53 protein-coding genes and 1 pseudogene (2 of these 54 cut by a window edge) are annotated in these 56,852 nt (G+C 69.9%); 24 read left to right on the top strand and 30 right to left on the bottom strand.

Going from position 1 to position 56,852, the window contains the following annotated elements; all coding sequences use genetic code 11:
- Positions 1-619 carry the 5' portion of a TrmH family RNA methyltransferase gene (locus tag RCH12_RS04485; RefSeq protein ID WP_103430664.1) on the bottom strand. 11 nt of this gene lie to the left of the window's left edge, so only the first 619 of its 630 coding nucleotides appear in the window; its start codon is at positions 617-619; the stop codon falls past the left edge of the window.
- 127 nt (positions 620-746) lie between these two features.
- On the opposite strand from RCH12_RS04485, the gene RCH12_RS04480 reads away from it, so the two are divergent.
- From RCH12_RS04480 to RCH12_RS04450, 7 genes are all read left to right on the top strand, one after another.
- Entirely contained in the window at positions 747-1,661 is a 915-nt protein-coding gene (locus tag RCH12_RS04480) for a hypothetical protein (protein ID WP_327016161.1), read from the top strand.
- Positions 1,628-2,038 carry a GntR family transcriptional regulator gene (locus tag RCH12_RS04475; RefSeq protein ID WP_327016160.1) on the top strand — a complete coding sequence of 137 codons (411 nt, stop codon included), beginning with the start codon at positions 1,628-1,630 and terminating at the stop codon, positions 2,036-2,038. Before RCH12_RS04480 ends, RCH12_RS04475 begins: the two co-directional genes overlap by 34 nt.
- A gap of 160 nt (positions 2,039-2,198) precedes the next feature.
- The gene (locus tag RCH12_RS04470) at positions 2,199-2,888 is read left to right on the top strand and encodes a DedA family protein (RefSeq protein WP_088457418.1); all 690 of its coding nucleotides are present in this window, start codon (positions 2,199-2,201) and stop codon (positions 2,886-2,888) included.
- Between the two features lie 193 nt (positions 2,889-3,081).
- Positions 3,082-3,375, top strand: a complete 294-nt coding sequence (locus RCH12_RS04465) for a DUF7882 family protein (RefSeq protein WP_103430662.1) — start codon at positions 3,082-3,084, stop codon at positions 3,373-3,375.
- Positions 3,376-3,456: 81 nt separating this feature from the next.
- Entirely contained in the window at positions 3,457-4,740 is a 1,284-nt protein-coding gene (locus tag RCH12_RS04460) for an Nramp family divalent metal transporter (RefSeq protein ID WP_103430661.1), read from the top strand.
- A 25-nt stretch (positions 4,741-4,765) separates the two neighbouring features.
- The gene (locus tag RCH12_RS04455; protein ID WP_327016159.1) at positions 4,766-5,410 is read left to right on the top strand and encodes a metal-dependent transcriptional regulator; all 645 of its coding nucleotides are present in this window, start codon (positions 4,766-4,768) and stop codon (positions 5,408-5,410) included.
- Positions 5,411-5,534: 124 nt separating this feature from the next.
- Positions 5,535-6,335: an HAD-IIA family hydrolase gene (locus tag RCH12_RS04450; protein ID WP_088457422.1), complete on the top strand. Its 801-nt coding sequence runs from the start codon at positions 5,535-5,537 to the stop codon at positions 6,333-6,335.
- A gap of 79 nt (positions 6,336-6,414) precedes the next feature.
- Here RCH12_RS04450 and RCH12_RS04445 read toward each other — a convergent pair whose 3' ends face one another.
- The 3 genes from RCH12_RS04445 to RCH12_RS04435 all read right to left on the bottom strand — a co-directional run bounded on the left by RCH12_RS04445 (position 6,415) and on the right by RCH12_RS04435 (position 8,738).
- Positions 6,415-7,998: a hypothetical protein gene (locus tag RCH12_RS04445; protein WP_327016158.1), complete on the bottom strand. Its 1,584-nt coding sequence runs from the start codon at positions 7,996-7,998 to the stop codon at positions 6,415-6,417.
- Positions 7,998-8,543, bottom strand: a complete 546-nt coding sequence (gene pyrE / locus RCH12_RS04440) for an orotate phosphoribosyltransferase (RefSeq protein ID WP_165787853.1) — start codon at positions 8,541-8,543, stop codon at positions 7,998-8,000. The genes RCH12_RS04445 and pyrE overlap by 1 nt, the downstream gene beginning before the upstream one ends.
- Before the next feature lie 72 nt (positions 8,544-8,615).
- Positions 8,616-8,738 (bottom strand): hypothetical protein, encoded by a 123-nt coding sequence (locus RCH12_RS04435; protein WP_255453135.1) that lies wholly within the window; start codon positions 8,736-8,738, stop codon positions 8,616-8,618.
- A 132-nt stretch (positions 8,739-8,870) separates the two neighbouring features.
- Between RCH12_RS04435 and RCH12_RS04430 the strand changes: the two genes are divergently transcribed.
- Complete coding sequence (locus tag RCH12_RS04430; protein WP_088457425.1) at positions 8,871-9,797, top strand: LysR family transcriptional regulator; 927 nt, start codon at positions 8,871-8,873, stop codon at positions 9,795-9,797.
- Between the two features lie 47 nt (positions 9,798-9,844).
- The gene (locus RCH12_RS04425) at positions 9,845-10,399 is read left to right on the top strand and encodes a GNAT family N-acetyltransferase (protein WP_327016157.1); all 555 of its coding nucleotides are present in this window, start codon (positions 9,845-9,847) and stop codon (positions 10,397-10,399) included.
- Between the two features lie 27 nt (positions 10,400-10,426).
- Here the strand turns inward: RCH12_RS04425 and RCH12_RS04420 are convergent, their stop codons facing one another.
- Together RCH12_RS04420 and nirD are read right to left on the bottom strand one after the other, a co-directional pair.
- Positions 10,427-11,170 carry a sirohydrochlorin chelatase gene (locus RCH12_RS04420; RefSeq protein ID WP_327016156.1) on the bottom strand — a complete coding sequence of 248 codons (744 nt, stop codon included), beginning with the start codon at positions 11,168-11,170 and terminating at the stop codon, positions 10,427-10,429.
- Positions 11,170-11,568: a nitrite reductase small subunit NirD gene (gene nirD / locus RCH12_RS04415; protein WP_327016155.1), complete on the bottom strand. Its 399-nt coding sequence runs from the start codon at positions 11,566-11,568 to the stop codon at positions 11,170-11,172. Before nirD ends, RCH12_RS04420 begins: the two co-directional genes overlap by 1 nt.
- A 202-nt stretch (positions 11,569-11,770) precedes the next feature.
- On the opposite strand from nirD, the gene nirB reads away from it, so the two are divergent.
- Positions 11,771-14,443: a nitrite reductase large subunit NirB gene (gene nirB / locus RCH12_RS04410; protein WP_327016154.1), complete on the top strand. Its 2,673-nt coding sequence runs from the start codon at positions 11,771-11,773 to the stop codon at positions 14,441-14,443.
- A 3-nt stretch (positions 14,444-14,446) separates the two neighbouring features.
- Positions 14,447-15,541 carry a uroporphyrinogen-III C-methyltransferase gene (gene cobA, locus RCH12_RS04405; RefSeq protein ID WP_103432493.1) on the top strand — a complete coding sequence of 365 codons (1,095 nt, stop codon included), beginning with the start codon at positions 14,447-14,449 and terminating at the stop codon, positions 15,539-15,541.
- 163 nt (positions 15,542-15,704) lie between these two features.
- Here the strand turns inward: cobA and RCH12_RS04400 are convergent, their stop codons facing one another.
- The 15 genes from RCH12_RS04400 to RCH12_RS04330 all read right to left on the bottom strand — a co-directional run bounded on the left by RCH12_RS04400 (position 15,705) and on the right by RCH12_RS04330 (position 33,305).
- On the bottom strand, positions 15,705-17,009 hold the full coding sequence (locus RCH12_RS04400) for a sugar ABC transporter permease (protein WP_103432494.1): 1,305 nt from the start codon (positions 17,007-17,009) through the stop codon (positions 15,705-15,707).
- Positions 17,006-17,875, bottom strand: coding sequence for an ATP-binding cassette domain-containing protein (locus tag RCH12_RS04395; RefSeq protein WP_327016153.1), 870 nt, complete (start codon positions 17,873-17,875; stop codon positions 17,006-17,008). The genes RCH12_RS04400 and RCH12_RS04395 overlap by 4 nt, the downstream gene beginning before the upstream one ends.
- Positions 17,876-17,974: 99 nt before the next feature.
- A complete protein-coding gene (locus RCH12_RS04390) occupies positions 17,975-19,057 on the bottom strand; it encodes a sugar ABC transporter substrate-binding protein (RefSeq protein ID WP_103432496.1) in 1,083 nt (360 codons plus the stop codon).
- 80 nt (positions 19,058-19,137) lie between these two features.
- The gene (locus RCH12_RS04385) at positions 19,138-20,427 is read right to left on the bottom strand and encodes an ROK family transcriptional regulator (protein ID WP_103432501.1); all 1,290 of its coding nucleotides are present in this window, start codon (positions 20,425-20,427) and stop codon (positions 19,138-19,140) included.
- Positions 20,428-20,617: 190 nt separating this feature from the next.
- On the bottom strand, positions 20,618-21,325 hold the full coding sequence (locus RCH12_RS04380) for an alpha/beta hydrolase (RefSeq protein ID WP_327016152.1): 708 nt from the start codon (positions 21,323-21,325) through the stop codon (positions 20,618-20,620).
- Positions 21,326-21,372: 47 nt separating this feature from the next.
- Entirely contained in the window at positions 21,373-22,989 is a 1,617-nt protein-coding gene (locus RCH12_RS04375) for a xylulokinase (protein ID WP_327016151.1), read from the bottom strand.
- Between the two features lie 142 nt (positions 22,990-23,131).
- The gene (locus RCH12_RS04370; RefSeq protein ID WP_327016150.1) at positions 23,132-24,631 is read right to left on the bottom strand and encodes a CoA-acylating methylmalonate-semialdehyde dehydrogenase; all 1,500 of its coding nucleotides are present in this window, start codon (positions 24,629-24,631) and stop codon (positions 23,132-23,134) included.
- Positions 24,632-24,683: 52 nt separating this feature from the next.
- Positions 24,684-26,015, bottom strand: a complete 1,332-nt coding sequence (locus RCH12_RS04365) for an aspartate aminotransferase family protein (protein WP_327016197.1) — start codon at positions 26,013-26,015, stop codon at positions 24,684-24,686.
- 101 nt (positions 26,016-26,116) lie between these two features.
- On the bottom strand, positions 26,117-27,268 hold the full coding sequence (locus tag RCH12_RS04360) for an ABC transporter substrate-binding protein (protein ID WP_103460938.1): 1,152 nt from the start codon (positions 27,266-27,268) through the stop codon (positions 26,117-26,119).
- Between the two features lie 48 nt (positions 27,269-27,316).
- Positions 27,317-28,117: an ABC transporter permease gene (locus RCH12_RS04355; RefSeq protein ID WP_243399284.1), complete on the bottom strand. Its 801-nt coding sequence runs from the start codon at positions 28,115-28,117 to the stop codon at positions 27,317-27,319.
- 20 nt (positions 28,118-28,137) lie between these two features.
- Positions 28,138-28,965 carry an ABC transporter ATP-binding protein gene (locus RCH12_RS04350; protein WP_327016149.1) on the bottom strand — a complete coding sequence of 276 codons (828 nt, stop codon included), beginning with the start codon at positions 28,963-28,965 and terminating at the stop codon, positions 28,138-28,140.
- Positions 28,962-29,906 carry an ABC transporter permease gene (locus RCH12_RS04345; protein WP_327016148.1) on the bottom strand — a complete coding sequence of 315 codons (945 nt, stop codon included), beginning with the start codon at positions 29,904-29,906 and terminating at the stop codon, positions 28,962-28,964. The genes RCH12_RS04350 and RCH12_RS04345 overlap by 4 nt, the downstream gene beginning before the upstream one ends.
- Positions 29,903-30,919, bottom strand: coding sequence for a TIGR03842 family LLM class F420-dependent oxidoreductase (locus tag RCH12_RS04340; RefSeq protein WP_327016147.1), 1,017 nt, complete (start codon positions 30,917-30,919; stop codon positions 29,903-29,905). Before RCH12_RS04340 ends, RCH12_RS04345 begins: the two co-directional genes overlap by 4 nt.
- A gap of 11 nt (positions 30,920-30,930) precedes the next feature.
- Complete coding sequence (gene hydA, locus RCH12_RS04335; protein ID WP_103430536.1) at positions 30,931-32,382, bottom strand: dihydropyrimidinase; 1,452 nt, start codon at positions 32,380-32,382, stop codon at positions 30,931-30,933.
- Between the two features lie 44 nt (positions 32,383-32,426).
- Positions 32,427-33,305, bottom strand: coding sequence for a nitrilase-related carbon-nitrogen hydrolase (locus RCH12_RS04330; protein WP_327016146.1), 879 nt, complete (start codon positions 33,303-33,305; stop codon positions 32,427-32,429).
- A 241-nt stretch (positions 33,306-33,546) separates the two neighbouring features.
- Between RCH12_RS04330 and RCH12_RS04325 the strand changes: the two genes are divergently transcribed.
- The 9 genes from RCH12_RS04325 to RCH12_RS04285 all read left to right on the top strand — a co-directional run bounded on the left by RCH12_RS04325 (position 33,547) and on the right by RCH12_RS04285 (position 43,731).
- Complete coding sequence (locus RCH12_RS04325) at positions 33,547-34,875, top strand: aminotransferase class I/II-fold pyridoxal phosphate-dependent enzyme (protein ID WP_327016145.1); 1,329 nt, start codon at positions 33,547-33,549, stop codon at positions 34,873-34,875.
- 147 nt (positions 34,876-35,022) lie between these two features.
- Complete coding sequence (locus RCH12_RS04320; protein WP_327016144.1) at positions 35,023-36,327, top strand: FAD-binding oxidoreductase; 1,305 nt, start codon at positions 35,023-35,025, stop codon at positions 36,325-36,327.
- A 372-nt stretch (positions 36,328-36,699) separates the two neighbouring features.
- The gene (locus RCH12_RS04315) at positions 36,700-37,692 is read left to right on the top strand and encodes a putative F420-0 ABC transporter substrate-binding protein (protein ID WP_327016143.1); all 993 of its coding nucleotides are present in this window, start codon (positions 36,700-36,702) and stop codon (positions 37,690-37,692) included.
- A 52-nt stretch (positions 37,693-37,744) separates the two neighbouring features.
- Positions 37,745-38,896 carry a putative F420-0 ABC transporter permease subunit gene (locus RCH12_RS04310; protein ID WP_327016142.1) on the top strand — a complete coding sequence of 384 codons (1,152 nt, stop codon included), beginning with the start codon at positions 37,745-37,747 and terminating at the stop codon, positions 38,894-38,896.
- 62 nt (positions 38,897-38,958) lie between these two features.
- Entirely contained in the window at positions 38,959-39,822 is an 864-nt protein-coding gene (locus tag RCH12_RS04305; protein WP_327016141.1) for an ABC transporter ATP-binding protein, read from the top strand.
- The gene (gene cofD, locus RCH12_RS04300) at positions 39,819-41,321 is read left to right on the top strand and encodes a 2-phospho-L-lactate transferase (RefSeq protein WP_327016140.1); all 1,503 of its coding nucleotides are present in this window, start codon (positions 39,819-39,821) and stop codon (positions 41,319-41,321) included. The genes RCH12_RS04305 and cofD overlap by 4 nt, the downstream gene beginning before the upstream one ends.
- A gap of 91 nt (positions 41,322-41,412) precedes the next feature.
- On the top strand, positions 41,413-42,291 hold the full coding sequence (locus RCH12_RS04295) for an alpha/beta fold hydrolase (RefSeq protein ID WP_327016139.1): 879 nt from the start codon (positions 41,413-41,415) through the stop codon (positions 42,289-42,291).
- Positions 42,275-43,033: a DUF4386 family protein gene (locus RCH12_RS04290; RefSeq protein WP_327016138.1), complete on the top strand. Its 759-nt coding sequence runs from the start codon at positions 42,275-42,277 to the stop codon at positions 43,031-43,033. The genes RCH12_RS04295 and RCH12_RS04290 overlap by 17 nt, the downstream gene beginning before the upstream one ends.
- Positions 43,034-43,053: 20 nt before the next feature.
- Complete coding sequence (locus tag RCH12_RS04285) at positions 43,054-43,731, top strand: lysoplasmalogenase (RefSeq protein ID WP_327016137.1); 678 nt, start codon at positions 43,054-43,056, stop codon at positions 43,729-43,731.
- Here RCH12_RS04285 and RCH12_RS04280 read toward each other — a convergent pair.
- The 6 genes and pseudogenes from RCH12_RS04280 to RCH12_RS04255 form a co-directional block, all read right to left on the bottom strand.
- A pseudogene (locus RCH12_RS04280) lies at positions 43,693-45,617 on the bottom strand (heavy metal translocating P-type ATPase). The gene RCH12_RS04285 and the pseudogene RCH12_RS04280 sit on opposite strands and share 39 nt — an antisense overlap.
- Before the next feature lie 22 nt (positions 45,618-45,639).
- Positions 45,640-45,879 (bottom strand): heavy-metal-associated domain-containing protein, encoded by a 240-nt coding sequence (locus RCH12_RS04275; protein WP_103459338.1) that lies wholly within the window; start codon positions 45,877-45,879, stop codon positions 45,640-45,642.
- Positions 45,880-45,968: 89 nt separating this feature from the next.
- Positions 45,969-46,718 carry a Crp/Fnr family transcriptional regulator gene (locus tag RCH12_RS04270; protein ID WP_327016136.1) on the bottom strand — a complete coding sequence of 250 codons (750 nt, stop codon included), beginning with the start codon at positions 46,716-46,718 and terminating at the stop codon, positions 45,969-45,971.
- Positions 46,715-49,354, bottom strand: a complete 2,640-nt coding sequence (locus tag RCH12_RS04265) for a multicopper oxidase domain-containing protein (RefSeq protein WP_327016135.1) — start codon at positions 49,352-49,354, stop codon at positions 46,715-46,717. Before RCH12_RS04265 ends, RCH12_RS04270 begins: the two co-directional genes overlap by 4 nt.
- On the bottom strand, positions 49,351-50,559 hold the full coding sequence (locus RCH12_RS04260; RefSeq protein WP_194087779.1) for a hypothetical protein: 1,209 nt from the start codon (positions 50,557-50,559) through the stop codon (positions 49,351-49,353). Before RCH12_RS04260 ends, RCH12_RS04265 begins: the two co-directional genes overlap by 4 nt.
- A 27-nt stretch (positions 50,560-50,586) precedes the next feature.
- Positions 50,587-50,913, bottom strand: coding sequence for a DUF2249 domain-containing protein (locus RCH12_RS04255; RefSeq protein ID WP_240632282.1), 327 nt, complete (start codon positions 50,911-50,913; stop codon positions 50,587-50,589).
- A gap of 125 nt (positions 50,914-51,038) precedes the next feature.
- On the opposite strand from RCH12_RS04255, the gene RCH12_RS04250 reads away from it, so the two are divergent.
- Positions 51,039-51,377: a non-heme iron oxygenase ferredoxin subunit gene (locus RCH12_RS04250; RefSeq protein ID WP_103459341.1), complete on the top strand. Its 339-nt coding sequence runs from the start codon at positions 51,039-51,041 to the stop codon at positions 51,375-51,377.
- A 56-nt stretch (positions 51,378-51,433) separates the two neighbouring features.
- On the opposite strand, the gene RCH12_RS04245 is transcribed toward RCH12_RS04250, so the two are convergent.
- Entirely contained in the window at positions 51,434-52,141 is a 708-nt protein-coding gene (locus tag RCH12_RS04245) for a helix-turn-helix transcriptional regulator (RefSeq protein WP_168195342.1), read from the bottom strand.
- Positions 52,142-52,185: 44 nt separating this feature from the next.
- Complete coding sequence (gene moaA, locus RCH12_RS04240; RefSeq protein WP_134408649.1) at positions 52,186-53,298, bottom strand: GTP 3',8-cyclase MoaA; 1,113 nt, start codon at positions 53,296-53,298, stop codon at positions 52,186-52,188.
- Positions 53,299-53,478: 180 nt separating this feature from the next.
- Between moaA and RCH12_RS04235 the strand changes: the two genes are divergently transcribed.
- From RCH12_RS04235 to RCH12_RS04225, 3 genes are all read left to right on the top strand, one after another.
- Positions 53,479-54,804: an MFS transporter gene (locus RCH12_RS04235; protein ID WP_088457463.1), complete on the top strand. Its 1,326-nt coding sequence runs from the start codon at positions 53,479-53,481 to the stop codon at positions 54,802-54,804.
- Positions 54,805-54,969: 165 nt separating this feature from the next.
- Positions 54,970-55,161 (top strand): hypothetical protein, encoded by a 192-nt coding sequence (locus RCH12_RS04230; RefSeq protein WP_327016134.1) that lies wholly within the window; start codon positions 54,970-54,972, stop codon positions 55,159-55,161.
- Positions 55,162-55,248: 87 nt separating this feature from the next.
- On the top strand, positions 55,249-56,559 hold the full coding sequence (locus RCH12_RS04225; protein ID WP_327016133.1) for an HNH endonuclease signature motif containing protein: 1,311 nt from the start codon (positions 55,249-55,251) through the stop codon (positions 56,557-56,559).
- Positions 56,560-56,699: 140 nt separating this feature from the next.
- Here the strand turns inward: RCH12_RS04225 and narI are convergent, their stop codons facing one another.
- A protein-coding gene (narI, locus tag RCH12_RS04220) for a respiratory nitrate reductase subunit gamma (RefSeq protein WP_134480768.1) crosses the window boundary here: on the bottom strand, positions 56,700-56,852 show its end. Its footprint extends 657 nt past the window's final position; 153 of the gene's 810 nt are visible here — the last part of the coding sequence; the start codon falls outside the window, past its right edge; the stop codon is at positions 56,700-56,702.

Raw genomic sequence — 56,852 nt, 5'->3', positions numbered from 1 at the left:
GCTGCAGAATCCAGGCGTGCATCGTGACCGCGGCCGCCGCGGAAGCGTTCATCGAGCGCGTCGAGCCGAACTGGCTGATTTCCACCAGGGCGTCACCGGCGGCCACAGCCTCCGGCGAGAGGCCGGGACCCTCCTGGCCGAACAGGAGCACACAGCGCTCGGGGAAGCTGAAGGTCTCCATGATCACACTGCCGGGAAGGTTGTCGATGGCGATGATCGGCAGATTCTCGGTGCGGGCCCACTCGACGAACGCCGCCACATCCGGGTGGTGCAGCACGTGCTGGTAGCGGTCGGTCACCATGGCGCCGCGCTTGTTCCACCGCTTGCGGCCGATGATGTGCACGGTGTCGGCGCCGAACGCATTGGCGCTGCGCACGATGGAGCCGATGTTCATGTCGTGCTGCCAGTTCTCGATGGCCACGTGGAACGGGTTGCGCTTCTCGTCGAGGTCGGCGACGATCGCCGGCATCGACCAGTACCGGTACCGGTCGATCACGTTGCGGGTGTCGCCGCGTTCGAGTAGCTCCCGGTCGTAGTACGGCTCCTCCGGCCATTCCCCGACCCACGGGCCGACCCCATTGGTGGACAGCTCTGGCGTGGGGTTCAACGGTTCTGGCACTGCACCACCGTATCCCGCCGGCCGGTGGTCCAGCGCCGGTGGCATTCCACGGTTTTGTACTGCTACATTGGTTGTATTGCTACGAAAGGCGGATGCTGACCCTCCGCCCCGGGAGATGGAGGCGCGTATGTCGTACGTGTTCGTGTGTTGTGCCATTGCCATTGCGTGTTCCTTCGCGCCGCTGAGTTCGAGCAAGCCCACCAAACGGGCGCGCGAGCTGGACAAGTACGCGCGCCGGCTGGGCGTCGCCGTGCCGGTCGCCACCGCCGAACGCATCGTGAGCCAGCTCATCCGCCGAGAGGGCGCGCTCATGACCGGCGGCCTCACCGGCATCGTGCTCGCGGTCATCACTGCCCTGCTCCTCCCCGGCGGCTTCAACGCCGGCTACGTGCCCGTGCTAATCTTCGGCGGCCTGGGCGTCGGCAGCGCCGTCGGCGCGGCACTTGCGTCCTCGGCGAGCGCGTTCACGCCGCTCACCGGGCCACGCATCGCCCGGTCATGCACTCCCGGCTACGCCGACTATGTGCCTCCACTGGAGCGCTGGAGCGGACGAGTGTTGCCCGCCCTCGCCCTCTTGGCCGTCCTCGCCGCATGGATCGCCTTCAGTGTCGGGGCGCTCGGCGACGCGCGCCTCTCCTCCACCTACATCTGGGGGTCGGCCGGCGCCTGGCTCGCCTACGCCTCGATCGCCGGGCTGCTGGTGTCGGAGGTGCTGTCCCGCCGCATCCTCGATCGCGGCCAGCCGGCGGCATCCGCCACCGATCTGGCCTGGAACGACGGCCTGCGCTCGCAGGCCCTGCGCGACCTGCACGCCGTGCCCGTCACGCTGGGCTTCGTATCGATCCTGGGCACCTTCCTCGACATCGGCTCCCTCTCCGACTACCAGGGCGGCGGTGCGACCGCGGCCCTCGTGGGCCTGGTTCTTCTGGTCCTACTGAGCGGCGCGGCCCTCACAGTTCTCCTTCTCGATATCACCTCGAAGCCCCAGCAGTACTACTGGCGTCGGCTGTGGGCCGACCGAGCGGCCGGCTCTCCGACATGATGCTCGTCATCGATCCCGACTCCGGCGTCGCCCCATACGAACAGATTCGATCCCAGATCGTCGCGGCCGTGCGTGCCGGCGACCTGAAGCCCGGCGCGCAGCTGCCCACTGTGCGACGCCTGGCCGACGACCTGGGCATCGCGCCCAACACGGTGGCGCGCAGCTACCGCGAGCTCGAACGCGACGGAGTGATCGAAACCCGCGGTCGCAACGGATCCGTGATCGCCGGTGTCACGACGCCAGGCCCGGCAGCGGATGCGGCCCAGGCCTACGCGCGCCGCGCAGCCGAGTTGGGCCTGACCCGCGACGCCGCCCTCGATCTCGTGCGTGCAGCGCTGGACGGCACCGCGGCCGCCTCGACCACCCCCTCCGACTGAGGACCGCCCGTAGCAGCACCCAGCTTCCGTTCACCTCGGGTTCGCTACCCTGGGGGTCAGGGTGCGCAACAGTCGGCAGCCGCGGCGGTTTCGGCCGCGTCTTCGCGCCGGCGCCATCCGATCGAGACCGCACTCATGACCCCGACCGGAAGGCAGTTCCATGCATCCCACACTCTTCGGCATCGACTTCCTCGACTCCGAGTGGCTGATCGGTTGGTTCGGATCGTTCGTGCTGTTGGGCGTCGCCGCCGTGGTGTTCGTCGAGACCGGCTTCATCGTGCTGTCGTTCCTGCCGGGCGACTCCCTACTCTTCACGGTGGGGCTGCTCACCGCCACCGGCGACGTGCCGTTCCCCATCTTCGTGACCTGTGCGATCATCTTCGTCGCCGCGTTCGCGGGTGACCAGCTGGCCTACGGCGTGGGGCGCAAGGCCGGACCGGCCGTTTTCGCCCGCGAGCAGAACCGGTTCTTCAACCCGAAGAACGTCGAACGCACCAACGCGTTCTTCGCCAAGCACGGTGGCAAGGCCGTCATCATCGCGCGCTTCCTGCCCGTCTTCCGCGCCTTCGTGCCCCTCGCCGCCGGCGTCGGCAAGATGAGCTACCGCACCTTCGTGACCTTCAACCTGATCGGCGCGTTCGCCTGGGGCGTCGGCCTCACCATGGTGGGCTTCCTGCTCGGGCAGATCCAGTTCGTCGCCGACTACTCCGAGTACTTCATCATCGGCATCGTGCTGCTCTCGGGCATCCCGATCCTCTCCGAGCTGTACAAGGCGGGGCGCGAGGCCCTGCGCACCCGCGGCAAGGCCGCCGTGCCCGCCGTCGAACTGCCCGAGGACGTGCGCGAGTAGCCCACTCCCCCGGCTGATGCCCCGGACTGGGGACTGACCGGGCCCGCACGCCTCTCGGTACAGTGAGAACCTGATTCTGGCGGGCGACCGTGCAGCCGGCACCAGCATACGACCCGGGGGGCGTCGCGATGGACCATGGACCGATCTTGCTCACGCGCCCTGTGCTGCGCCGGCAGCGGGCGAGGACCTGAGCGTGGGGCGGTTCGTCTACGACTCCACCCTGACCGTGATCCTGGACGACCTTCTCCTCAGCCACCTCCAGGCGGTGGTGGGCGCCAAGTTCCGCCTCCAGCAGTCCTTCTACTTCAGCTGGGGCTATCCAGCCAAGACCGGGGAGAGTCGCACCACGATCTGGTTGACGCCGGGCATCAGCGTGCAGTTTCACTATCGCACCGCCCGCGCACACCCCCTCGACCGGGACCGGATCAGCACTTTCCTCGCCCAGGCGAACAGCCCGAGCGGTCTCGTCCTCGTCATCGGCGACTGATTCCGTCGGCGGGGCCGCCGGGCACGCGGCATCCGCACCGAGGGGGTTTCGGCACGCCTAAATACTCACTACGATTTAGGCATGCCTCAATCTGACCCTGCAGCGACCGCGACCGTGGCGGAACCCGCCGCCCCTCCCGCGCTGAACTCGGTGGCCTCCACCCGGCTGCTCTGGCTGCTCGGACCCGCGCTCGTGGCCGGCGTGGCCTATCTGGACCCGGGCAACGTGGCCAGCAATATGACCGCGGGCGCCCGGTACGGGTACCTGTTGGTCTGGGTGGTCGTGGCCGGCAACCTGATGGCCTGGCTGATCCAGTACCTGTCGGCGAAGCTGGGCATCGTCACCGGCACCAGCCTGCCGGAGATCCTCGGGGTGCGACTGCGGCGGCCGACCGCCCGTCGGCTCTACTGGGTGCAGGCCGAGCTCGTGGCCATGGCCACCGACCTGGCCGAGATCATCGGCGGCGCCGTGGCCCTCAACCTGCTCTTCGGGCTGCCGCTGCTGGCCGGCGGTGTGATCACCGGTGTCATCTCGATGATCGTGCTCACCGTGCAGACCCGACGCGGCCCGCGCGTTTTCGAGCGGGTCATCGTGGCCCTGCTTCTGATCATCACGGTGGGCTTCGCCGCCGGGGTCTTCTTCGCGCCGCCGGACGCCGGTTCGGTTCTCGACGGTCTGGTGCCGCGCTTCGAGGGCGCGGACTCGGTGCTGCTGGCGGCGTCGATCCTCGGTGCCACGATCATGCCGCACGCCATCTACGCGCACTCCGCGCTCACCCGCGACAGGTTCCCGATGCAGGAGGGACCGGCCGCCACCCGACGCCTGCTCTGGGCGACGAAGTGGGATGTCACCATCGCCATGGCCATCGCCGGCACCGTCAACCTCGCCATTCTGCTGCTCGCGGCCTCGGCCCTGCAGGGAGTGCCGGGCACAGACTCGCTCGAGGGTGCCTACGCTGCCCTGCAGAGCACGCTCGGCCCGGTGGTCGCGACGGTGTTCGCGATCGGGCTGCTGGCCTCCGGTCTCGCCTCCACCTCGGTGGGCGCCTACGCCGGAGCCGAGATCATGCACGGCCTGCTCAAGCTGCGGGTGCCCCTGCTGCTGCGCCGCATCGTCACCCTCATCCCGGCGCTTGTGATCCTCGGCGTGGGATTCGATCCCACCCAGGCTCTGGTGCTGAGCCAGGTGGTGTTGTCGTTCGGCATCCCGTTCGCCCTGATCCCGTTGGTGTGGCTCACGGCGCAGCGCGGCCTGCTCGGCGACTTCGCCAACCGCTGGTTCACCACGGCCGCGGGCGCCGTGGCCGCGGTGCTCCTGGTGTCCCTCAACGCCGTGCTCCTCGTGCTCGTCTTCACCGCCGCATGAACCGGCCAGCTACCCCGAGGTGGTCATGAAACCCACCACACCGGCCGCCGAGGACTACCTCAAGACGATCTACGCGCACACCGAGTGGCAGCCGGCGCCGATCACACCCCGGGTCCTGGCCACCCGGCTGGGCATCGCTCCGTCGTCGGTGACCGAGATGGTGAAGAAGCTCGCTGCCGACGGGTTCATCGCCCACGTCCCGTACGGCCCGCTCACCCTCACCGCAGCCGGGCGGATGCGCGCCACGGCCGTGGTGCGCCGGCACCGGCTGATCGAGACGTGGCTGGTGCGGGAGCTCGGCTACACCTGGGACGAGGTGCACGACGAGGCGGAGGTGCTCGAGCACGCGATCTCCGACCGGCTGCTCGAGGCCATCGACGCCCATCTGGGCCACCCGGCGGCCGACCCGCACGGCGATCCCATCCCCGCCGCCGACGGCTCCAGCGCGCGGGTGCCGGCGGTCCTGCTCGCGGATGCGGCGCCCGGCCACGCCGGAACCGTGCTGCGGGTCAGTGATCGCGATCCGGGCATCCTGCGCGCCCTGGCCGACGCGGGCATCGGCCCCGGCAGCCGGCTGGATGTGGTCGACGCAAACAGTGTGCGGCTGCCCGACGGGGAGCTGCACCCGCTCGCCCCGGACGCCGCCGGCGCCATCTGGCTCACGCGCTGACCGGGCGCACCGCGCCGCCGAGGGCAGCGGCGGGGTGCCGCCGGCAAACCTCTCCCCGATAGTCTGGAGACGGCAGCCTGTCCCCCTGGTTGCGCCCAGTTCGTCCCACAAGAAGGAGCGAGTCATGAGAACCCGTGACGAGATCGAATGCTGGCTCACCGACATGGACGGCGTCCTGGTTCATGAAAACCAGGCCCTGCCCGGCGCTGCCGAACTGCTGCAGCAGTGGACCGATGCCGGTACACCGTTCCTGGTGCTGACGAACAACTCCATCTTCACGCCGCGCGACCTGTCGGCCCGCCTGCGCTCCTCGGGGCTGAACGTGCCCGAGGAACGCATCTGGACCTCCGCGCTGGCCACGGCGGACTTCCTCAAGCAGCAGAGCCCCGGCGGCACGGCATTCGTGATCGGCGAGGTCGGGCTCACCACTGCGCTGCACGAGGCCGGCTTCATCATGACCGAGACCAACCCCGACTACGTGGTCGTGGGTGAGACCCGCAACTACTCCTTTGAGGCCATCACCAAGGCCATCCGGCTGCTGCTCAAGGGCGCCCGGTTCATCGTGACCAACCCGGATGCGACCGGCCCCAGCGCCGAGGGACCGATGCCGGCCACCGGCGCGATCGCCGCGCTGATCACCAAGGCCACCGGCATGGAGCCCTACGTCGTGGGCAAGCCCAATCCGATGATGTTCCGCTCGGCGATGAACCGCATCGGCGCGCACTCGGAGAACACCGGCATGATCGGCGACCGGATGGACACCGACATCGTCGCCGGCATCGAGGCCGGTCTGCACACGGTTCTGGTGCTCACCGGCATCAGCGACCCCGCCGAGATCGCCCGCTACCCCTTCCGCCCCGACGAGATCCTCGACGGCGTGCACCAGCTGCTCGCCGCCGGACCTGTCGAGTCCGACGAAATCTAGCCGCCCGCGCACCGCGGTGACACGGAAAGCCGGGCCCTCGGGCCCGGCTTTCTGTGTGTGCGGAGTGGCTACGGCGCCGTTAGGCGACCGGGGCCAGGCTCGCGGTGAGCGGCTCGCCCGAGGACCGGCTCGCGAAGCAGTAGAAGTACCTCTCGCCGGCGTCCCACTGCTCGGCGGTCACCGGATAACTGCCTTGCAGCTGCACATCGCCGTAGGCGCCGGCGGTTTCGAAGTCGATCACGCCGGGGGCGCTGCAGAGAACGTTGATCTGGTCGGCGAACGCCTGCTCACCGGGGAACGGGGAACCGCTGTCGCCCTCGAGGATGCCGCGGTAGACCAGCTGGCCCGTGTGCGGGGTGGCGCAGTCGACGACGGTGAATTCTTCGTCCCAGGGCGACGTGTACGGTTCGAGGCACTCGGTGCCGAACAGGGTGTTCCAGGCGTGCACGCCGGCCGGCTGCGGGCCCGGGGCGGCGGGCTCCGGGGCGGTCGTGGGCTCCGTGGTGGCGCCCGGCTCCGCTGAGGCAGATTCGGTGGGAGCGGCCGCCGGGGTGTCACCCAGGCTCTGGCCCAGGAAGAACAGTCCGATGATCACGAGCACCGCGACCACGGCACCCCCGACCCAGAGCAGGTCTCGCTTGGAGGGGCGGCGCGGCGGCTCGCCGTCGGCCGGACCGCGGCGACGGGGACCGGGTTCGTCGGCGGACGGGGCCGGAGCGGCGTGGGCGTCGTGGCCGGGCGCTGCCGTGGCTGCACCGGTGGCCGCGGCCGCGGTCGCGGCGGACACGGGGAGCGCGGCCGGTGCCGGTTCGGGGAGTGGCACGTGAGCGGCGTGCCGAGAGACTGGCGCGGTGGCGGAGTCGGTGGTGCGCGGTGCGACGCCGGTGTCCAGTGGGCTCGGCGGGGTGGCCGGCGTGCGCCGACCGAGAGCGGCCGTTTCCTCTTCGGCGGTGGGCACCAGCCGGGACTGTGCCGGGGTCGTCCACCAGGGTGCCGCTTCGAGGTCGGCGGGAGTGCGCCGCGGCGGAGCCGGCGTCTTGGTGAGGGGCTGAGTGTGCTCCGGGTCGGCAGCAGGTGCCGGGACAGCAGGTGCCGGGGCAGCGGGCACCGGGGCAGCCGGCGTAACGGTGGGTGGCGGTGCGGCGGCCCGCGGCGCGGATGCGGGACGGGCGGGCGGGGCCGCGGCGGCGGGCGGCGCGGCGGCGGGCGGCGCGGCGGCGGGGATGACCGGAGTCGCGGGGGCGGCCTGGGCCGGCGGGGTGCGTCGCGCGGCGTCAACGGCCGGATCGGGCTCGATGGTCGGGGTGAGGCCCCAGCGGAACCCGCCGGACGGCGCCGGGGTGGTGGCGGCAGGCGCGGTGTCTCCGTCGGCCGACGCGGAATCCGGGGATGGAACCTGCGCAGCGGGCCGCGGCGGTGCGGCGGGCCGGTCTGCGGGCGGCGCGTCGGGTTGCGCGACCGGCGGAACGACAACGGGCGCGACGGGGAGGGCGACGGTCGGGGCAGAGTCGGGCCGCGCATCCGCCTCGGTACCGGCGGCAGCCTCGTCGGCGGCCTCGTCGTCGGGCTCGGCGGCAGCCTCGCTGTCGTCGGCGTTCAGCTGAGCCGCGAGCCAGTCCAGGCCGAGGTCCTTGTCGTCGTTACCGCCCTGCTGCTCGGGCATCAGCTCAGTCCCAGGTCCTCGAGTCCGATGGCCGCGTAGTACGGGTAGCCGGCCTCTTCGATGATTTCGCGGGCCCCGGTGCTGCGGTCAACGACCACGGCGACGCCGGCGATGATGGCGCCCACCTTGAGCAGCGCCTCGATGGCGGCGAGCGGTGAGCCACCGGTGGTGGACGTGTCTTCGAGGACGATGACCCGCTTCCCGGCGAGGTCGGGGCCCTCGACCTGGCGGCCGCGGCCGTGGTCCTTGGGTTCCTTGCGAACGACGAAGGCGTCGTAGGCCAGCCCGCGGGCGGCGCCCTGGTGCAGGATCGCGGTGGCGACGGGGTCGGCGCCCATGGTCATGCCGCCGACGGCCACGACATCCGGGATGTCCTTGATGAGATCGATCATGACCTGGCCGATCAGCGGGGCGACCCTGTGGTCGAGGCTGACCTTGCGGAGATCCACGTAGTACGTGGCCTTCTTGCCGCTGGTGAGGGTGAAGTCACCGTGGAAGACGGCGTCGGCCGAGATGTAGTCGATGAGTTTTCTGCGGGTATCCATCACAGGGCTACTTTAGGCCAACACGCGCCCGCGCGCCCGGTGCACGATTCGGGCGTGCACCGGCCGGGGTGATCAGAAGCTGCGAACGAACTTCCGCACGGGAACACGACCGTAGCCATCCTTGTTCACGGCAACGACGGTGCCGACGACGGCGCCTACGGCAACAAGGGAGATGAGGAGCATGAAAACGAACACGGTCGTGCCTTTCGAGGGAAGTGGATGGCCGTGTCACGCGGGCTGCTGCCCGGTAACCGACGTCTTTATCTGACCACCAACAACCATTCAGCACAATCACATTGTTTAGCAATGACTATGTAGTCTGGCTTCATGGATGTTCAGCGCCTCGAACTGCTCCGCGAGCTGGCCGAACGCGGCAGCGTGACCGCCGTTGCGCGGGCCACCCACCGCACCCCGTCTGCTGTTTCGCAGCAGCTCAAGGTCCTCGAACGCGAGGCCGGCCTGCCCCTCACCGAACGCAGCGGGCGCGGGCTTGTGCTCACCGACGCCGGCCGCGCGCTGGCCGCGAGCGCGACGGATATCGCGGTGGCGCTGGAGCGCGCCACAGCCGTCTGGGACACCTTCCGCAACCGGGCCACCGGCGACGTGAGCCTGGTCACGTTCCCCACCGCCGGACAGATGCTGCTGCCCGGCGCGCTGCAGGACCTGGCCGACCACGACGGCCTCGCGGTGCACTGCACGGACATGGACCCGGAGCTCAGCGACTTTCCCGCACTCACGAGCGAATACGACATCGTGCTCGCCCACAGCATGCGCGGGCAGCACACCTGGGGCGGGCGCGGCCTCACCTCGGTGCCCCTGATGACCGAACCTCTCGACGTCGGCCTGCCGACCGGACACAGGCTGGCCGGCCGGGTGTCGCTGGGCGCGAGCGACGTGGTCGGTGAGACCTGGATCGGCGTGCCCCTCGGTTACCCGTTCGGACGCATCCTGCACGATATCGAACTGCAGACCGGCAGCCGCGCCCGGGTCACCCAACGGTTCGCGGACATGCGGCTGATCGAATCGTTCATCATGGCCGGGCTCGGCATCGCCCTCGTCCCCCGGTACACCTCCAGCGGCGACCAGCCGGGCCGGATGGTGCTCAAGCCGCTGCGGGGACTCGACGCCGAACGGCAGATCGTGGCGCTGATGCGGCCCGACCGCGCCGAGCGCCTGGCCGTGCGCACCGTCGTCGAGGCGCTGCGCGCCCGGGCAGCGCAGGTGCAGGCCGAGCACGCGGCGGCGGCCGGCTGAGCCGGCACTCCGGCGGCCTGGCCTGCGCCGGCGGTTAGGCTGACCGGATGGCTGACATCGAATGGACCCTGCGCTGGGAGGCCGATCTCTCGGCCGACGACCACACCGCCCTGGCGGCCCTGTTCGCGCGCTACTACCCCGAGGACCACGCCACCTTCACCGGCACCCGGAGCTGGATGGGCGCCCGCCCGGAGGCCCGCGTGATCGGTTACCACGACGGCCGGCCGGTCGCCCACCTCGGCTTCGTGCGGCGGATGCTGCGCCTCGAGTCCGGCGGGTCGCAGCTGGTCGGCGATGTGGGACTGGTCGGCGTCGATCCCGACTACCAGGGCACCGGCCTCGGCCGCCGGCTGCTCGCCGAGGCCGCCGCGGCCCTGACCGGTCAGGGGCTGCCGTTCGGCTACCTCACCTGCGCTCCCGAGCTCGTCGCCTATTACGCCGGTGGCGGCTGGCGGCAGTCGCCCGGACAGGTGACCCGCATGATCGACACCCGGATGCGCCCGGAGACCTTCACCGGCCCCGCGATGGTGCTCCCGGTGGCGGCGCCGTTCAGCGAATGGCCGACCGGGCAGACGGTCATCCGCGACGGCCTCGAGGTTTAAGCCCGCCGGCTGCCGACGCGCCCGGCGTCAGAGCGCGCGCACGCCGCTCAGGTACCGGTCCACCACCACGTCGACGAGTGCGGCCGGGGGCTCCTCACCTTCGACGAGAAGGGTCGCGCTGACCAGGTCCGCGCCGGCGTCCTGCGACCACCTGGCGAAGGTTCCCGGTGCCAGCAGATAGCTCGCGACGACCACGCGGGCATCCGGTGACTCACTGCGCACGGCGGCCACGGCATCCACCAGGCTCGGCGTTGCGGCGGCGATGAAGGCGACGGTGACCGGTCGGCCCAGGAGGGCGGCGAGCTGCTCGCCCGCTGTGCGGCAGTCGGCCACGGCGTCCGCGTCGCTCGATCCCGCGGCGGCGAGGATCACTCGGTCTTCCGCGCGCAGGCCGCTCTGGGCCAGCCGGTCGGCGAGGATGCCGGTCAGCCGGCTGTCGGGTCCGAGCGCCGCGGTCACGCCGACCTGACGCGGCTGGGCCTGGGCGACGGCGTTGGCGAGGTCGAACTTCACGTGGTACCCGGCGGACACCAGCAGCGGCACGATGACGGCGGACCGGCCGGGGTCGGCCTCGGCGAGGCACTGCGGCACATCCGGCTGCTGCACATCGATGAAACCGGCCGCCACCGGGGTGGCCGGGCTGATTGTGGTCAGCGCCAGGGTCACCGCGTCGACGAGGGCCAGCACCGCGCGCTGGGCAGCGGGATCCCGGGAGCCGTGCGAGGCGAGGAGCAGGAGCGGCGCTGTATCGCGCTGGGGTGCGTCGCTCATCACGCCGCGGCGCTGGCCGAGGCGTCCGGGGCCAGCCGCGCCTGCACCGAGCCGGATTCGACCCTGGTCTCGAAGGTGGGCAGCGTGAAGTCGGCGGAGGTGAAGCACTCGCCGGTGGCCAGGTCGTAGACCTGCTTGTGCAGCGGCGAGGCCAACGTCACCCGGTCCCCGTGCGAGCCGACGATTCCGCGGCACATCACGAACGAGCCGGTCGCGGGGTCCCGGTTGGAGACGGCGTACACGGTTCCGTCGGGCATCCGCACCAGCGCGAGCTGCTCGCCGTCGACGATGGCCGCTTCTGCCCACAGGGGTTCGAGCTGGGAGAGTTCGCAGACTGTCGCCCATCCGGTGGTGGCGTCGGCGCTCCGCGGCGCGGTGGTGCTTTCAGTGGTCAGCATGATGTCCTCAATTCCGGCGCCGGGCCAGTGAATGCGTTCGGCACCCCCTCAGATTACCCAAGCCGGGGTCGTGATCTTCGGGACCAAGTACCCTCTTTTAGCGCGCGCGGATGTGACTTACTTGAGGGACGCCATGAGGTCGGCGCGACGGCGGACGACGCCGTCGGGATTATGCGGCCTGATTTACCCGAGAGATGCCGTAATGACACTGAACACTCCCCTGCCGACGACCAGCGAATCGGACGGCGTGCGCCGCGTCATCGTGATCGGAGGCGGCCCCGCCGCGCACCGGTTCACCGAGGCCATGGTCGCCCGCACCGTCGCGGATGGCCATTCCGCCCGGCCCGTCGACATCACCGTCATCGGCGAGGAAATCCACCTGCCCTACGACAGGGTTTCCCTCTCGCACCGCCTGAACGGTCCGGAGGACCTCACCCTGGGCGACCCGGTGTTCTGGCAGTCCGAGACCGTGCGCTACCGCGGCGGCAGCCGCGTCACCGCCGTGGACCCCGCGGCCCGGACCGTCACCCTCGACAACGGTGACGCCCTGATCTACGACGACCTGGTGTTCGCGACGGGTTCGAGCGCCTTCGTTCCGCCCGTTCCCGGTGGCGACAAGGGTGTCGTCTACCGCACCATCGAAGACGTGGACTTCCTCGTCAGCGAGACCGCGCGCCTGAAGGCGAAGTTCGGCCGGCCCGCGAACGTCACCGTGATCGGCGGCGGCCTGCTCGGGCTCGAGGCCGCCGGCGGTGTGCAGCGCCTCGGCGCCAACACCACGATCGTGGATGGCGCCACCTGGCTGATGCCCACCCAGCTCGACCAGGGTGCCGGCATGGCTCTCGGGCGTCTCATCCACGGCCAGGGCATCCACCTCGAACTCGGCCACCGCCCCACCGAGATCCTCGTCGCCGAGACCGGCCAGGTGCTCGGGCTGACCCTCGACGACGATCGGCAGATCAACGCCGACCTGATCGTCTGGTCCATCGGCATCCGTGCCCGCGACGAACTCGCCCGCGCGGCGGGCCTGGAGATCGGCCCGCGCGGCGGCATCGTGATCGGCGACGACTGCTCCAGCTCGGTGCCCGGCATCTGGGCCATCGGCGAGGTCGCCAGCTACGACGGTCGCTGCATCGGACTCGTTGCTCCCGCGAACGCTATGGCCGAGGTCGTGGCCGACAGGCTCAACGGCGGCCTGGCCCTGTTCCCCGGCATCGACGACGCCACCAAGCTCAAGCTCTCCGGTGTGGAGGTGGCCAGCTTCGGTGACGCCTTCGGCACCGGCGACCGGGCCCTCGAGGTCGTCTACGCCGACCCCGCGCGTGGCCTGTACCAGAAGGTCGTCGTGTCCAGCGACGCCAAGACCCTGCTCGGCGGCATCTTCGTCGGCGACGCCTCCCCGTACCTGTCGCTGCGCCCGCTGCTCGGCCGCGAACTGCCCGCCGAACCCGGCGCGTACCTGTCCGCCTCCGGCGCCGAGCTGCCGTCCAGCTCCGACATGCCCGACGACGCCCAGCTGTGCTCCTGCAACGACGTGTCGTTCGGCACCGTGCGCGCGGCCATCCGCGGCGACCACGGCGACCCCGTCACCGAGCTCGGCGCACTCAAGGCCTGCACCCGGGCCGGCACCCAGTGCGGCTCGTGCGTGCCGCTGCTCAAGAAGGTTCTCGAAACCGAACTGACCGCCGCAGGCCTTGAAATCTCGAAGGCGCTCTGCGAGCACATCTCGATCAGCCGCAGCGAACTGTTCGAGTCGGTGCGGGTACTGCAGCTCACCTCGTTCGACCAGATCATGGAACGCTTCGGCACCGGCCTCGGCTGCGATGTCTGCAAGCCCACCATCGCCTCGATCCTGGCCTCGCAGTCCTCCGCGTACATCCTGGACGCCGGCCGTGGCGGCCTGCAGGACACCAACGACCGTGCCCTCGGCAACATGCAGAAGGACGGCAGCTACTCGGTTATCCCCCGCATTCCCGGTGGCGAAATCACCCCGGAGAAGCTCATCGCGATCGGCGAGGTCGCCGCCGAATTCAACCTGTACACCAAGATCACCGGTGGCCAGCGGATCGCCCTGTTCGGCGCCCGGCTCGACCAGCTGCCCGACATCTGGCGCACCCTGGTGGATGCCGGTTTCGAGTCCGGCCAGGCCTACGGCAAGAGCCTGCGCACGGCGAAGTCGTGTGTGGGATCGGCCTGGTGCCGCTTCGGAGTGCAGGATTCCGTGGCGCTGGCGATCACGCTGGAGAACCGCTACCGCGGCCTGCGCTCGCCGCACAAGTTCAAGATCGGTGTCTCCGGCTGCGCCCGCGAGTGCGCCGAGGCCCGCGCCAAGGACATCGGCGTCATCGCCACCGAGCTGGGCTGGAACCTCTACGTCGGCGGTAACGGCGGCTTCCAGCCCGTTCACGCCGTGCTGCTCGCCAAGGACCTCGACGAGGAAACCCTGATCAAGTACATCGACCGCTACCTGATGTACTACATCCGCACCGCCGACCGCGTGCAGCGCACCGCCCGCTGGCAGGAAGACATCGAGGGTGGATTCGACCACGTCCGCGACGTCGTCTGCAGCGATTCCCTGGGCATCGCCGATGACCTCGAAGCGGCCATGGCCGCCCACATCGACGTGTACGAAGACGAGTGGGCCGCCACGCTGGCCGATCCCGAGCGCCTGCGCCGGTTCCGGCCGTTCGTGAACTCCGACACCCCCGACCCGTCGCTCCTTCAGGTGATCGAACGCGGCCAGCCGCGTCCAGCCCGCCCTGAAGAACGCGACGGCACCAGCGCCGCCGGCCCCGTCCACCTGGCCGGCCTCACCATCCCGGTTCGCCGGGACGACATCGACATCCCGGTTTCCTCGGCGACCGGCGTGGAGTAGCCCGTGTCCGCCGGCCTCGACTTCTCGGGGAAACGGGTCCTCGTCGTCGGTGGGGCCCACGCGGCACGCCGTGTCCTTGCGCGGTACCTGGCCTCGGGCGCGACCGTGTACCACCTGGCCGGACCCGGCCCGCATTCGCCGGCGGTCCGACCGGCCCCCGGGGTGCACACCCCGGTGTTTCCCCGGTCGGTCGGCGCCTGGGATGCGCTCATCGCCGCCGTCGACCTGGTCGCCGTCGTGGAGACCACTCCGCCCACCGACGCCGTGATCGCTGCGGCGTGCGCGCGGCACCGCACCTGGCTGAGCCGGGAAACCGCGGCGTCGACCGCGCCCGTCGGGTCGGTCACGCTCGTCGGCGGCGGCCCCGGCCTGGAAAGCCTGCTCACGGTCGGTGCGCTCGCGGCACTGAACGCGGCCGACATCGTCTACTACGACCGGCTCGGCCCCACGGACAGGCTCGACGTCTGGGCGCCCGGCGCCGAGCATATCGACGTGGGCAAGGCTCCCGGTCACCACGCGATCCCCCAGCGCGATGCTGAGCGGATGATGGTGGCATCCGCTCTGGCCGGCCTCACCGTGGTGCGCCTGAAAGGCGGCGACCCGTTCGTCTTCGGTCGGGGTGGCGAAGAAGTCATCGCCTGCCGCGCCGCCGGTGTACCGGTGACCGTGATCTCGGGGGTGACCAGCGCCATCGCCGTGCCGGCCGCCGCGGGCATCCCCGTCACCCACCGCGAGATCACCCGGATGTTCACGGTGATCTCCGGGCACGCGCCGATCAACGACACCGAACTGACCCACCTGGTGGGCCTGGGCGGCACCATCGTGGTCCTGATGGGAATCGGCACCCTGCAGCAGCTGGTTGCCGGCCTCACCAGGCTCGGGATGCGCACCGACATGCCCGTGGCGATCGTGGAGCGCGGTTTCGCCCACGACCAGCGCACGACCCTCGGCCGGCTGGACAGCATCGCCGCGCTCGCGGCCCACGCCGGGGTGCGCTCCCCCGCCGTCGTGGTGATCGGCGACGTGGTGGCCCTGGCCGCGCACGGCGATGACACTGCCGCCGATCTCCTGCGCGAGGCCGCGACCCTGGCAACCTAGGTTCCCGCCCCACCGAGCCGACTGACCCGCCGAGTTGCCGCAAAACCCCCGGTGCGGCACGTCGGCGAAGGCGGCGATCCTGCCTCGCCGGCTGCGCTGCCGGGGTGGGGCGAGAACCGCCGCCTTCCTCTGCCGCCTCCGCCCGGCCCCGGGCGGGAGGCGGTCAGGCTCTGCCGTGCGACGCCCGGGTGCGGCGCGACAGGGAGTCGACGATGACCGCGAGCAGCAGCACCGCGCCGGTGATCATGTACCGGATCGACGAGTCCAGGTTGAGTAGGGTGAGGCCGCTGGAGATCGACTGGATCACCAGGATGCCCAGCAGCGCGGAGAACGCGCTTCCGCGGCCGCCGAAGAGGCTGGCGCCGCCGATCACCGCGGCGGCGATGGCGTTGAGGTTGGTGTCGCCGCCGCCCGAGCCCTGGTTGGCTGCCGCCAGCCGGCCCGCGGCGAGGATGCCGCCCAGGGCCGCGAAGGTGGAGCACAGCACAAAAACGGTGAGGTAGACCTTGGTGACGTTGATGCCGGACCGCCGGGCGGCCTCCACGTTGCCGCCGACCGCGTACACCGACCGGCCCCAGCGGGTGCGGGTGAGGAAGAAGTTCATCACCACGACGAGCACCAGGAACAGCACGAACGTGGCGCCGACACCGCGGGTCTGGTTGAGGTACCAGGTGGGCACGGCGAGCACCAGCAGCAGGAACACGCTGCGCACCACGATCGAGGTGGCCGGCACGGCCGAGAGCCCCGCCGCTGCCCGCCGGTTCGCGGTGACGAACAGTTGCGCCGCATAGGCCAGTGCCGTCAGTATCACCAGCACGTAGGAGAGCCAGTCGGGCAGGAACCACTGCTGGGCGAACTGCACGATCCAGGAGTCGAACGGGATGTTGATCGACCCCGTGGAGCCGAGCACCCATAGCTGCAGCCCGAGGAAGCCGAGCAACCCGGCCAGGGTGATCACGAAGCTGGGTACCCCGAACCGGGTGTACAGGAACCCGTACAGCAGGCCGATGGCCACACCCGACAGCAACGAGGCCAGCAGGGCGACCGGCAGCGGCCAGCCCAGGTTGACAAAGCCGACCGCGAGGATGGCCGCGGACAGGCCGCTGACCGACCCGACCGACAGGTCGATCTCGCCCAGCAGCAGCACCAGCACGATGCCGATGGAGATGGTGCCGACGGCCGCGCATTGCAGGGTGAGGTTGACCAGGTTGGTGCTGGAGAGGAAGTTGGGGTTGAGCAGGGAGAACGCCACCCAGATCACGATCAGGCCGATGACAACGGGCAACGAACCGATGTCACCGGAACGCACCCGCCGGCCGAAGGCGCGCACCGCACCGCCGATGCCGTGCTGCTGGATGAGGCGCTCGTCCTGCAGGTCGGCGGCCACCGCGGCGAGGCGCACGGTTTCGGTGGGCGGCGTCGCCGGTTCGGGCGGGCTGGACTGTGGGGGCGATGTCGGGGTCGTCATGGCCGGGCCTCCTCTGGGGGTGCAACGTCAGCGGGTGGGACAGCGTCATCCGCGGCCTCCGGAGAGCCGACCCGGGCTTGGGCGCGCCGGGTGACAGCGTTGTCGGACGCGCCGGTGATGGCCGCGATGATGTCTTCGTAGGTGACATCGGCCACCTTGAATTCACCGTTGTTACGGCCCAGACGCAGCACCACGATGCGGTCGGCGACGGCCTGCACATCCGCCATGTTGTGGCTGATCAGCACCACGGCCAGGCCTCGTTCGCGCAGCCGCTCGATGAGGTTGAGCACCTCGGCGGTCTGGGCCACGCCCAACGCCGCGGTGGGCTCGTCGAGGATCACGATGCGCGGGTCGCCGATCAGCGAACGGGCGATGGCCACGGTCTGGCGCTGGCCGCCAGACAACGACGCCACCGGGATGCGCACCGAGGGGATGCGTGCCGACAGTTGTCGCAGCAGCTCCCAGGAGCGCTTCTCCATCTCGACCTCGTTGATGGTGCCCCGGCCGAGTTCGTGGCCGAGGAACAGGTTGGCGACCACGTCGAGGTTGTCGCACAGGGCCAGGTCCTGGTAGACGGTGGCGATGCCCAACGCGCCGGATTCGGCCGGGTTGTTGATCGTGACCGATTTGTCTCCGTCGGTGATCGTGCCGCCGTCCTTGGGGTGCACGCCGGCGAGGATCTTGATCAGGGTGGACTTGCCGGCACCGTTGTCGCCGACCAGCGCGACCACCTCACCGGAGTAGATGTCCAGGTCGATGGCGGTGAGGGCTTGCACGGCGCCGAAGTTCTTGTCGATCCCGCGCATGGAGAGCACGAGTTCGCCGGTCGGTGCGCCCTGCACGTGTTCGGGGGAAAGCACGGTCATTGTGATTCCTCTGTTCGCAGCCGCTGGCTGTTGGAGCCAGTGGGCCGGCCGGGAGTCGAATCGTGGGTAGGACTCCCGGCCGGCGTCTGGGGCACCGCCTTACTGCAGGCCGGCGGCCGCGCAGGCGTCCGCGTATTCAGCGGTGCAGATCTCGTCGACGGTGTAGAAATCGTCGGCGATCACGGTGTCGGCAATGTTGTCGACGGTGACGACGACCGGGGTGAGCAGGGTCGCGGGGATGCCGTCAACCTCGGTGTCTCCCTCCGGCGTTTCGCCGCGGGCGAGCTGGTCGGCCACCTCGGCGGCCAATTCCGCTTCCAGTTTGATCGCCTTGTAGACCGTCATGTACTGGTCGCCGGCGACGATGCGCTGAATGCCGGTGAGCTCGGCGTCCTGCCCGGTGACCGGGGGGATCGGGTCGACTCCAGCGGCCCGCAGTGCCGCGATAGCGCCGCCTGCCGTACCGTCGTTGGCCGCGTAGACACCCGAGATCTGGTCTCCGAACTGACCGATCTGGCCGGCCGCGAAGGTCTGAGCTTCCTCGGCACTCCAGTCCGGCGTGTCGAACTCGGCCAGAATCGGGATGCCGCTTGCGTCGATGACCGAGTGAGCGCCTTCCTTGAACAGCGTCGCGTTGCCGTCGGTGGGCGACCCGTTGATCATGATGATGCCGGTGGTCGTACCGTCGGCCTGGAGCCGCTCCACCAGGGCCTCGCCCTGAAGCACACCGACCTGTTCGTTGTCGAAGGAGATGTAGTAGGCGATCTGGCCCCCCTCGATGAACCTGTCGTAGGCGATCACCGGCACGTCCTGCGCGGCGGCGTTCGCGACGATGCTGGCAGCCGCCGCACCGTCGACGGGGTCGAGAACCATGACCTCGATGCCCTCGGTGAGGGCGGATTCAGCCTGCTGTTGCTGCTTCGAGGCATCCTGGTCGGCGTTGGCGTAAACGACTTCGTAGTCGCCCAGCGTGGCCAGGTGTTCTTCGAACAGCGGGCGGTCGAAGTTCTCGTACCGGGCGGTCTGGGATTCGGGGAGGAGCAGGCCGATCTTGATGGTGTCGCCGGACCCGCCGCCGTCGTCACTGCCGCTGTCGTCGCCGGTGGTGCACGCGGTCAGAGCGCCCGCGGTAGCGATCAATGCGATCGACAGGAGCGCGAACCTCTTCCTGGGTTTTCTCATGATGTGCCTCCTACTGTGACCACCCTCGTTGGCGGTGTAACGAGCATGGCCCCGGTGCCAAATGCCGTCAAGGCTTGAACTCAAGAGGCCAGACCGCCCCTTTCGGGCGATATTTGCGGGGCCAGACCGGGCAGGATGCCACCGATCCCCGGCAGGATGTCGGGGGCCGGGGCGGCCGCCACGGTGCGGATCGGGCCGTCGCTGCGGCCCGCCGTGATCTGGGCCCGATCGATGGCGAAGAGCACCGCGCCGAGCAACTCGGCCCGCTCTCCCAGCTCGCCCTTGACCACCTCGGGCACCCCGGCTGCGGTGGCCAGGGTGGAGCGTTCCAGAGCGTGCCGCAGGGGGCTGAGCAGCATCTCGCCGGCTTCGGCCAGCTCACCGCCGACCACGATGCGGTGCGGGTCGACGAGGTTGCTCAGACCCGCGAGCGCGATACCCAGGTGCCGGCCGGCATCGGCGATCACCCGGCGCGCCAAGGCCTCACCCGCGTCGGCGCGCAGCACGACGTCGCGCAGCTTGACCTCACCGTGGCTGCCGGGGAACTTCGCGGCCAGCGCCGCGGCCCCCACCAGCGTCTCCAGGCAGCCGCGGTTGCCGCATCGGCAGACCAGGCCATTCTCGTCGAGGGTGACGTGACCGATCTCGCCGGCCTTGCCGCTACCGCCGCGATAGACCCGGCCGTCCACGATCAGGCCGGCTCCCACGCCGTGCGACAGGCGCAGATAGGCCGCCTGCCGGATGCCCTGGGCCGCGCCGATGCGGTACTCGGCGAGTGCACCGAGGTTGGCCTCGTTGTCGACGAACACCGGCCGGTGCAGCCGCGACTCGAGTTCCTCGGCGACGGGCACCCCGTCCCAGCCGCGCAGCAAGCCGGCGGTGGCGATGAGGCCGGTACGCGGGTCGACCGGCGCGGCCAGACCCACCCCCACCGCGAGCACCTCGTCGAGGCCGGCGCCCACCGACTCGGCCATGTCCCGGATGAGCAGCATCACCCTGTCGAGTTCGCTGTCGGCGCGATGGTCGCGGGCCAGCGGCAACATCCGCTCGGCCAGCACCTGGTGGCCGGCGTCGGCCAGCGCCAGCCGCAGTTGCCGGTTCGCCACGTGCAGGCCCACCACCAGGCCCAGCTCCCTGGCGAGGGTGACTCGCACCGCGCGACGGCCGCTGCGGGAGGTGGGCGTGGTCGCCAGCACCCCGGCGGCGGCCTGCTCCTTGACGATGTTGGACACCGTGGCCGGCGACAGCCCGGTGACCGCGGCCAGTTCTACCTGGGTGAGGGCGCCGTGGTGGGTGATCGCGTCGAGGATGCGGGCGCGGTTGGCCTCACGCAGGGACGACTGCGACCCGGGATTGCGGCGGCTGCTCACAGGAGACACGATAGTGCCGGGCGAGGTGTTCGCGGTGATTTCGGCCTGCACCCCGTTCTGGGGAGTGACTTGAGAAGGACGGGATGGGAAACAGGGTCCTGGTATTCGACCGTTGTCCGTATAAACGCCCGTCGCTTGTCAATTCAGACGGAGTCGCCGGATCCCTGCTCGGGGCCTTCCGTAAGCTCAGTCACGATTTCTGCACGAGGGCTTGAACCTGCTCAACGATCAGGTCGGGACGGGTGATGAACGGGTGGTGCCCGGTCGGAAACTCAACGACGCGGGTCGCTCGCTCGGCGTGGCGGCGCTGCAGCTCCACCGAGGTGCTGCGGTCCTGCCCGCAAACGATGTACGTCGAATCGACCCCCTGCCAGCCGGCGGCGCTGGTCGGCGTCATAAACGCCCCGGCGGCCTGCGCGGTCACCCGTTCCCAGGCCTGGTGTTGGGTGTCCACGTCCGCGTCCTGCAGGAATCGGGCTCCGAACGAGGTTGCGTCGTAACCCGAAACGCCGAGCGTGCCGTCGCCGTTGTCCCCGATCGACACCGGGTTGCTCTCACCGCTCATGATGGCCCCCTGCGACTGCCCGACCTCGGGCAAATAGGACGACACATAGAGCAGGTGCGCGACCATAGGGTGCGCGCCGGCCTCGGCGATGACGGTGCCGCCATACGAGTGGCCGACCACGATCGCCGCGTCCACGCCATCCAGTTCCTGGCGAAGTGCCGCGGCGTCGGCGATCAGGCCGCCCCCGCTCTGCTCCGGCGTGGTCTCGCCGCAGGATGGCAGCGCCAGGACTCGGCTGCGGATGCCTGTGCGTTCGCGGAGAAGGTCTGCGCTCCGCTGCCACCACCACTGCCCGTCCCGGACGAGAGCGCCGTGGACGAAAATCAGTTCCATGTCGGTCCTTCCAGCACGGTTCAGAGGCGGTGGCGGTGGAGCTCGGCTCAGAGGGTGTCGACGGCGGCCCGTTCGACGGCGAGGCCCGCGTGGTAGCGGTCCAGGTAGCCGGCGAAACCGGCGACGTCGACCGGGTCCGGGGCGACGGTCTCGAATTCCTGCCCCGCGAACACCCGCTCACGCAGGTAGCCGTCCAGGTCGAGGTCGACGCCGGATGCTGCGGCCGCCGTGTAGGACGCCAGGACCGCGATGCCCCAGGCGCCGCCCTCTGACGCCGTCGCGGCGACGGAGACCGGGGCGTCGAGGGAACCGGCCAGGAATCGCTGGGCCACACCGGCGGTGCGGAAGAGGCCACCGTGGGCGAACATCGCGTCGAGTTCGACGCCCTCCTGGGCGAGAACGCGCATGCCGAGGGCGAGCGTGCCAAACACACCGTAGAGCTGGGCGCGCATGAAGTTGGCGAGGGTGAGCCGGCTGTCGGGGGTGCGCACAACGAGCGGCCGCCCCTCGGTGAGGCCGGCGATCGGCTCGCCGGCCAGGTGATTGTAGGCCAACAGCCCGCCGGCATCCGCCTCGCCCTCGAGCGCTTCGCGGAAGAGAGCGTCGAAGACCGCGTCGTTGGTGACGGGGTGTCCGCTGGCGGCGGCGAACCGGCCGAACATCCCGGCCCACGCGGCGAGCTCACTTGCGCCGTTGTTGCAGTGCACCATCGCGACCAGATCGCCGGCCGGGGTGGTGACCAGGTCGAGTTCGTGGTGCACCGCCTTGAGCGGGCGTTCGAGCACGACCATCGCGAAGATGCTGGTGCCGGCGCTGACGTTGCCGGTGCGCGGGGCGACGGAACAGGTGGCGACCATGCCCGTGCCGGCGTCGCCCTCTGGCGGGCACAGCACGGCGCCGGGACGCAGGGCACCGGTCGGGTCGAGGAGGGCCGCGCCCGCCGCCGTGAGCTCGCCTGCCGGCTGGCCGGCCACCAGCACGGTGGGCAGGAGTGCGGCCAGGTTGAGGTCGGGAGCGGACTCGGCGACCAGGCCGTCGTACCGGGCGAGGAGCTCGGCGTCGTAGTCCGCGGTGGCGGCGTCGATGGGGAACATGCCCGAGGCATCGCCGACGCCCAGGACCTTGCGGCCGGTGAGCTGCCAGTGCACGTAGCCGGCGAGGGTCGTGATGAAGTCGAGCTCTGCCACGTGCGGCTCGTGGTCGACGACCGCCTGGTGCAGGTGTGCGATCGACCAGCGCAGCGGGATGTTCACGCCGAACAGCTCGGTCAGTTCGGTCGCCGCGGGACCTGTGGTGGTGTTGCGCCAGGTGCGGAACGGAACCAGCTGCTCGCCGGCGGCGTCGAACGCGAGATAGCCGTGCATCATCGCCGAGACGCCGACCGCACTATAGCTTTCCAGGCGAACCCCGTACTGCTTTTCGACATCGGCGACGAGGGCAGCGTGAGCGGCCTGGATACCCGTCCACACGTCTGCCAACGAGTACGTCCAGACCCGATCGACGAATTCGTTCTCCCACTCGTGACTGCCGACGGCAACAACCTCGGAGAGGTCGTCTCCGATCAGGCAGGCCTTGATCCGGGTTGACCCCAACTCGATACCTAAGGACGTCCGTCCGCTGAGAATTGCGGTCCGGGCGGCGTCGAGTGCATCGTTGCTAGTCATACCTAGATTATGGCGGTATCTGCGAGGCAGTTCATTCCCACCGGGCCGCCGCCCGCGCAAAGGCGGAGATCCTCGCGAATCGCCGTGTGCGGTGGCCGCGCACCACGGTGAGTCGGGAAGAAGTCCGCCTTTACGTGCTCACCTAGGTGTTCTGCGGGAAGCCCAGGTTGATGCCGCCGTGGCTGGGGTCGAGCCACCGGGCGGTGACAGCCTTCTCCCGGGTGTAGAAGGTGATGCCGGCGGGGCCGTACGCCTTGGCGTCACCGAACAGGGAGTCCTTCCAGCCGCCGAACGAGTGGTAGGCCACCGGAACCGGGATCGGCACGTTGATGCCGACCATGCCCACCTGCACCTCGTGCTGGAAGCGCCTGGCCGCCCCACCGTCGTTGGTGAAGATGGCGGTGCCGTTGCCGTACCGGCTGGCGTTGATGACGGCCACGCCGTCGGTGTAACTGGCCACCCGCAGCACGCTCAGCACCGGACCGAAGATCTCGTCCTTATATACGGCGGAGTCCAGGCCGACCTTGTCGAACAGGGTCGGGCCGAGCCAGAAGCCGGATGCCTCACCGTCGATCTCGATGCCGCGGCCGTCGATCACGACCTCCGCGCCATCGGCCAGGGCGATGTCGATGTAACCGGCGACCTTGTCGCGGTGCGCCTCGGTGATCAGCGGGCCCATGTCGCAGCCGCGCATGCCGTCGCCGACCTTGAGACCCTTGACGCGGTCGGCGATCTTGGAGATCAGCTCGTCGGCGACGGGTTCGACGGCCACGATCACGCTGATGGCCATGCAGCGCTCCCCCGCCGAACCGAAGCCGGCGTTGACCGCGGCATCCGCGGCGAGGTCGAGGTCGGCATCCGGCAGCACCAGCATGTGGTTCTTGGCGCCGCCGAGGGCCTGCACCCGCTTGCCGTGGTGGGCGGCGGTTTCATAGATGTACTTGGCGATGGGGGTGGAACCGACGAAGGAGATGGCCTGCACGTCGGGGTTGACCAGCAGCGCGTCGACGGCCTCCTTGTCGCCGTGCACGACGTTGAAGACACCGTCGGGCAGGCCGGCCTCGGTCATCAGGGCCGCGAGCCAGTTCGCGGCGGAGGGGTCCTTCTCGCTGGGCTTGAGCACAACGGTGTTGCCCGCGGCGATGGCGATCGGGAAGAACCAGAGCGGCACCATGGCCGGGAAGTTGAACGGGCTGATGATGCCGACCACGCCGAGAGGTTGGCGCAAGGTGTACACGTCGACGCCGGTGGAGACGTTCTCGGAGAACTCGCCCTTGGACAGGTGCGGCAGGCCGAGCGCGAACTCGACGACCTCGAGGCCGCGGGCGATCTCGCCGAGGGCGTCGGAGGTGACCTTGCCGTGCTCATTGGTGAGGATGTCGGCGAGCTCGCCCTTGCGGGCGTTGAGCAGCTCGCGGAAGGCGAACATCACGCCCTGGCGCTTGGCGATGGACGCGTCGCGCCAAGCCGGGTAGGCGGCCTGGGCCGACGCGACAACGGTGTCGACATCGGCGGCGGAGGCCAGGGAGACCAGGCGCTGTACTGCGCCGGTGGCCGGGTTGTAGACGGGGGCGGTTCGGGCGGAGCTTCCGGTGCCTGGGGCGCCGTCGATCCAGTGGGTGAGGACGGGAAGGTCGTTCATGTCAGTCGATTCTGTTGGGGTGGAAGTCGGTGATCGAGCCTGTCGAGATCGGTTAGAGCAGGTCGAGGGAGAGCACCTCGTCGTAGATGGCCAGGGCCTCGGCCACCTCGGAGTCGGTCACGACGCAGGGCGGCACGACGTGGATACGGTTGTCCATGATGAAGGGCAGCAGGTTGCGGGCCAGCAGCTCGGTCTTGATCCGGGCCATCACCACCGGCGACACGGGCGCCCTGCTCTCCGGGTCGGCCACGAGCTCGATCGCCCAGAAGACGCCCTCGCCACGCACCTCCCCGATGATCGGGTGCTTGGCCTTGAGTGCCGCCAGGCCCGGGCCGATGGCCTCGGTGCCGATCCGGGCGGCGTTGGCCACGATGCCCTCCTCCGACATGGCGTCCAGCGCCGCGACGATCGACGCCATCGCCAGCGGGTGCCCGCTGTAGGTGAGCCCGCCGGGGAACACCGTGTCGTCGAAGTCGGCGGCGATGGCGTCGGAGATAATCACCCCGCCGACGGGCACGTACCCGGAGTTGACGCCCTTGGCGAAGGTGATCAGGTCGGGCACCACGCCGGTTCCGTCGAACGCGAACCAGCGGCCGGTGCGGCCGAAGCCCACCATCACCTCGTCGAGGATCAGCATGATGCCGTACCGGTCGCAGAGTGCGCGCACCCCGGCGAGGTAGCCGGGCGGCGGCATCAGCACCCCGGCGGTGCCGGGGATGGACTCGAGCAGCACGGCCGCGATGGAGCTGGCACCCTCGCTCTGGATGACCCGCTCCAGGTGGTGCAGGGCCCGCTCGGTTTCCTGTTCGGGCGTCGTCGCCCAGAACTCGCTGCGGTAGAGGTACGGGCCGAAGAAGTGCACGTGTCCGCGGGCGAACTCGTTGGGGATGCGGCGCCAGTCGCCGGTGGCGACGATGGCCGCGCCGGTGTTGCCGTGGTACGAGCGATAGGTGGAGAGCACGGTGTCGCGACCGGTGTGCAGCCGGGCCATCCGGATGGCGTTCTCGTTGGCATCCGCACCGCCGTTGGTGAAGAAGACCTTGTTGAAGCCGTCGGGTGCCCGGTCGACGATGCGTTCGGCGGCCTCGCCACGGGCCAGGTTGGCGGTGGACGGCGCAATGGTGGTGAGCAACTGCGCCTGCTCGATGATGCCCTTGATGACGGCCGGATGCTGGTGGCCGATGTTGACGTTGACCAGCTGACTGGAGAAGTCGAGGTAGCTGCGCCCGTCGTGGTCCCAGACCCTGCAGCCGAGGCCGCCGGCGATGACGAGGGGCTTCAGTGCCCCCTGGGCGGACCAGGAGTGGAAGACGTGGGCGCGGTCGAGTTCGGTGGTGCGCTCGTTCAGCCCGGGGTCGGTGTCGGTGGTTGTGCCGGTGTCGATGTCGGTCACGATGTTGTTCCTTCTGCTTTGTGCCCCGCGGGTACCGGGGCGGTGGTGCACCGGGCGGCTGCGCTCGGCAGCCGCCCGGTGCTGAGGTTGTTCTACTCGCCGCCCTCCTTGAGGGTGACGTCGATCGGAGCCCAGTCGGCGCCCATGACGTCGACTCCCTCCTCGGTCAGCTCATCCAGGGCCTGCTGCACGTACTCGTTGGAGTACGCGGTTTCGGGCGGGTCTGTGGTGATGATGGTGCCACCGGTTTCGTTCTTGGTGTTCATGGCGATGTCGACCGTGTTGGCCCAGGCGGCCTCGTCGATCAGGCCGACGCCGTTCGTGGACGGGAAGATCAGCTTGCTGACCTCGTTGGTCATCCACAGTTGGTGCCCGGCGGGCAGGGCCGAGCCGGCATCGGCCACGATGGTCGCGGCGTCTTCGGGGTTCTCCGCGGCGTAGATCCAGCCCTTGATGGAGGCCTTGATGAATTTCACGGTCTGGTCGGCGTAGGCCTCGTCGTCGGCGAGCTTGTCGGTGTTGGCCCAGATGGCGTCCTGGAGCATCGCGGTGCCCTCCTCGTTCCAGTCGATGACGTTGAGGTCCTCGGGCTGGTAGAGCTCGCCGGTGTCGGGGTTGATGGTTTCCAGCACCTGGGCGTATTCGTTGTAGGTCATCGCCTGGGCCGCGTCGATGTCACCGGCGAGGAAGGCGTTCATGTCGAAGGCCTGCTGCACGAGGCTGATGTCGCCGACCTCGACGCCGGCCTGCTGCATGCCGGCGAAGAGTTCCCACTCGTTGCCGTAGCCCCAACTGCCCACGTTCTTGCCGGCCAGGTCGGCCGGGCTGGTGATGTTCTTGTCCGTGAAGGAGATCTGGGTGGTGGCGCTGCGCTCGAAGATCTGGGCCACGTCGGTGATGTTGGCGCCCTGCTCGATGGAGCCGAGCACCTTGGGCACCCAGGAGATGGCGTAGTCCACGTCACCGGACGCGAGCACATCCTGCGGCACGATGTCGGCGCCGCCCTCCTCGATGGTCACGTCGAGGCCTTCCTCTTCGTAGTAGCCCTGATCGACGGCCGCGTAGTAACCGGCGAACTGGGCCTGGGCCACCCACTGCAACTGCAGGGTGACCGGGGTGAGGTCGCCGCTGGCGGAGTCCTCGGTCGGTGCGGTATCGCCGGAGGCCGTGCATCCGGTGAGAACGAGGGCGCTGGCCGCCGCGACGGCGCCGGCCGTTGTGAGCCATCGAGTGCTGTGTTTCATGAGTTCCTCCTTAGGTACTGCTGCGGGGATGCTGCGGTGCGGGGACGGTCAAGCGGTGGGGGCGCGGCGGCTGACCAGTTTTTCCAGGCCGAGAGCCGCGCAATAGAAGAGGAGTCCGAGGATGATGGAGCCGAGCACGTAGGCCCAGGCCAGCCCGTAGTTGCTGCTGGACGCAGCCGAGGTGATCGACTTGCCCAGGCCCCCGACCGGGCCGCCGAAGTACTCGGCGATGAGGGCGGAGATCACGGCGAGCGAGGACGCTATGCGCAGGCCCGTGAACACGAACGGCACCGCGGTGGGCAGGGTGACGGTCTTAGTGGCCTGCCAGCCCGAGGCGGCGTAGGAGCGCATCAGGTCGCGGTGCACCGGGCGCACCATTCGCAGTCCCTTGAGGGTGTTGAAGTAGACCGGCACGAAGACCGCCAGCGCGGCCACGAGCTGCCGGGCGGTCTCGGCGTTGGCGCCGAACATCGTGTAGAGCACGGGCGCCAGCGCCACGATCGGCACCACGGCGACGGCGGCCACGATGGGGGCGGCCATCTCGTCGAAGATCCCCACCAGGGCCGAGAGGATGGCCAGCAGCACACCCACGATCGCGCCGAGCACCAGCCCGATCAGGGCGTTGCGGCCGGTGACGACGGAGCCCCCGACGACGTTCTGCAGGTTGGTGATGAACTGCTCACCGATCGCGAAGGGCCCGGGGAGGATGAACGGCTTGATCGCCAGAACGGTGACGACGCCCTGCCAGAGCAGGATCGCGGCCACGCCGAGCAGCACCGGTGGCAGCACGGTGCGGGCCAGGCCGGAGCCTGCTGCGCCCGGCCGGCCCGGCCCGGCCGGCGTAGCCACGCGCGCGCTCGCGCCGGCGCTCATCGCGTCTCGACCCCGCGCGGCCCGGTGGGGGCGCTGCCGTGCAGCAGCTCCCGCACTTGGCTGACCGAGTGGAAGAAGTCCGCGTCTTCGCGCAGGTTCTCGCCGCGGTCGCTCATCCGGCCGAGGTTCACGCCGAGTACATCGCGGATGCGGCCGGGCCGCGGCGACATCACCACCACCCGGTTGGAGAGGAATACCGCCTCGGGGATGGAGTGGGTGACGAAGACGACGGCGGCGCTGGTCTCGGCGCAGATGCGCACGAGCTCGTTCTGCATGCGCTCCCGGGTCATCTCGTCGAGCGCGCCGAACGGTTCGTCCATCAACAACAGGCTCGGGCTTTCGGCCAGCGAGCGGGCGATGGCCACCCGCTGCTGCATGCCGCCGGAGAGCTGGTCGGGGTAGTGCCCGGCGAAGTCGCTCAGGCCGACAAGTTCGATCAGCTCGGCGGCGCGCTCGCGGCGGGCGGCCTTGCCGGTGCCGTGCAGCTCCAGCGGCAGTTCGATGTTGCCGGTCACCGTGCGCCAGGGCAGCAGGCCGGCCTGTTGGAAGGCGATGCCGTAGTCCTGGTCGATGCGCGCCTGACTGGCGGTCTTGCCGAACACCGTGATCGACCCGCTGGTGGGGGTGTCGAGGTCGGCGATCAGCCGAAGCAGGGTGCTCTTGCCGCAGCCGCTGGGCCCGATCAGCGACACGAATTCGCCGGGGGCGACGGTGAGGCTCACCGCATCCAGGGCCGTGACGGATGCGCCCTTGCGGCCGGCGAAGACCCGGCTGACGTCGGTCACCTCCACGGCGTGCTGTACCGGTAGTGCTGCCGTGGTCATGCGGCCACCTCTCCCCTGCGGAATCGACGTAGGAACAGTGAGATCAGGCCGACGAACCCGGCGGCGACGAGGCCGACCAGGATCGACCCGAAGATGGGGGCCCAGGGCTTGCCAGGGTCGCTGCCGGCGGCGCCGGCGTATTCCACGATGAGCCGGCCGATGCCGCCGCGCAGCCCGATCGACACCTCGGCGACAACACTGCCGATCACGGCGCTGGCCGCCGCGAGGCGGAGGGCCGGCAGCAGGTAGCCCACGCTGGCCGGCAACCGCAGCCGCCAGAGCGTCTTCCACCAGCCCACCGCGTAGCAGCGCATCAGGTCAACGTGGTTGCTGTCCGGGGAGCCGAGGCCCTTGAGCGCGCCGATCGAGACCGGGAAGAAGGCGAGGTAGGACGCGATCAGCGCCACCGACATCCAGTTCTCCCAGGTGAAGGCGCCGAACTCGAGCTGCGCGCCCCAGCGCCGCACCAGCGGGGCCAGCGCGATCAGCGGCACGGTCTGGCTGAGGATGACCCAGGGCAGGATGGCCGATTCGGCCAGCCTGAAGCGCTGCATCAGCAGCGCCAGGGCCAGGCCCACCGTGACGCCGACGATCCAGCCGACGGCCGAGATGCCCAGGGTGAACAGGGACGCTTCGAAAACGGCCTGCCACATCGGCACCGCGCTGGCGCTGCCGGTGACGGGCTCCAGGATGCGCTCGAGCATCACCCACAGGTGCGGCATCGCCATCTCGCTGGCCCGCGGCAGCACGGTGAGACCGCCGATGATCACGCCGTCTTCGGGGCCGAAGAAGATGTAGAGCTCCCAGAGCACGGCGAGCACAAGCAGGCCGAGGGCGCCCACCAGGATGCGCCGCGGCATCCCCTGCCCCAGCCAGGCCCGGCCCCGCGCCGCCGCGCCCGTCCTCGCGGGGGCGGTGCGCACGGAGCCGGCCGGGGTCATGCCTTGGCCGTGATGTGGTTGGCGAGGGCGGGGATCACGGTCTCGCCGTAGACCCGCAGCGTCTCCTCTTTATTGTCGTGCTGCAGGTAGCCGGCGAACTGGTCGACGCCGAGCTCCTTGAGCGCCTTGAGCTTCTCGATGTGAGCCTCGGCCGGCCCGAGCAGGCAGAACCTGTCGACGATCTCGTCGGGCACGAAGTCGGCGTGGGTGTTGCCCGCGCGGCCGTGCTCGTTGTAGTCGTAGCCCTCGCGGCCCTTGATGTAGTCGGTCAGGGCCTGCGGCACCGCCCCGGACTGACCGTACTTCTCGACGATGTCGGCCACGTGGTTACCGACCATGCCGCCGAACCAGCGGTTCTGGTCGCGCATGTGCTGGATGTCGTCACCGATGTACATCGGCGCGGCAACGCAGAACTTGATGGCGTCCGGGTCGCGGCCCACGTTCTCGGCGGCGGTGCGCACGGTCTTGATCATCCATTCGGCCACGTCGAGGTCGGCCATCTGCAGGATGAACCCGTCGCCGACCTCGCCGGTGAGCTTGAGCGCCAGCGGACCGTAGGCGGCCACCCACACGTCGAGGGTGGAGCCCCTGCTCCAGGGGAACTGGAGGGTGGCACCGTTGTACTCGACCGCCCGGGAGTTGGCGAGCTCACGGATGACGTGGATCGATTCGCGCAGCGTCTTCAGGGTGCTGGGCCGGCCGTTGGTGACCCGCACCGCGGAGTCGCCACGGCCGATACCGCAGATGGTGCGGTTGCCGTACATCTCGTTGAGGGTGGCGTAGGTGGACGCCGTGACGGTCCAGTCCCTGGTCGCCGGGTTGGTGACCATCGGGCCCACGATCACCGTGCGGGTCTCGGCAAGGATCTTGCTGTAGATCACATAGGGTTCCTGCCAGAGCAGGTGCGAGTCGAAGGTCCACACGTGGCTGAAGCCGTGGTTCTCGGCCAACTGGGCCAGCTGCACGGTGCGCGCCGAGGGCGGGTTGGTCTGGAGTACTGCGCCGAAGTCCATGGGGTTCCCGCCTAGATCAGGTACTGGCTGAGGCCGCGTTTGATGTACTTGCCATCACCCTTGGCGCCGAGGTACGCGTTGTTGTCGATGACGACCTTCCCGCGGGAGAGCACGGTGTCGACGTGGCCGTCGATCTCGAAGCCCTCGTAGGCGGAGTAATCCATGTTCATGTGGTGGGTCTTGTCCCGACCGGCTTCGGGCATCCCGATGGACGTGTGGCCGTTGGGGTCGTAAACCACAACGTCGCCGTCGGCACCGGGCTGGATGACACCCTTGGTGCCGTACATGCCGAACATCCGCGCCGGGGTGGTGGAGGTGACCTCCACCCAGCGTTCGAGGGAGATCTGCTTGTCGACGACGCCCTGGTAGAGCAGGTCCATCCGGTGTTCGACCGAGCCGATGCCGTTGGGGATCTTGGAGAAGTCGGTCAGGCCCATGTCTTTCTGCCCCTTCATGCAGAACGGGCAGTGGTCGGTGGAGACCATCTGGATGTCGTTGGTGCGCAGGCTCTGCCACATGTGGTGCTGGTGACCCTCGGCCTTGGACCGCAACGGCGTGCTGCAGACCCACTTGGCTCCCTCGAAGTCGCCCCACTCGTCGCTGCGGGCACCGAGCTGGTCCTCCAGCGAGAGATAGAGGTACTGCGGGCAGGTCTCGCCGAACACGTTCTGGCCGCGATCCCGGGCGACGGCGATCTGTTCCACCGCTTGTTTGGCGCTCACGTGCACCACGTAGAGCGGCGCTCCGGTGAGGTTGGCGAGCATGATCGCCCGGTGGGTGGCCTCCTCCTCGGCCTGCCAGGGCCGGGTGAGGCCGTGATAGTAGGGCGTGGTGTTGCCGGCGGCGACGGCCTGCTGCACGAGCAGGTCGATGACGCTGCCGTTCTCGGCGTGCATCATGATCATGCTGCCGTTGTTCGCTGCCTTCTGCATGGCCTTGACGATCTGGCCGTCGTCGCTGAGGAACACGCCCTTGTAGGCCATGAACAGCTTGAAGCTGGACACGCCCTCGTTGACGAGTTCGTCCATCGCGACGAGGGAGGAGTCCTGCACGTCGGAGAGGATCTGGTGGAAGCCGTAGTCGATGGCGCACTCGCCCCTGGCCTTCTCCTGCCAGAGGTGGTACTGGTCAAGCACATTTTCGCCGGCGTACTGCACCACGAAGTCGACGATGCTCGTGGTGCCGCCCCACGCCGCGGCGCGGGTGCCGGTCTCGAAGGTGTCGCTGGCCTCGGTGCCGCCGAACGGCATCTGCATGTGGGTGTGCGCGTCGATGCCGCCGGGGATGACGTACTTGCCGGCCGCGTCGATGACGGTGTCGACGTTCCGCTCGATGTCGAAGCCGAGCAGGGTGGAGCCGGGTGCGAGCACCGCAGCGATTTTCTCGCCGTCGATCAGCACATCCGCTGTGGCCGTTCCCGTGGAATTGACCACGGTGCCGTTCTTGATCAGGGTCTTCACGATGTTCTCCTGTTCGCTGCTTCGTCGTCTGCGGATGTGCTTTCGGCCTACGGCTTGGGGATCGAGGTGTACGAGTCCGGGCGGCGGTCCCGGTAGAACTGCCAGTTGTTGCGCACCTGGCGGATCATGCCCAGGTCCAGGTCACGAACCACGACCTCCTCGTCGACGCCGCTGCCCAGCTCGCCCACGTAGTTGCCTTGCGGGTCGACGAACTGGCTGGTGCCGTAGAACGTCACGGCGTCCTCGCCGTACTCGTTGTCCTCCCGGCCCACCCGGTTGGGCGCGGCCACGAAGTATCCGTTGGCGGCGGCGGCGGCCGGCTGTTCGATCTCCCAGAGCCGGTTCGACAGCCCGGGCTTGGTGGCGTTGGGGTTGAAGACGATCTGCGCGCCGTTCAGGCCCAGCTCGCGCCAGCCCTCTGGAAAATGCCGGTCGTAACAGATGTACACGCCGATCGGTCCGACGGCGGTGTTGAAGACCGGGTAGCCGAGGTTGCCGGGCCGGAAGTAGAACTTCTCCCAGAACTTGTCGAGGTGGGGAATGTGGTGCTTGCGGTATTTGCCGAGAATGGTGCCATCGGCATCCACCACCACAGCGGTGTTGTAGTACACCCCGGGCTGCTCTTCTTCATAGATGGGCAGCACCATCACCAGGTTGAGCTCCTTGGCCAGGGCGGCGAAGCGTTGCACGATGGGGCCGTCGGCCGCCTCGGCATAGTCGTAGTACTTGGCGTCTTCGGTGATGCCGAAGTACGGGCCGTAGAACAGCTCCTGGAAGCAGATCACCTGCGCGCCGTCTGCGGCCGCATCGCGGGCGAACTTCTCGTGCTTGTCGAGCATCGAGTCGATGTCCCCCGTCCACGTGGTCTGGGTGATCGCCGCTCGCACGATGTGTGCTGTGCCACGGCTGGTTGTGTCAACGCTCATACTGTCTGCCTCCACTGGGTCTCACACTGTGGAACCTCGTCAGCGGGGGTCGGACGGCAACGCGATGTTCTGCGAGCTGAACGGTGAGAGAGCCTGTCGAGATCGAGCCACGTTACGGTGTCCGGTTTTGTTATTATTCGACGTAAACATTTCTGTTCTGTTTCTTCACATGACGCATGCGTAAATCATCATCCTGTCGTCAGAGGATGCTGCTGGCAAGCATTTGCCCCGGAAGGACCCCGTGCAGCTGTACCTGGACGAGATCGAACAGGCCACGCCGGCCGGAATCGCCGCCGCCCTCGGCCGGCTGATCAGCACCGGCCGGATCGCCCCCGGCGAGCGCCTGCCCACGGTGCGGGACCTCGCCGGCGGACTCGGGGTGAGCCCCGCGACGGTCAGCCACGCCTGGCAGGCCCTCTCCGCGGCGGGGTTGATCGTCTCCCGAGGTCGCAGCGGCACCTTCGTGCGGGAACAGTCCCCACACTGGCTGCCGGCCCGCACCCAGTCGCTGGCCGGGCATCTGAGCGACACCCGCATCGACCTGTCCCGGGGCACGCCGGACCCGCTTCTCCTGCCCGCGCTCGGCCACGCGCTCTCCAGGGTGTCCCAGCGCGCGATGACGCCCAGCTACCAGGCGCCGCCGGTGATCCCGGAGCTGCTCACCGTGCTGACCGGGTCCTGGCCGTACCGGTGCGAGTCGATCACGGTGGTCGACGGGGCCCTCGACGCGATCTCCCGCAGCCTCGAGCAGGTGGCGAGGTTCGGCGACAGGGTCATCGTCGAAGACCCGGGCTTCCCGCCGTTCTTCGATCTGCTCGAGCAGATGGGCATCGAACGTCTGCCCGTGGCGGTGGATGCGGAGGGCATCGACCCGGCCGCCTTCCAGGCGGCGCTGGCGCAGTCGCCGGCCGCGGTCATCCTGCAGCCGCGCGCGCACAACCCCACCGGCGCGTCGATGTCGCCGGACCGGGCCGAGGAGCTGGCCCGACTGCTGGCCGCCAGCAAACGCGCCGCGCATACCGTGGTGATCGAGGACGATCACTCCGGCGCGATCAGCACCTCCCCGGACGTGTCGCTCGGCCGCTGGCTGCCCGAGCGGGTGCTGCACGTGCGCAGCTACTCCAAGTCGCACGGGCCGGACCTGCGTATCGCCGCCCTCGGCGGGCCGGCCGCCCTGGTCGACCGGATCGTGTCGCGGCGGATGCTCGGCCCGGGCTGGACCAGCCGGATGCTGCAGACCATCCTGCACGAGCTGCTCACCGACAGTGCAAGCATGGCGCTGGTGTTCGAGGCCCGGCACCTGTACTTCGCACGGCAGAAGGCGCTGGCGGATGCCCTCACCGGGTTCGGCCTGCCCCTCGCCCGCGCCGACGGCATCAACGCCTGGGTGCCGGTGGCCGACGAGCGCGACGCCATCGTGAGGCTGGCGGCGTCCGGCATCCGGGTGGCCGGCGGCAGCCCGTTTCTCGCGGTGGACCGGCCCGAGGCGTTCATTCGGGTGACGGCAGGGGCGCTGGTGGACGACGTGGTGCCGGTGGCGCGGGCGATCGTGGCCGCGGCCGGGCGCTGACGCATCCGCGCTCATCTGGCGTAATCGCGGCCGGGGTCGCGGGCACCGGGGCCGGGGGGCATGCTGGGCGCAACCGGTGAGTCACCGGTGCGGTCCGGCGGATCCGACTCGGGCACGATCGACGCCGCGCGCGATAGGTGTGGAGGAATGATGATCGACGGTTTCGCGGGCACGATTCTCCTGCCCGATTCGGACGAATTCCTGATGGCGGCCACGGCCTACGGGAAGGTCGGCAGGCCCGCGCTGGCGGTTCGACCGACCACCGCGGCAGATGTCGCGGCGGCGATCGCCTATGCCAGGGCCCAGGGCCTTGTGCTGTCGGTACGCAGCGGCGGGCACAGCCCGCTGAACACCAACGATGGCGGAATGGTGCTCGATCTCTCCCGCATCCGTGACGTTGAGGTTCTCGAAGGAAACCGGGTGCGGCTGGGCAGCGGCGCGACCTGGGGCGGAGTGGCCCAGGACCTGATCGAGTACGACCTGGCGGTCTCCAGCGGCGACACCTACACGGTGGGCGTGGGAGGTCTCACCCTGGGCGGCGGCATCGGGTGGTTGGTGCGACAACATGGCCTGGCGATCGACAGCCTGCGTGAGGTCGAGGTGGTGCTGCCCAGTGGCGCCGTCGTGACGGCCAGCGAATCCAGTGAGCCGGAGCTGTTCTGGGCGCTGCGCGGGGGCGGCGGCAACTTCGGCGTTGCGACGAGGTTCACCTTCCAGGCGCACCCGCTGCGGGGTGTGGTGTTCGGCACCATCCACGTGCGGCCCACGCATCTCGCCGACACCCTGCGCGGCTGGCGGGACGTGATGCGCTCGTCGCCGGAAGAACTCAATTCGACGGTGTATGCGACGCCCGAGTTCGGACCGGAGATGCCCGCGGAGACGAAAATCCTGGTCTGCTACGGCGGTGCCGACCAGGGCGAGGCCATGTCGGCGATCCGGCCCCTGCTCGCTCTGCCGGGGGTGACCGGTAACGACGTGGAACTCACACTCTTCGTTGAGGTCTTCGACGAGCCCTCGGCGCCGCCAGGGTCGATCCGGATCGTCGACCGCAACGGCTTCGCCAGGGACTTCGACGACGAGCTCATCGAGCGGCTCACCATCGCGAACGCCGCGCTCGATTCGGCGGTGCTGATGGTGCGCTATGTGCGCGGGGCGATGAACCGGGTGCCCGCAGCTGCCACGGCATTCGCGCACCGGGATGTGGAGGTGCTGGTGATGTCGGCGGCGTTCCTGCCGCTGGATGCCCCCGCCGAAGCCGAGCGGCGCATCCTGGACGACTGGTCCGTGGTGGCCGAGAGATTGACCGGCACCTACGGCAGCTTCAATCTGCGCGCCTATCCCGACGTGCTCAGCCTGGCGTTCCCGCCGGCCACCCTGGACCGGCTGCGGGCGGCGAAACGTCGCTACGACCCCGAGAACGTGCTGGCCCACAACCTCAACATCGCGCCCTGAGCCCCGTCCGCGGGGCGGGCGCCCAACAACTGTTGCCGATCCGGACAATTGTTGCCGGCACACCGGGCGCAGATGACCGCACGGGCAACAGTCGGCCGCCTGGTCCGTTCGCGCTCCGACCACGGCATCCGCCCCGAACAGCAGGGGTTTAGGCTGGTGGTGACCCCCGGTTCGATCTGACCGGTTGCGCCGGCCCGGATTTGGGCGGCAGGTCGGGGCTTTGCCTTCAGTTCCACCCCCACCTCGTTCGAGCCTGGTCCGACGCGTTCCGCGGTGCCGGCCGGCGCCGGTGTCGCCCGCGACACCGTGTTCGGTCCGTCACGTCGCGACCCCGTCGACGGATGCCCGGCTCCCGCCGCTCAGATTGGTCCCATGAAGACTCGCTACCCCGCCATCGCCGCCACCGCGGCCGTGCTGCTGCTTGCCGGCTGCGCCTCCGGATCGACGGCCGCCGCGCCGGCTCCCAGCGCCTCGGCCGGCAACGCCGGTGCCTACCCGGTGTCGGTTGAGAATTGCGACACCACGCTCACCCTCGAGGCCGCGCCGGAGCGCATCGTCACGATCAAGTCGAACACCACCGAGCTGCTGCTCGCCCTGGGGCTCGGCGAGCGCATCGTGGGCTCGGCGTTCCTTGACGGCCCGCTGCCGGCATCCCTCGCCGACGCCGGCGCCGATCTCAATGTGATCAGCGATTTTGTTCCCGGCCAGGAGGCCGTGCTGGCGCTCACCCCCGACTTCATCTACGGCGGCTGGGAGTCGAACTTCTCCGCCGAGGGCGTCGGCGAGCGTGCCGCGCTGACCGACCTGGGCATCGGCAGCTACGTGTCGCCGGCCGCGTGCAAGGGCGACGCCATGCCGGACCCGCTGACCTTCGAGACCGTGTTCGCCGAGATCGACGAGGCCGGGGCTTTGTTCGGCGTGCCGGATGCCGCCGCCGAGCTGGTTGCCGAGCAGGAGGCCGAACTGGCCGCGCTCGAGCCCGCCACCGGTGACACCACCGCGCTCTGGTACTCCAGCGGCACCGACACCCCGTACGTGGGCGCCGGCATCGGTTCGCCGCAGCTGATCATGGATGCGGCGGGGCTGACCAACATCTTCGCCGACGTGCAGGACACCTGGACCTCGGCCGGCTGGGAGTCCGTCGTGGCGGCGAACCCAAGCGTGATCGTGCTCGTGGATGCCACCTGGAACACCGCGGACTCGAAGATCGCCAACCTCAAGGCCAACGCGGCGACCGCCGGACTCGACGCCGTGGTGAACGACCGCTACATCGTGGTGCCGTTCGCGGCGACCGAAGCCGGCATCCGCAACGTGGAGGCCGCCGGGTCGATCATCGACCAGCTCGCCGCGCTCGAGGCCGAGTAGGCCGACGGCAGGCCGCCAGACCTCACCCAAACCCCGATTCGAAGGACCGCGGATGACCGTCACCCCGAGCAGGCAGGGCCTCGGCGCCGTCGTGCCCAGCGGGTCGGCCGCGCCCGGGGTGTCCGGCTCGCCGGGCGCATCCGGCGCGCCCGCGGCATCCGCCCGTGCCCGGCGCAGCGGCACGGCCAGGTACCTGGTCTGGCTGGTCGCGGCGCTGGTGGCGCTGGTGCTCGGCAGCGCGGTGGCCGTGACAATCGGCCCGGCCGACGTGAGCCTGGCGCAGGTCTGGGGCAGTGTGGCCGGCCACCTCGGCCTGCCCGGGCTCGCCGGCGACACCCCGGTGCCACCGCTGACCGACGCCATCGTCTGGCAGCTGCGGATGCCGCGGGTGCTCACAGCGGCCATGGTGGGCGCGGGCCTCGCGCTCAGCGGAGCGGTGATGCAGAGCGTCACCCGCAACCCGCTGGCCGATCCCTACCTGCTCGGCCTGTCCTCCGGGGCGTCGCTCAGCGCGGTCTGCGTGGTCATCCTCGGCATCGGTTTCGCGCTGCCGGCGGCCGCGTTCGCCGGGGCCCTGATCGCCCTGTTCGCCACCCTCAATATCGCCCGCGTCGGCGGCAGCATCACCCCCGGCCGAGCCGTGCTGGCCGGGTTGGCGATCGCCCAGCTGGGCTCGGCGGGCACCTCGTTCATCATCTTCTGGGCGGCCAAGGGCGACTCCTACCGGGAGATCCTCAACTGGCTGCTCGGCTCCCTGGCCGGCAGCTCGTGGAGCAGCGTGCTGATCTCCGCGGTCGCGCTGGCCGTCGTGGGCACCGGCATCCTGCTCGCCGCCAGCCGGCTGGATGCGTTCACCTTCGGTGACACCAACGCCGCGTCGCTGGGCATCAACGTGAACGCCACCCGCTGGGGATTCCTCGTGGCGGTGGCGCTGCTCACCGGCGCGATGGTGGCCGTGAGCGGGGCGATCGGCTTCGTGGGGCTGATCCTGCCGCACCTGGTGCGCGGCCTCAGCGGCCCGGGCCACCGGCGCCTGCTGCCGCTCGTCGCGGTGGTCGGGGCACTGTTCCTGGTGCTGGCCGACACCCTGGCCCGCACGGTCTTCGACCCGCGCGAACTGCCGGTGGGCATCATCACCGCGTTCATCGGGGTGCCCGTGTTCATCCTGCTGATCAAGCGCAAGCGAAGCGCGGCCTGGGCATGAGTCGCGAGCACGCGGCCGCCGCGGCCGCCGCGGCCGCACCGCGAGTTGCCGCAAACTCCCTCATGAGCGGCTCTGAAGCGGCACTTTCGAGCAACTCGCGCACGCCGAGCGACGCGGGCGTCGTGCTCGACGGGGTGTCGCTGAGCATCGAGGGCACGCGCATCCTGCAGGGTGTCTCGGCGACCCTGCCGCCCGGCACCGTCACGGGGCTGCTCGGGCCGAACGGGGCGGGAAAGTCCAGCCTGCTGCGCATCATCGCGGGCATCGACCGGGCGGATGCCGGTACCGTCGTCCTCGACGGCGCCGTGGTGGGGCAGCTGCGGCGGCGGGAGGCCGCCCGGCGCATCGCCCTGCTCGAGCAGAACGTGGCGCCCAGCGTGGACCTGTCCGTGCGGGAGGTGGTGTTGCTCGGCCGCATCCCGCACCGCAGCCGGCTGTTGGGCAGCTTCGGCGGCGAGGACGACCTCGCCGTGGCCACGGAGGCGCTGACGATGGTGGGCGCCACCGACCTGGTGGACCGTCGCTGGCACACCCTCAGCGGTGGCCAACAGCAGCGGGTGCAGATCGCCCGCGCCCTGGCCCAGCGGCCGAGCCTGCTGCTGCTCGACGAACCCACCAACCACCTCGATGTGAGCGCCCAGCTGTCACTGCTGCACCAGGTGCGCGGGCTGGGCCTCACCTCGGTGCTCGCCCTGCACGACCTCAACCTCGCCGCCGCCTATTGCGACCACATCGTGCTGCTGCAGGGCGGCCGACTCGCTGCGTTCGGCACCCCTGCCGAGGTACTGCGACCCGACACCATCCGGGCGGTCTACGGCGTCGACTGTGACATCGTGCCGCACCCGCGCACCGGACGGCCGGTGATCGTGTTCTCCGGGCCCGACGAGCAGGCGGCGCCCGCAACCACGATCGAAGGAACCCCATGACCCGAGTCACAGTTCTTGCCGGCGGTGTCGGCGGCGCCCGCTTCACCCGCGGGCTGCTGCAACAGCTGGCATCAGGCGACGCGCGAATTGGCGCAGATGACCCCTTCGGCGGCCCGGAAAGCGCACTTTCCGGCGACTCGGCGCAGGGCGGCACCGCCAGCGAAGTCACCGTCATCGTCAACACCGGCGATGACATGTGGCTGGACGGGCTGCGCATCTGCCCCGACCTCGACACCGTGATGTACACCCTCGGCGGCGGCATCAGCGAGGAGCAGGGCTGGGGACGGCCCGACGAGTCCCGTCGCACCTCCGCCGAGATCGCCGCCTACGGGCGCGGCTGGTCCTGGTTCACCCTCGGCGATCTCGACCTGGCCACCCACATCGTGCGCACCGACCTGCTCCGGGGCGGCGCCACCCTCAGCGCCGCCACCGAGTTCCTCTGCCGCCGCTGGCAGCCCGGCGCGCGCCTGCTGCCGATGAGCGACCAGTTCGTGGAGACCCACGTGCGCCTGGCCGCCGACGCCGACGAGCACCGCGCGGGCGACCTCATCCACTTCGAGGAATGGTGGGTGCGTTACCGCGCCGGCCAACCCGTCTCCGAGTTCGTGCAGGTGGGCCTGGCCGACGCCGTCGCGGCACCCGGCGTGATCGACGCCATCCTCAGCGCCGACCTGGTGATCCTGCCGCCGTCGAACCCCGTCGTCTCGGTCGGCACGATCCTGAGCATCCCGGGCATCCGCGAAGCCCTGCGCGCCACGACCGCCCGGGTCGTGGGCATCTCACCGATCATCTCCGGCGCCGCGGTGCGCGGCATGGCCGGCACCTGCCTGACCACCATCGGTGTGGAGACCTCCGCCCTCGCGGTGGGCCTGCACTACGGCTCCCGCCAGCGCGACGGCGTGCTCGACGCCTGGCTCGTCGACGAGTCGGATGCCGACGCCGTGCCCTCGCTCGAGGCCGCCGGCATCCGTTCGACCGCCGTGCCGCTCTGGATGAGCGATGTGGCCGCCACGGCGCAGATCGCCGCCGAGGCCCTGCGGATCGCCGCCGACCTGACGGCCGCCGCACACCCGGCGACCCGCGACCTGCCGATCGCGGAGTTCGCCTTTCCCGGACCGCTGCGCGACCAGCTTGTCGCCGCGATCCTGGACGGCTCGAAGACGTCGACGACGTCCACACTCATCGAATACGGCATCGAGGACGAGCCACTGCCGGTGATCGGCAGCCGGCAGGTCCTGATCGACTCGGCCGGCCGCCCGGTGGCGATCATCGAGACCACGGGGATGCGCGTGGTGCGTCTCGGTGCCGTGGATCTCGACCACGCCCGCGCTGAGGGCGAGGGTTATGACTCCGTGGCCGCCTGGCGGGTCGCCCACGAGTCCTTCTGGCAGAGCGCCGACATGCGCGCCTACCTCGGCGACCCCGCCTTCACCGTCACGGACGACACCGAGGTCGTGCTCGAACGACTGCGGCTCATCGAGGTGCTGCCCGGGGCCTGACCGGGCCTCCCGGGGACCACGGGGCCGCGCTACTCTCGGCTACGTCGAAGCGCCTCGCGCAGACCTCGCCCCCGAGCGAAGGGCCACTCTCATGTCTCCACCTCCCCCGCCGCCCCGCGTTTACGGCACCTGGCCGGGCGGGATGCCGTTCCTCGCCGTCGGCGCCGGCCCGCCGCTGGTCTTCCTGGCCGGGATCACGCCCAACCACGAGCCGCCCACGGGATCCGACCGGCGCTTCCAGACCGGGCAGCTGCTGCCGTTCGCCGCGTCCCGCCGGGTGTGGTGGGTGAACCGCCGCCCGGGCCTCGAGCCCGGCGCCACCATGGCCGACATCGCCGCCGACTACGCCAACGCGATGCTGCGGCGCTTCGACGAGCCCGTCGACGTGATCGGCCAATCCACCGGAGGGAGTGTCGCGCTGCAGCTGGCCGCCGACCATCCCGCCGTGGTGAAACGGCTCGTCATTGTGTCGGCTGCGTATCGGTTGGGCGACGAGGGCCGGGACACCCAGCTTCGGACCGCCGACAACGTGCTCGACGGACGACCGAGGGCCGCCAGTGCCGAAATGATGCGCATGCTCGGGGCCGGCGCTCAATCCAGGCGGCTGCTGGCTGCTCTCGGCTGGTTGGTGGGTGCGCGATTCTTCGGCCACACCACGGCCGACCTGATCACCACGATCCGGGCCGAGGATGCCTTCGACCTGCGCACCAGGCTGGCCGATATCGTCGCCCCGACCCTGGTGATCGGCGGGGGCCGGGATGCCTTCTACTCGGCCGAGCTGTTCCGCGCGACCGCCGAGGGCATCCCCCGCGGCACCCTGGCCCTGTACCCCGGGCGCGGGCATCTGGGCACCATGCTGGATCCCCGGTTCCTGCCGGACGTGCTCTCGTTCCTGGACCCGCCCGACGACGCCGGCTCGCCGGCCACCCTGGCCGAACCGGGTGTGGGCAACGATGACATCACGCGCTGACCAGGCCGCACCCGCCGCGGCCCTGGCGGCGACGGCCTGGCACGGCGCGTGGCAGCCGCTTTATCGGGTGGGCGGCCTGGCCGCGCTGCTCTACGTGCTGCTGCTGCTGGCCGCGGTGGTGCTCGATAGAGTTGCGCCGCCGCCGGTGACGGGTGCCGTCGACACGCTGTTGTTCATCGCGGACCACACCGCGGTGTACACCGCCGCACAGGTGCTCTGGATCCTGCCGGGCTACCTGATGGTGCTGGTCTTCGTTGCCGTGGGCGTGGCGCTCACACCGGTCGGCCGTAGCTGGGCGCTGCTGGCGGGGTTGCTCGGAGCCCTGCCCCCGGCGTTGTCGCTGGCCATCCCGGTCTCCACCCGCGGGTCACTGATCCTGGTCACGCTCAGCGACCGGTACGCGGATGCATCGCGGGCGGAGCAGGCCGGCATCGTGGCCGCCACCGAGGCCGTGATCGCGGAGAACACCACCGTCACGCTGACCGGCCCGCTCGCCGCGGTCGGGCTCCTGGTGGCTGCGCTGGTGATGACCAGGGGCGTGTTTCCGCCGCTGCTGGGTTGGCTCGGCGTGGCCGCCGGCGCGCTGACCCTCGCCGCGGAGCTGCTCAGGTTCCTGGTACCCGAGCTCTATCTGGCCGCGTTGCTGCAGTGGGTGTGGGTCGTCTGGACCGGCATCGCGCTGCTCCGGCTCGGCGGACGCGGCGAAAAGCCGGCTCCGGCCGCACCTCGGTACAGTGAGTGAGACATCCGTCCCACAGCGAAGTGAGCACAGTGGAAAAATCCCGCACCACGGTCCGATCGGCGTCGTCCGTCGTTCCGTTCCTGCCCATCATCGTGGTCGGTCTGATCCATCTGGGCGCCATCCTGCTGTCGCTGGGCGGCCTGGCGGAGTGGACGAAGCCGCTGCTGATGCCGGCCCTGGCGGCCGGGCTCATCTGGGGTGCGCCGCAGCGTCGCTCGCCGGCGATTGTGCTCGGGGTGGTCGCGCTGTTCTTCTCGTGGGTGGGAGACGTCACGATCCCGTGGTGGTTCGTCGTCGGCCTGGTCTTCTTCCTGCTGGCGCACATCACCTACCTCGTGCTTTTCGTCTCCCGGCTCGCGGTACGCCGGGTGCAATGGTGGGCCATCGCCTACGCGGTCTGGTTGGTCGTGTTGCTGATGATCCTGGGCCCGCATACCGGCTCGCTGCTGGTTCCGGTCATCGCGTACGGCATCGTGCTCTCCGCGATGGCCGCATTCGCGTCTGGGTGCAACCGCTGGGTCGCCTGGGGCGGGGCGCTGTTCGTCGTCTCCGACTCGCTCCTGGCGATCAACAGGTTTTTGCCTGATTCCGGCATCCCCCTGGCGGATTTCCTGATCATGGTCACCTACATCGCGGCCCAGACGCTCATAGTGTGGGGGCTATTGCGGCACGAGCGGGCTCGGGCGGCTACGGCGTAACAGCCGCATCGCGTTGACGATCACGAGGAGAACGGATGCCTCGTGCACGAGCATCCCCACGGCCATGGTCACGCCGCCCCACAGCACCCCGGCCAGCAGCAGCGCCACCGTGATCAGGGCGAGGGCCACGTTCTGGTGCATGGTCCGCACGGTGCGCCGGGCCAGGTCGATGGCCGCGGGGAGCATCAGCAGGTTGTCGCCCATCAGGGCGATGTCGGCGGTTTCGACCGCCACCGCCGAGCCGGCCGCGCCCATCGCGATGCCGATGTCCGCCGTGGCCAGCGCCGGGGCGTCGTTCACTCCGTCGCCCACCATCGCCACAACGTGGCCGTCCTGTTGCAGCCGGGTCACGACGTCGAGCTTGTCCTCCGGTAACAGCGATGCCCGGATCTCGTCGATGCCGACCGCGGCGCCGACAGCCGCGGCCACCAGCGGCCCGTCACCGGTGAGCATGATGACCCTGTGCACCCCGGCGGCGCGCAGGGCTGCCACCATTCCGGCGGCGTCGGGGCGCACCTCGTCGGCGACCGCGAGGACTCCGGCCACGGTGCCGTCGATCACGACGATCAGCGGCGTGCGCCCGCGGGCCGCGAGGCCGGCGGCCACCGTGACGGCCGCATCCGGGTCGTCGATGGCGTGAGCGGCCAGCAGCGCCGGGTTGCCGATCAGCACGGAACGCCCGGCCACGATGGCGGTGATGCCCTGACCGGGAATCGACGTGATGGTGTCGGGCAGGAGGGTTCCGCCGGCACCGCGATCTGCCGCACCGACCGTCTCCAGCGCGATCTCCGCCGCGGCCAGCACGATCGCTCGGCCAGGGGATGCTCGGAGCCGGCCTCGGCCCGAGCGGCCCAGCCGAGCACGTCGGCGCGAGTCAGCTCGGGGTTCAGGACCACGACGTCGGTCAGCCGCGGGCGACCGCGGGTGAGGGTTCCGGTCTTGTCGACGGCGACGACGGTGACCTTCGAGGTGGTCTCGAGGAACTCGCCGCCCTTGATCAGGATTCCGGACCGGGCGGCGCGGCCGATGCCGGCGACGATCGCGACGGGAATCGAGATGACCAGGGCGCCGGGGCAGCCGATGACCAGCAGCGTCAGCGCGAGGAACAGATCGCCGGAAAGCAACCCGACGACCACGGCGAGCACCAGGATGCCGGGGGTGTACCAGGCGGAGAATCTGTCCATGAAGACCTGGGTCGGCGCGGTGGCGTCCTGCGCCTCCTCGACCCTGTGCACGATGCGGGCCAGGGTGGTGGCCGCACCGACCTCGGTGGCCTCGACCTGCAGCAACCCGCCGGTGGACATTGTGCCGGCAAAGACCCTGTCGCCGCGCGCCTTGGCCACCTGGAGGGATTCGCCCGTGATGGAGGCTTCGTCGAGGGTGCCGGTGCCGTGCCGCACGGTGCCGTCCACCGGAACCCGCGCGCCGGACTTGACCAGCACGGTCTCCCCGGTGAGCACGGCGGCGGCCGGCACCTCGGTCTGCGCACCATCGCGGAGCACCAGGGCCACGTCGGGGGCCAGCGCCACGAGGGCGGTCAGGGCGGACCGGGTGCGGTTCAGGGTGGCCGTCTCGAGGGCGTGGCCGATGGCGAACAGGACGGTCACCGCGGCGGCCTCCCAGTATTCGCCGAGCACGATCGCGCCCACCGTGGCGACGGTGACGAGCAGGTCGATGCCGACCACCCGCGCGGACAGGCCGCGCAGGGCCGCCCGGGCGATCGGGGCGCCGGCCACAACGGCGGCCGCCACCATCGCCGCGTCCGAGGCCAGGCTCAGCGCGGGCACCGGGCCGGCCAGCCAGGCCGCCGCGATCAGCGTCCCCGATACCACCGGAATCGTCCACCGGGTGGTCAGGCGGCGGCCGATCCCGGCCGCGGTGCGCATGTCACTCCCCCAGCCTGGCCGGTCAGAACGCGGCCAGGCGGGCGGGGTAGCCGGCCTTGCCGACCGCGGCGATGAGGGCATCCGTGCTCACGACGGCCGGGTCGTGGTCGATCTCGATGCGGGCCGAGGAGAAGAACACGGCGACGCCGGTGACGCCGGGCAGTCGACCGATCAGCTTCTCGATCTTGGCGACGCAGGAGGGGCAGGAGAAGCCGTCGGCCCGCAGGATGGTGTGGGTGCTGGGTGAGGTGAGGGTGGTCATGATGAGTGCCTTTCGATGTGCCGTGCACCCCGGTTGACCGGGGCATTCACGACGTTACGGAGGCTGCCTGGCGGCGACCATGACGGCCGTCACTTTGCCGCGAGCAGACCGGTCCGGTCGAGCACCGCGGTCCAGCGCCGACCCGAGTCGATCAGCCCGGCGCGGCGCAGCCGGCTCATCGTGCGGGACACCGACTCGGCGCTGGTGCCCGCCATGGCGGCCAGGTCGGCCCGGGTCAGGGGCAGCTGGATGAGTGTCGTGCCGGGCTCGTCACCCGGCACACCGAAGGTGTCGGCCAGGCGGAGCAGGCCGGCCGCCACCCGTTCGGTGACGGTGTTGGAGGCCTGCTGCTGCTCGGTGGAGCGGGCGCGGGCGAGACGGTCGGAGACCACGTCGAGCACGCCCAGAGCCACCGACGGATGCGCGAGCATCACCTCGCGGAAGGCGCCGGCGTCGATGCGGAGGGCGCAGGTGGTGACCAGGGCGATGGCCGTCTCGGTGTATCCGCTGCGGCCCGCCCAGGTGAGGCCGCCGAGCACGTCGCCGGGCCCGAAGAAGTCCAGGCTGGTGCGCTGGCCCGTCGGCGTGGTGCGGAAGGCCTTCGCCTGACCGGCCGCGAGTAGGTAGACGTGCTCGGCGGGGTCGCCTGCGGTGAACACGGCCTCGCCTGCCGACCAGGACAGCGACTGGAGCCGTGCGCCGATCGAGGCCAGCTCGGTGCCGGACAGACCGTGGAAGAGGCCGATCTGCCCGAGGATCCGTCGTTGCATCGCGGGCGGGCACGGGTGCGGACGACCACAGGTGCTGCGCAGCGGTACCGACCGCCGGGCCGCACTCACGGGAGCACCTCGAGGATGCCGCGGGCGCCCTTCTCGGCATCCGACATGACGTGGCTCACGAACGGGTAGTGACCGGCCTGGCCGAAGGTGAGCTCCACGAACCCGCCCTGCGCCGCAGCGAGGTCGAGCACCTGGGAGCCGCCGGTTCCGGTGCTGCCGCCGTCTTTGAGCGTGTAGTCGCCCTCCTTGTAGACGGTGTCGAACTGGCCGCCGACGACGTGGAAGGCGCTGCCGACGTTGGGTCCGGCAGCCAGCACCCAGACGCGCACGGTCTCACCCACCCGGGCCGCGAGCGGGCGGGCGGCGTACTGGTTGGCGTAGCCGTTGAAGACGACCAGGTCGGGGGTCTGCGCCTCGACCTTGCGGTCGTCGACCTCGCCGCCCTGCGCGCCGAGGTAGAGCTCGGACTGCACGACGAGGTACTCCCGGTCCACCTCGGCCAGCCCGGGCGGGTCGATGATGACGGCACCGAACATGCCGTTGGCGATGTGCACCGACATGGGCATGGTGGAGCAGTGGTACAGCCAGATGCCGGACCGGGTGGCGGTGAACGTGTAGACCAGGCTCTCGCCGGGTTGGATGGTGCGCATCACCTCATCCGGGGCCACGTCGCCGGCATGGAAGTCGATGGAGTGCCCCATCGTGCCCTCGTTCACCAGGGTGATCTCGAACACGTCGCCCACGGTGCCGCGCAGAGTGGGGCCGGGCGCTGTGCCGTTGAAGGTCCACAGCATCTGGGTGACCCCCGGGGCCACCTCGGTCTCCACATTGCGCACGGTCAGGGTCTGCCGGTGCACGGTGGCGGATGCGGCGGGCGGCAGTGCGGCGTCCCTCGCCTGGAAATCGGCGTCGGGTTCAGCCATCGGGTCGAGGTCGTCGGCGGCGGATGCCCCAGTCGCGGCCGCGCCGTGGCCGGCGTGGCCGGAGTCAGCCGCGGCCATGTCATCCGCGGTCATGTCGTCAGTGGCGCTGCCGCCGCCCACCGCGATGATGCTGATCTCCATGCCCAGCAGCCGGTGTCCGGCGATCGAGCACCAGCCGTCCACACTCGCGCCGATCACGCCCACTGCCACGGTCTCGGTGGCGCCAGGGTCGAGCGACGAGGAGACCAGCCCGGACTCGAGCACCAGGTTGTGCACCATGTCATCGCTATTGGTGAGTTCGATCACCAGTTCGTCACCGACCGGCACCTCGATGCGGTCGGGTACGAAGCGGGTGTCCACCATGTTCACCGCCACCGTGGTGGTGTGCCCGGTCGCGGCGGCGGCCGTGCCGGCGGCCGGGGCGGCCATGGTCGACAGGCCGATTGAGGCCGGGTCGGCCACGATGCCCGCGGTCACCGTGAGCAGCAGCACGGTCGCGGCCGCGAGCATCCGTCCGGTGCTGCGGGGTCGCTCGGTCGGCGCGGCGCGTTCGCCCGGCGCGATCCGCACCAGCGGGAGGGCGCGTACCCGACGGTTGGTGCGGAGGGCCAGGGTGAACAGCACCAGGAAACTGGCCAGGGTGCCCACGGTCAGCACCGACAGCAGCACGGTAATGGTGCTGGAAACCGGCAGGAGCGAGAGGACGAGGGCACCGTTGACGAGGACGACCCGGACCAGGCCGCCGCGGTCGAGTTCGGCCGCGGTGGCCTTGAGGGCGGGCGGGCCGCCGCCGAGCACCACGGGCACCAGGTGACTCAGGGCGCCGAGCAGGATCTGGGCGGCGAAGCCGACCGCAAAGTAGGGCACCAGGGTTTCCACGCCGGCGGCGGCCGCGGTCCAGCTCGGGGCGAGTACCAGCTGCAGGCCGAAACCGAGGGTGCAGAGCGCGAACCAGACCATCGCGGCGCCGAGGCTCCACGCCGCGAAGGTGACCGCGGGCGCGCGGCGCAGGTGGCCGACGGCCTCCCAGAGCACCCGGCCCAGCCCGGCCAGGTAGACCAGCACGCCCAGGGCCACGATCAGGCGCAGGTCGGCCAGGCAACCGAGGGCGAGCAGACCGAGGGCGCCCACGAGCACCATCAGGGTGTGCCCGCCGGCGAGCGTGGCGCCCTCCACGCGGGTGTGCAGCACCGTGGGCCAAAGCAGGGCGATGGTGCCGATCACGGTCAGGCCCACCCAGCCCAGTAGGTTGAGGCCGAGGTGCCCGATGAAGAGGCGTTCGTAGTCCTCACCGCCACCGTCGAGCCTGGCCATCAGGATGCCCAGGACCACGCCGGCGGCCAGCATCAGCGCACTGGCTACGTAGTAGCGCACCAGCGGGGCGAACCGGCCCGGCATCGCGCCGCGGGACTGGCCGACGATCACGATGGCGTGAATGATCGCGTTCAGGCCCACCAGGATGCCGCCGACCAGCACCAGCGGGTACCCGTCGATGACCATGCCCGTCATCACCAGGGTCGCGCCCACGGTGTGGACGCTCAGCCGCAGCCCCAGCGAAAGCCGGTGGCCGAGGGCCTTGCGTCGCAACAGGGTGTCGGCGAAGTGCTGGCTCCAGATCAGGATGGCGGTGCTCACCGCGCCGAGCAGCAGCAGGTGCACGAGCAACCACCCCGATGACGGCACCAGGCGGTGCAAAAAGGTGAAGACCACCGCGGCGACCAGCCAGGCCGGCACCAGGATGCCCGAGACGATGTGCCAGAGCTTGTCCTTCATAAGAGCGAGCCTCGCGGGGAGGGTGCCGGCGGCACGGCGGTACTGCGCGCTGCTGCTCGCGCGGGCAACACGGTGCTGCCGCGCAGCACCGAGACCACGGCGATCAGTACAAACAGCAGCACCGCGACGATGTTGAAGACGCCGCCCCACTGCACCAGGGCCGGCACACCGTAGGCGTCACCGAACAGGACCCGGGCCAGCAGCGAGGCGTGCAGCAGCCCGGCCGGCAGGTACATGATCGGTCGGTAGGGCAGCGGTCGGCGCAGCACGGCAGGAAGGATGGTGGGGGCGTGGGCCATGATCATCGACATCACAAAACCGAGGAAGACGGCGTGCATCATCGCGTCGTAGCCGGGACCGGAGTAGACCGGGCCCTGCAGGAGCCAGATGCCGCCCACCACGACGAGCCAGCCGTAGCCGGCCAGGAGGCACCAGGCCATGTAGCGGGGCAGCCCGACCGAGCGCACCATGCGGGTGGCGATGTCGTGGCGGAACAGCCAGGCCACCAGCGCCAGCATCCCGGCGCCCAGGAGGGGGTAGCCGGCGATCGGCCAGACCAGGGCGATGACCGAGCCGAAGCTGAGGGAGAGGCTGATGCCGAGCATCCACTGTTCGGCTCGACGGTTCACGGTGGGCGAGATGCGGGACAGCTCGAGGCGCTCGCCGGCGATGGTGAGCACGAGGTAGAGGATGAGCAGCGGCGCGAGCTGCGGGATGCCGATACCGCGCAGCCACAACACCGTGGCCATCAGCCCGGCGACGGCGCCGAGCACCTGCACAGCGGTGGACACCGACCCCTGCCGGCGCCAGATCTCGGCGTAGATGGCCAGCAGCACGGCGCAACCGGCGACGAGGGCGACCTGGCCCACGACCACCGGCAGCGGCGAGATGAGGGCCAGGCCGCCGGCGCCGAGCAGGCCAGGGGCGAGGTACGCCCAGCCGCGGCGCACGGCCACGGCCCGCTCGAGCACGACGACGGTGCCGACGAAGCCGAACACCATCAGCGGCCCGTGCACCGCACCGAGCCGCGCGCTGTCGACCGGGGCCGCCAGGCCGAGCAGCAGCAGGGCGCCGTCGAGGCCGGCGAGCAGGGCGATGCCGCCGAGGAGCAGGAAGACCAACCGGCCGGTGACCTTCGGCCGTGCCGCCGGGCCGGTGCCGCGCAGGGCGCTGCCGGTGCGGCGGAGGGGGCTGAGCGTGGTCATCGGCGGCGGCAGGCGGGCAGGTGCCGGCTAGTTGGCGCGGGTGAGGCGGATGGTCCAGGTTTCGGGGCCGTTCTCGAGGTACGAGACGACGAAGTCGCCGGGGCGGCTGCTCTCGAGCTGGCCGAGCAGCGGCAGCGGGTTGTGCGAGGCGATCAGGTCGAGGGCGAAGCCGGGCTGGATGGCGCCGAGGGCTCCGAAGATCGTGGCGTGGCGGATGGCGTGCGGGATGGTGCGGGAGTCGAGGACGATCTTCTCGGTGTCCTCGTGTCCACAGGCGCAGGCATGCCCGGCGGGGGCTTCGACATCCACGGCACCGGGGCGGCTGGATGAGAGGTTGATCGGTTCGGCAGTCACAGAAATTCTCCTTCGCCGGGTCGAATGACCCTAGTGAGTCACTTTAGAGGATGTCTATCCTTTTAATCGGGACGTTCGTCCCATCGGCCCAGGCCGCAAGAAGAATCGGCAGGAACGAGAAACAGATGGCAACCAGGGTGTGCGCGGAATCCGAGCTCGAGCTCGGCGAGGCGATCAAGGTGATGGTCGACGGTGTGGCGGTCGCCCTGGTGAAAGACAGCGCCGGAAACTGCTTCGCGCTCGGCGACATGTGCTCGCACGCCGACATCTCCCTCTCCGACGGCTTCGTCGAGGGCGACGACCTGGAGTGCTGGGCGCACGGCGGCCGGTTCGAGCTGTCCACCGGGCGGGCCCGCACCCTGCCGGCCTCAGAGCCGGTGCCGGTCTACCCGCTCACCATCGTTGACGGCGACGTCTACGTGGACGTAACCGCGCAGGTCGACGTGTCCTCCTACGTGGGGTGACAGTTCGCGAACTGTGAGAAAAGCACCGACTTCGGCCCGCACTGGGGGCATTTCCCTCAGTCCGCGAGACCCGGAGGCAACTCCACGAGGCAGAGGTCGGGCTGCACGAACGGGAGCAGGCGGATGGCGGACGCGTCGTGCCCTCGCTCCCGCACCAGGCCCTGGATCAGGCCCAGGTGCACCGAGCAGACCACATTGGGGTTGGCGCGCGCCTCGGCCCGGAACGGGCAGGCCGGCAGCGCGATGGTGTTCTCGTCTGCGCGCAGCTGAGGCTCGAAGCCGATCTCGGTGAGCACCCGCAGCAACGGAGGCACCATGTCGGTTCCGGCCGAGGCGGCGGACGGGGTGCCCACCAGGTCGACCGGATCGGCGGCATCCGCCCCGGCCGCGTACTGCGCCGACCAGCGCTCGCCGGCGCGCACCGAGCGGGCGCGACCGCCGTCGGCGTCCTCGCCGATCACCGAGGCGAGGGCCTGGGTGAGCTGCAGTTGGGCATCTTCGACGGGCAGCGGCGCCGCCACCGGGCTGAACAGCACGTGCGGGCGGCCACGCTGGCCATCCCTGGCCACCTGGCGCTCGACCAGTCCCGCGGCCTCGAGCTGCTCCAGGTGGAACCGGGCGGTGGTGACATGCAGGCCGATGCCCGCGGCGACGGTGACGGCGTCCAGCGGCTCGGCGGCAGCGGTGAGCAGGCCCAGCACCCGGCGGCGCGGCTCACTGGCCAGGGCCGCGTGCCTGGCGTCACTCTGATCGGTCGAAACCATGATTTTAGAGTAGCAGCGTGCGGTTAAACCGGACCGGGCGGCGATCATCCGCCGATGTAGGACATCTCGATCTTCGTGCCGGAGGAGCGCACCGCTCCGGTCTGGGCGCTGCGCAATGCGGAGGCCCGGTCGGTGCGCTGCCGCCAGATGGAACCCATCGCGGCCGAGAGCTGCTCGTCGCTGCTGCCATCGCGAAGCAGCGCGCGCAGGTCATGGCCGCCGCTGGCGAACAGGCACGTGAACAGCTTGCCGTCGGTGGAGACCCGAGCGCGGGAGCAGGTGTGGCAGAACGACTGGGTGACGCTGGAGATCAGGCCGATCTCGCCCTCGCCGTCGACGTACCGCCAACGACGGCTGGTCTCGCCGGCGTAGTTGGGCGCCACTTCCTGCAACGGCAGTTCGGCGTGGATGCGGTCACGCACCTCACTGGACGGGAGCACGGCGGCCATGTCCCAGCCGTTGCTCGTGCCCACGTCCATGAACTCGATGAATCGCAGGATGTAGGGGGTGCCCTTGAAATGCCGGGCCATGTTGACGATGTCGTGGTCGTTCTGGCCGCGCTTGACGACCATGTTGATCTTGATGGGACCCAGGCCGACGGCGTGGGCGGCGTCGAGGCCGGCCAGGATGCGGGCGACCGGGAAGTTGACGTCGTTCATCGTGCGGAAGGTGGTGTCGTCGAGGGAGTCGAGGGAGACAGTCACGCGCTTGAGGCCGGCATCCTTGAGCGCCTGCGCCTTCATCGCCAGGGCGGAACCGTTGGTGGTGAGGGCGATGTCCACGGGCCGGCCCGCCGGGGTGCGGAGGGCGGCGAGCATTGCGATGAGCTCTTCGAGGCCCTTGCGCAGCAGCGGTTCGCCGCCGGTGAGCCGGATCTTCTCCACCCCGTGCGCCACCGAGATACGCGCCAGCCGGGTCATCTCCTCGAACGAGAGCATCTCGTCGCGGGGCATGAAGGCGAAGTCCTTGCCGAAGATCTCCTTGGGCATGCAGTACACGCAGCGGAAGTTGCACCGGTCGGTGACCGAGAGGCGCAGGTCGTGCAGCGGGCGACCGAGGGTGTCGACGAGCTGGGTATCCGGGGCCGGGGCAGGCCCGAGCGGCACATCACCGGCCAGCGGCTCGATGACGCGCACGGGAATCGGTACGCCGGACATACACCGACCCTAACCCCGAACGGTTCGGGTTCGCCGCATCGTGTCCGGTCGCAGCGGCCGCGGCGGGCACGGATCATTTTTCACGGTGTTCGCTCGTTGTCGGGGCCTTCGGCGACGGTCAGGCTGACCTTGAGCGCACCAGCAGGTGCGCTCTCATTCGACCGGAAACCAGGAGCTTTCATGTCAGCCGCCGCTTCCACCGCCGTCAGCAGCCGCCTCGAACCGGACCTGTCCAACTGGGACCCGGAAAACGAAGAGACGTGGGACTCCAAGCTCGCTTGGCGCACGCTCTGGATCACCACCTTCAGCCTGACGCTCGCGTTCGCCTCCTGGTACCTGGTGAGCGCGATCGCGCCGCGACTGAACGACATCGGCTACTCGCTGACGCCCGGCCAGCTGTACTGGCTGGTAGCCCTGCCCGGCTTGGCCGCCGGCATCCTGCGGCTGGTCTTCATGTTCCTGCCGCCGATCATGGGCACCCGCAATCTGGTGGCGATGTCGTCCGGGCTACTGATCCTGCCGATGCTCGGCTGGACCCTCGCCGTACGCGACACCTCCACCCCGTTCTGGGTGCTGCTCTGCCTGTCGTTCTCGGCCGGCATCGGCGGCGGCGCGTTCTCCGGCCTGATGGCCTCCACCAGCTACTTCTTCCCCAAGCGCCTGGCCGGCACCGCGCTCGGGCTGCAGGCGGGACTGGGTAACTTCGGTATCGGCCTCATCCAGCTTCTGCTGCCCTGGGTTGTCGGTTTCGGTCTGCTCGGCACGGCGGCCCTCACCCCGCAGTCCAGCGCGAACGGCGAACTGGTCTGGCTGCACAACGGTGGACTGGTGCTCATCCCCTGGGCTCTGCTCGCGATGGTGCTCTCGATCCTGTATCTGCGCCGGGTGCCCATCACGGCCAACTTCGCGCAGCAGGTGGACATCTTCAAGATCAAGCACACCTGGATCATGACCGCCATCTACCTGATGAGCTTCGGCGCATACAGCGGCCTGGCCGCCCAGATGGGCCTGATCATCCTCAACGTCTACGGCGACTTCCCGGATGCACCCAACCCGTTGGCATTCGCGTTCATCGGCCCTGTCGTGGGAGCCGCCGTGCGAGCGGCCAGCGGCCCGTTCTGCGACAAGTTCGGCGGCGCGGTCTTCACCTTCGTCGGCGGTGCCGGCATGGTGGTGGGCACGGTTCTGACCGCGTTCTTCCTCACCCCGTCGAGTGTCGGCGAGTTCTGGGGCTTCCTCACCGGGATGCTGATCATCTTCTTTTTCGCGGGTCTGGCCAACGGCGGCACCTTCAAGCAGATGCCGATGATATTCCCCAAACGCCAGGCCGGCGGCGCCATCGCCTGGACCTCCGCGATCGCGGCGTTCGGCCCGTTCATCGTGGGCATCGCGCTCACGGCGATCAGCCCGACAGCGTTCTTCATCGGCTGCGCCGTGTTCTGCGTCTTCTGCACGGTCCTGGCCTGGATCTTCTACGCCCGTCCCAACGCCCCCTACCCCGGCTAGCCCCTCCGCCCCCTCACCCCCGCCATGTCCCCGGCGGGATGCCCGGCGGGGCTGGTGGGGGCGGTGTTTCGTGGCGGGCCCGGCCCGACGGCCGACGGGCGAAGAGGTTATCCACAATTTGATATTTGCTCACACAAAGCTTCGTATTCGGGCTAGATTCGGGGCATGACAAACCAGTCGAGTATCGCAGCTACGTTCGCCACTCATCGCGGTGATGCGCTGGTGGAAGCCGCGGAGAATGTGGCCCGGTTAGGGTCGTGCAGCGTTGACTACGACGCGTTGTCGGATGCCGCTGTCCTGGCCGGTCAGCGCACTCTCGCGCAGGCCCAGCGCGAGCTCGACACCCGCAAGGCGTAGCTGGCGAAGACCCTGGCCCAGCGTTCCCGATGGGAGCTGGGCCAGTCCGGTCTGGCTGCGCAGCAGGGTTTCCTCAACCCCGAGGCCTTGATCCAGGAGCTGACCGGCACGAGCAAGGTTGAGTCGAGGAAGCTCGTGGGGGTGGGCCGGATGCTCGCCGAGGCCGAAGATGCCCAAGCGCAGGCGGCCGCGTTCCTGGCCGCCGAGGACGAGGCAGCCCGCCGGTTGCTCGACGGGGCGCTTGATGGCGCGCTGGACCCGGACTCCCCCGACGCCTTGGACTTTGCGGTTCCGCTGCTGCCGCCGGCCCCGGCACCGTGGCACGCACCGATCTCGCACGCCGTGACCGGCGGCACCCTCTCGATCGATGCCGCGCACGCCCTACGCACCGGCCTGGGCGACATCGATACCGTCGTCACCGGCCCGGTCCTCGCCGACGCCCTCGCCGGCCTGCTCGCCGACGCCGCGGCGATGGACGTGGACCAGCTCCTCAAACGGGCCCGGCAGACGCGCGACAGCCTCGACGAGGCCGGCATTAGGGTACGGGAACAGAAAGCCTGGGACGACCGCTACCTGCGCATCTGGACCCTGAACACCGGCCAGGTCCGCATCGACGGGCTCTTCCCGGCGGAACAGGGCGAGTTCATCAAAGCCACCTTCAACAGTCTCACCAGCCCCCGCCGCGGCGGCGTGCGCTTCGTCGACACCGCACGCGCCGCCTGGGCCAAACGCGTCAAGAACGACCCCCGCAACACCAGCCAAATCACCTGCGACGGCTTCCTCGACCTCCTCAAAGCCGGCACCACCATCAACCCCAACGAGATGCTCGGCGGCCGCCGCCCCGCCGTGCAGATCCTCACCACCACCGCCACGACGGCCAGACCCGCCGCACCCACAGGACCGACCGCCGCCGACGACATCCTGATCTGCCTACCCGGCCAAACCGGGCACGGCTACATCGAGGGCAACAACGCCCCGGTCTCCCCCGAAACCATCGAACGCCTCATCTGCGACTCGGGAAGTGTTGAGATCACCGTCGACGAGGTCAACCGGCCCCTGGACCTGGGCCACGAACAACGCCTGTTCAACCGGGCCCAACGCCGGGCCCTCGCCGCCCGCGACGGCGGCTGCCGGTGGCCCGGCTGCGACCGCCCACCAGCGTTCACCGAAGCCCACCACATCGAACACTGGCTCAGAGACCACGGCAGAACCGACATCAACCAGGGCATCCTGCTCTGCCCCGCCCACCACCTGCTGCTCCACAACCAGCACTGGCAGATCTTCGAAAACACCGGCCGCTACTGGCTCCGCCCACCCACAACCATCGACCCCGGCCAAACACTCATCGAGATGCCCGCCCGCAACCCAGCCACGACGCACCTAAGCCCCAGCCGCTGATCGAGCTCGCTGAGATCCCCCGACCCGGGGCGCGTTCGCGACTCACCTCACCAGGTCTCGACACGCTCGACCAACGCGGCGGGAACCGCCCCGCACACACCTCGCCAGGCCTCGAGGAGCTCGGCCGACGACGAGGGGTGTTAGCGGCGGATGTTGGTGCGCGAGCGGGAGGGACGGGCGGGCTCGTCGGCGCGCGGAGAGACCCGCACGTTCGGGAGCTCGGCCTTCTCCCAGCCGCGCTGCACCGGGCGGGCGCCGGAGCCCTTGTGCGTGTCGCGAGAGCGGTAGATCAC

This window comes from Cryobacterium sp. MP_3.1 (assembly GCF_035984795.1).
GTDB lineage: Bacteria > Actinomycetota > Actinomycetes > Actinomycetales > Microbacteriaceae > Cryobacterium > Cryobacterium zongtaii.
The sequence above is the reverse complement of the archived record's forward strand: the minus strand, read 5'-3'. Positions and strand labels throughout refer to the sequence as shown.

Coding starts and splice junctions, on each gene's coding strand:
- RCH12_RS04480 (WP_327016161.1), top strand. CDS start 747: ATGTCGTACGTGTTCGTGTGTTGTGCCATTGCCATTGCGTGTTCCTTC.
- RCH12_RS04470 (WP_088457418.1), top strand. CDS start 2,199: ATGCATCCCACACTCTTCGGCATCGACTTCCTCGACTCCGAGTGGCTG.
- RCH12_RS04460 (WP_103430661.1), top strand. CDS start 3,457: ATGCCTCAATCTGACCCTGCAGCGACCGCGACCGTGGCGGAACCCGCC.
- RCH12_RS04455 (WP_327016159.1), top strand. CDS start 4,766: ATGAAACCCACCACACCGGCCGCCGAGGACTACCTCAAGACGATCTAC.
- RCH12_RS04450 (WP_088457422.1), top strand. CDS start 5,535: ATGAGAACCCGTGACGAGATCGAATGCTGGCTCACCGACATGGACGGC.
- RCH12_RS04445 (WP_327016158.1), bottom strand. CDS start 7,998: ATGCCCGAGCAGCAGGGCGGTAACGACGACAAGGACCTCGGCCTGGAC.
- pyrE (WP_165787853.1), bottom strand. CDS start 8,543: ATGGATACCCGCAGAAAACTCATCGACTACATCTCGGCCGACGCCGTC.
- RCH12_RS04430 (WP_088457425.1), top strand. CDS start 8,871: ATGGATGTTCAGCGCCTCGAACTGCTCCGCGAGCTGGCCGAACGCGGC.
- RCH12_RS04425 (WP_327016157.1), top strand. CDS start 9,845: ATGGCTGACATCGAATGGACCCTGCGCTGGGAGGCCGATCTCTCGGCC.
- RCH12_RS04420 (WP_327016156.1), bottom strand. CDS start 11,170: ATGAGCGACGCACCCCAGCGCGATACAGCGCCGCTCCTGCTCCTCGCC.
- nirD (WP_327016155.1), bottom strand. CDS start 11,568: ATGCTGACCACTGAAAGCACCACCGCGCCGCGGAGCGCCGACGCCACC.
- nirB (WP_327016154.1), top strand. CDS start 11,771: ATGACACTGAACACTCCCCTGCCGACGACCAGCGAATCGGACGGCGTG.
- RCH12_RS04400 (WP_103432494.1), bottom strand. CDS start 17,009: ATGACGACCCCGACATCGCCCCCACAGTCCAGCCCGCCCGAACCGGCG.
- RCH12_RS04395 (WP_327016153.1), bottom strand. CDS start 17,875: ATGACCGTGCTTTCCCCCGAACACGTGCAGGGCGCACCGACCGGCGAA.
- RCH12_RS04390 (WP_103432496.1), bottom strand. CDS start 19,057: ATGAGAAAACCCAGGAAGAGGTTCGCGCTCCTGTCGATCGCATTGATC.
- RCH12_RS04380 (WP_327016152.1), bottom strand. CDS start 21,325: ATGGAACTGATTTTCGTCCACGGCGCTCTCGTCCGGGACGGGCAGTGG.
- RCH12_RS04375 (WP_327016151.1), bottom strand. CDS start 22,989: ATGACTAGCAACGATGCACTCGACGCCGCCCGGACCGCAATTCTCAGC.
- RCH12_RS04370 (WP_327016150.1), bottom strand. CDS start 24,631: ATGAACGACCTTCCCGTCCTCACCCACTGGATCGACGGCGCCCCAGGC.
- RCH12_RS04360 (WP_103460938.1), bottom strand. CDS start 27,268: ATGAAACACAGCACTCGATGGCTCACAACGGCCGGCGCCGTCGCGGCG.
- RCH12_RS04350 (WP_327016149.1), bottom strand. CDS start 28,965: ATGACCACGGCAGCACTACCGGTACAGCACGCCGTGGAGGTGACCGAC.
- RCH12_RS04345 (WP_327016148.1), bottom strand. CDS start 29,906: ATGACCCCGGCCGGCTCCGTGCGCACCGCCCCCGCGAGGACGGGCGCG.
- RCH12_RS04340 (WP_327016147.1), bottom strand. CDS start 30,919: ATGGACTTCGGCGCAGTACTCCAGACCAACCCGCCCTCGGCGCGCACC.
- RCH12_RS04330 (WP_327016146.1), bottom strand. CDS start 33,305: ATGAGCGTTGACACAACCAGCCGTGGCACAGCACACATCGTGCGAGCG.
- RCH12_RS04320 (WP_327016144.1), top strand. CDS start 35,023: ATGATGATCGACGGTTTCGCGGGCACGATTCTCCTGCCCGATTCGGAC.
- RCH12_RS04315 (WP_327016143.1), top strand. CDS start 36,700: ATGAAGACTCGCTACCCCGCCATCGCCGCCACCGCGGCCGTGCTGCTG.
- RCH12_RS04310 (WP_327016142.1), top strand. CDS start 37,745: ATGACCGTCACCCCGAGCAGGCAGGGCCTCGGCGCCGTCGTGCCCAGC.
- RCH12_RS04305 (WP_327016141.1), top strand. CDS start 38,959: ATGAGCGGCTCTGAAGCGGCACTTTCGAGCAACTCGCGCACGCCGAGC.
- cofD (WP_327016140.1), top strand. CDS start 39,819: ATGACCCGAGTCACAGTTCTTGCCGGCGGTGTCGGCGGCGCCCGCTTC.
- RCH12_RS04295 (WP_327016139.1), top strand. CDS start 41,413: ATGTCTCCACCTCCCCCGCCGCCCCGCGTTTACGGCACCTGGCCGGGC.
- RCH12_RS04290 (WP_327016138.1), top strand. CDS start 42,275: ATGACATCACGCGCTGACCAGGCCGCACCCGCCGCGGCCCTGGCGGCG.
- RCH12_RS04275 (WP_103459338.1), bottom strand. CDS start 45,879: ATGACCACCCTCACCTCACCCAGCACCCACACCATCCTGCGGGCCGAC.
- RCH12_RS04265 (WP_327016135.1), bottom strand. CDS start 49,354: ATGAAGGACAAGCTCTGGCACATCGTCTCGGGCATCCTGGTGCCGGCC.
- RCH12_RS04260 (WP_194087779.1), bottom strand. CDS start 50,559: ATGACCACGCTCAGCCCCCTCCGCCGCACCGGCAGCGCCCTGCGCGGC.
- RCH12_RS04250 (WP_103459341.1), top strand. CDS start 51,039: ATGGCAACCAGGGTGTGCGCGGAATCCGAGCTCGAGCTCGGCGAGGCG.
- RCH12_RS04245 (WP_168195342.1), bottom strand. CDS start 52,141: ATGGTTTCGACCGATCAGAGTGACGCCAGGCACGCGGCCCTGGCCAGT.
- moaA (WP_134408649.1), bottom strand. CDS start 53,298: ATGTCCGGCGTACCGATTCCCGTGCGCGTCATCGAGCCGCTGGCCGGT.
- RCH12_RS04235 (WP_088457463.1), top strand. CDS start 53,479: ATGTCAGCCGCCGCTTCCACCGCCGTCAGCAGCCGCCTCGAACCGGAC.
- RCH12_RS04230 (WP_327016134.1), top strand. CDS start 54,970: ATGACAAACCAGTCGAGTATCGCAGCTACGTTCGCCACTCATCGCGGT.